A 57,671-nucleotide genomic window follows, 5' to 3' on the forward strand; every position below is an offset into this window, starting at 1 on the left:
AAAAAAAACCCCGCCTCGAGGCGGGTTTTTTTGTGCAATGCGTGCTGCTTTTCTGTTGCTCAGAGCTCTGCGAGAAAAGCGCTGCTGGTCAAGGCCTCAGTGCAGGCCACCATCGCGGATGACGCCCACCCCGAGACCCTCGATCTCCAGGCTGTCCGTGCGCAGGTCGACCTTGATCGGTGAGAAATCCTCGTTCTCGGCTTCCAGCCACACGTAATGTCCGTCACGGCGGAAGCGCTTGACGGTGACTTCATCCCCCAGACGTGCCACCACGATCTGCCCGTCACGCACGCTGGTGGTACGGTGCACGGCCAGCAGGTCGCCTTCCAGAATCCCCACATCCTTCATCGACACGCCGCGCACACGCAGCAGGTAGTCGGCAGCCGGCGAGAAGTAGTCGCTCGGCAGCGGGCAGTGACGGTCGATATGCTCGCTGGCAAGAATCGGGCTGCCGGCGGCCACTTCCCCGATCACCGGCAGACCATCGTTGGCGCTGTCGTCGACGTCAGCCAGCGACGGCACGCGAATGCCGCGTGAGGTGCCAGGCACCATCTCGATGGCGCCCTTGCGCTTGAGGGCGCGCAGATGCTCCTCGGCGGCATTCGGCGAGCGGAAGCCCAGCGCCTGGGCGATTTCGGCCCGCGTCGGCGGGTAGCCAGAGGACTTGATGGTCTTGATGATGAAGTCGAAGACATCCTGCTGGCGCGGAGTAAGCGGCTGGGTCATGGCATTGCCTTTGGCCTGGGCGGCATCTTGAGCTGACGGCACGGGGTGTGCATCCATACAACTGTCATTGTATCCAGTCATGGCGGTCATGCAAGGCATCGTGGCTTGCGTGGTGGCCTCAAAGGGCAGGTAGTCGCCGGGATATCGCTGTCTGGCGACTTTTCGTGCCGATATCCGAGGCATTCTTTCTTGAAGGGAATGTCTGGAAGTGAATGTCTGGAGGTGAATGCCTGGAAGTGAATGTCTGGAGATGAACCCGGCCTGGCTCTGGCGGGGTGGTCAGTCACCGAGCATGACGAGCCCTTGAATCGGGATGGTCAGCGCTGAGGGAATATCAGGCTTGGCTAAGCCTCTGGCGTTTGAAACGCGAGAGAATTGTCAGTCATGGCATGGCGCGCTAGAATCAAAGTGTTTCAAACGAATGTTCGCCGATGGTAGTGCTCACGGGTGTCATGATCGAACGCGCCTTGCGGTGAACCTGCACCACCTCATGAGAGAGTCGCCGCGCGGGGCTTGCGCCGTGACCTACGACTCCAGTCCTTTTCTACCTGACAAGGGTTCCGCCCATGGCCCAGACCGATACCGTTACCCGCATCCTCGATACTGCCGAGGTGCTGTTCGCCGAGCGCGGCTTCGCCGAGACCTCACTGCGCAACATCACCAGCAAGGCCAAGGTCAATCTGGCGGCGGTGAACTACCACTTCGGCTCCAAGAAATCGCTGATCCAGGCGGTCTTCGCACGCTATCTCGACCCTTTCAGTGAGCGTTTCCACGCGGCCCTCGACAGCGTCGAGCAGCAATACGCCGGGCGACAGGTGCCGCTGGAGGTCCTGCTGGAGGTGATGGCGCGTACCGTGCTGGAGGTGCCGGCCGAGCGCAACAGCCTGCGTACCTTCATGCGCCTGCTCGGGCTTGCCTATACCCAGGGTCAGGGCCACATGCGGCGCTATATCCGCGAGCATTACGGCACGGTCTTCAGCCGCTTCGCCGAGCTTCTGAAGCTGGCGACGCCTGATCTGCCCGACAACGAGCGCTTCTGGCGCCTGCACTTCATGCTCGGCAGCGTGATCTTCACCTTCTCGGGCCTGGATGCGCTGCGCGATATCGAGGAGGCCGAGTACGGCCATCACACCACGGTGCGTGAGCTGATCCAGCACATGCGGCCGGTGGTGGTTGCGGCGATGGCAGCGCCGCTGCCTGCCTCGCTCGGGGATGGTGAGGCGGTCACCCAGGCGGCCAGCTGATGGCCTGCTGGGTAGCGGTGGACCTCTCGCGCCAGAGCCTTGAGATACGCAATGACGCGCCGAGTGGCAGTCGTGATGCGCCGCCCCCCGCGGCCAGCTCTGATGCGCTGGTGCACGCCTGCGCGATCTCCAGCGGCCTCAACGGTATCGGCGAGCTCGACGGCAGCGGTTGCACGCCAACCGGCTGGCATGTGATTCGTGCCGCCATCGGGGCGGGCAATCCGCGTGGCGCCGTCTATCGCGGCCGGCGCTTCACGGGCGAGGTGTTCACGCCCGAGCTTGCCTTGGAGCATCCTGAGCGAGACTGGATCCTGACGCGCATTCTGTGGCTCAGCGGCCGCGAGCTCGGCGTCAATCGTGGTCGCAATGCCCGCGGCGAGCGGGTCGATAGCCTGCGTCGCTACATCTATTTTCATGGCACGCCCAGCACGGAGCCCATGGGGGTAGCGGCGTCCCACGGCTGCATTCGCTTGCGTGATGACGACCTGCTGCGACTCTTTGCCGAGGCTGTGCCCGGCACTCCGGTGCTGCTGCATGCCTGAAGGCGTTGGTGTCCGAGTCTGATACCCTCCATGAGCTGTCACCGGAATCTACGTGACAGCCCCTTGCCGGGGCGCAGCTGGCCGCGACTGTTCGATAGGGGTTCAGTCGGCTAGAATTGCGCCTTTCCTCGCGCTGGCAGCCTGATTCATCACGTTTCTTCCAGGCTGCCGAGCCCCGTAAAAGACATGAAGTCCTGGCGGTCGTGATTCCTCTCTTCACGGGACATCACTGCCGCAGGCCATGGACAGGAAGGATGACATGACACAGCCACTGGGCTCCGTAATGGTCGATGTTGCGGGGCTGACCCTCGCCCGCGACGAACGTGAACTGCTGGCACGCCCTGCCGTCGGGGGCGTCATCCTGTTTGCGCGCAATTGCGCCTCTCCCGAGCAGGTGCTGGAGCTGAGCCGCGAGATTCGCAGCGTCAATCCGCACCTGCTGATCGCCATCGATCAGGAAGGCGGGCGCGTCCAGCGTCTGCGCGAGGGCGTGACACGCCTGCCATCGATGCGCAGCCTGGCACAGTGCTGTCTCGGGCGTGACTGTGATGGCTGCGGCGAAGACGCCCAGGCCGCAGGCCTGGGTCTGGCACGCGATGCCGGCTGGCTGCTGGGCATGGAAATGGCAGCCATCGGCTGTGATATCACCTTTGCGCCGGTACTGGATATCGATGTGGCGGGCTCGACCATCATTGGCGATCGCAGCTTCGGCGCCACGCCGGAAGACGTCATCGCGGTGGGCGGCGCCTTCATCGACGGGCTGCAGGAGGCGGGCATGTCCGCCGTCGGCAAGCATTACCCGGGGCATGGTGGCATCTCGGCAGATACCCATCTGGAGCGCGTGGTCGACCCGCGGCCATTCCGCGAGCTGCGCGAGCATGACCTCAAGCCCTTCGCGGCCCTCGCCGAGCGTCTGGGCGGCGTGATGCCGGCGCATGTGATCTATCCGGATTTCGATGCTCGTCCCGCGGGCTTCTCGCCCAGCTGGTTGGGTCTGCTGCGCGAAGAGTTCGGCTTCAAGGGCGCCATCTTCTCCGATGACCTCGGCATGGCGGCGGCCGTCGCGGAAGGCGGCCCGGCAGAGCGTGCGCGCCTGGCGCTGGACGCCGGCTGCGACATGGCGCTGGTCTGCAATGACCCGGCCGCCGCGCGCGAAGTGCTCGACAGCCTCGATGACGATGAGCAGCGCCACCGTGGCAAGCGCCAGGCGCGGCTGCGCTATGCGCGAGCTCGCCCGACGCTGGATGGCCTGGTGGGGCTGGCTCGCTGGCGGCGCACCCACGCGCGGCTCGAATCGATGGCGGCCAGTCAGGCATCACAGCAGGCTGCCATGCCCTCGGGCACGCTAGGCGCCGCTGACGCGTCTGACGCACGGTCGGCCTCTGAGTCCGGTAGCGCGCAATAATCAGGCACGCGGTGCCTTTTTCGAGTCGAAGACTGGCAAGGAATTCCCATGGCTGAGCAATCCGCCACCGAGGCTGCTGCCGACAAGCTGGCAGCGCCTGCCGAAGAGATGATCAATCAATGGGTCGAGCCGCTGCGCCACTGGGTCGAGCAGACCTTTGGTCTGCCGCTGTGGGGCATCAATCTCGCTCTGCTGCTGCTGGCGGTGCTGTTGCTGCACCTCATCGAGCGGGTGGTGCTCACCCGCCTGGCGACGCATGCCGAGAAGAGCCGCAACCTGTGGGATGACGCCCTGGTGCATGGCCTGCGTCATCCCTTGTCATTCTGGCTCTACAGCATGGGGGTGTTGCTGGCGCTCGGCATCATCACCGGCCAGTTCAGCCTCGGCGGGGCCGAGAAGTACCTGGGCACGGCGCGCCAGATCGTGACCCTGCTGGCGCTGGCCTGGGCGTTGATTCGCATGGTCAAGCGCTTCGAGGCGCTGCGCACCATGCCGCCGCCCGGCACCAACGTCAACGCGATGGATGCCACCACGGCCTCGGCGATCAGCAAGCTGTTGCGGGCGGTCGTGGTCGTGCTGGTGGGGCTGGCCATCCTGCAGAATCTCGGCGTCTCGCTGTCCGGGGTGCTGGCCTTCGGGGGTGTCGGCGGTATCGCGGTCGGCTTTGCGGCGCGGGATCTGCTGGCCAACTTCTTCGGCGCCCTGATGATCCATCTCGACCGGCCCTTCAAGGTCGGCGACTGGATCCGCTCACCGGACCGCGAGATCGAGGGCACCGTCGAGGATATCGGTTGGCGCCTGACGCGCATCCGCACCTTCGACATGCGGCCCCTCTACGTGCCGAACGCCATCTTCACCAGCATCTCGGTGGAGAATCCGTCGCGCATGTACAATCGCCGTATCTTCGAGACCGTGGGGCTGCGCTATGAGGATGCCGCCCAGGTCGGCCCCATCGTTGCCGCGGTACGCGAGATGCTGGAAGGCCATGACGAGATCGACCAGACGCGCACCCAGATCGTGAACTTCACCACCTACGGTGAGCATTCGCTGAACTTCTTCGTCTATGTCTTCACGCGCACCACCGACTGGGTGAAGTACCACGCGATCAAGCAGGATGTCCTGCTCAAGGTGCACGACATCATCCGTGAGCATGATGCTCAGGTGGCGCTGCCTGGCCAGCGTCTGCATTTTGCCGATGTACTGTCCTTCGAAGGACGCCACCATGAACACGACGCCGAGGCTGAGAATGCCGCGGCGTCATCAGACACGCAGACGCGCGGGTCCCGCCGCCGTTCTGATTCAACCGCCGCTGCTACATCCTCCTCTGCGCCCGTCCGGCGTGGAGATGAGGCCAGTGACACCCAGGAAACTCCCGATGCTGACTCCGACGCCTGAGACCCTCACCGCCCTGCATGACGAAATGCGTGAGGTGATGGACAATGCCGATTGCCTGATCCCGCAAGCTGACCTTGAAGTGGCACTCGACCGCATGGCCGTTGAGCTGACGGAACGCCTCGGCGATCGCATGCCGATCTTCTATTGCGTGATGAACGGCGGCCTGATCACCGCTGGCCAGCTGTTGACCCGCCTCGACTTTCCGCTGGAAGTCGATTATCTGCACGCCACTCGCTACCGTGGCGCGATGCGCGGCGGCGAGCTGTTCTGGCGCGTCAACCCGGAGCTGCCGATGGCCGGTCGCGACGTGGTGATCGTCGATGACATCCTCGATGAGGGTGGCACCCTGGCCGCGATCCTCGAGTACTGCCGTGAAGCCGGCGCGCGCAGCGTGTCCAGCTGTGTGCTGGTCGACAAGAAGCATGACCGCAAGGCCTACCCGGGCTTCAAGGCCGATTTCTGTGGTCTCGACGTCGAAGACCGCTTCCTGTTCGGCTTCGGCATGGACTACAAGGGCTACTGGCGTAACGCGCCGGGCATCTACGCGCCCAAGGGCCTGTAAGATTTGCTGGATGGCAGCCGCCATCCCGCGATATGACACTCGTTCACCACCCGCCCGGGCAACCGCGGCGGGTGGTGTCGTTTTCGGGGCCTTTTCTGTTCTCCTGGCGCAGAGCGTGACGATTGTGCTTGTTGTCGTCGGTCGGCTCGGAGTAGCGTTCGCTGAGGATCGGAGTGCCCGGTCCCGAGAGATTCCTGCACATGGGTGGCAAGGAGGCGGGCGATGCTAGCGGTGATCGGTGGAACGGGGTTCGGCAGTTGGTCAGGCATGGAAGTGCTCAGGCGCGGCGGGCAGGAAACGCCCCTGGGGGCGGCCTCCTGTGGTGTCGTGGAGGGGCGCTTGAATGGGCAGTCGCTGCTGTTTCTGGCCCGTCATGGTCAACCGCACAAGGTGCCGCCGCATCGCATCAACTATCGCGCCAACCTGTGGGCGCTCAAGCAGGCGGGCGCGACCCATGTGGTGGGAGTCAACTGCGTGTCCGGCATCGACCCGACGCTGGCCCCGGGCACGCTGGTGGTGCCGGACCAGCTGATCGATTACACCACCGGCCGCGAGGGTTCGTTCTTCGATGGGCGTTTCAAGCCGTTCCAGCATGTGTCGTTCGCCTGGCCGTATCATCGGGTCTGGCGTGAGGAGCTGCATGCGGCGGCCGCCGAGGCGGGGTTGCCCCTCACGGCCGGTGGGGTGCTGGGCGTGGTGCAGGGGCCGCGGCTGGAGACTGCCGCCGAGATCCGCCTGATGGCGCGTGATGGCAATACGCTGGTCGGCATGACGGGCATGCCCGAGGCCGTGCTGGCCCGTGAGCTCGAGATGGAATACGCCAGCCTGTGCCTGGTGATCAGCCATGCCGCGGGCGTCGGCGAAGAGGAGCCGACCCGCGCAGGCACGGAATCCGTGATCGAGGCCGGCATGCCCAGGGTGCAGCGCTTGCTGGCGACGCTGTTGGCACGCCGTGCCTGAGCTGCCTGATCTCAGGAGGAGAGATGGTGCAGGCGGTGGTTGTAGGTAGGCGGTGGTGTAGGGAGGGCGTGTAGAGGGCGTAGAGCGTGTAGAGCGTGTAGAGGGTATGCCCGCACGAAAAAACGGCCTGCATCCGCGATGCAGGCCGTTTTCATGTTCCGCTCACGCTCACGCTCAAGTTCATGCCCAAGTTCGAGCCCAGGCGCCTGGCAGTGCAGGGCGCGTCAGGCCGCCTTGGTCTTGGCGTTGAGCAGGTCCAGCAAGGTCTCGCAGAAGCTGAAGCGCGCCTCGGCGTCATCCATATCAGTGGCGAAGCGCAGCGTGTCGGCGCCTTCCAGCTTGTAGACATCCGACTGGCGCTGGATCAGGTTGACCAGCGTCAGTGGATCGACCGGCGTCTGGGCGCCGAAGATGATGCGACCACGTCCGGCGCCGGCCTCCAGCTTGATGATGCCCAATGCCTGGGCGCGCTGGCGCAGCTGGGTCTGGCGGAACAGCGTCTTGACCGGTTCCGGCAGCAGGCCGAAGCGGTCGATCATCTCGACCTGCAGTTCGCGCAGGTCGCTTGCGTTCTCGGCGTTGCTGATGCGCTTGTACATCATCAGGCGCTGCTGGACATCATGCAGATAATCGGCCGGAATCAGTGCCGGCAGATTGAGGCTGACCTCGACGCCTTCATCCAGCGGTGACTCGATATTGGGCGTCTTGCCCGCCTTGATGGCCTTCACGGCGCGATCCAGCATCTCCATGTACAGCGAGTAGCCGATGGTTTCCATCTGGCCGGACTGCTCGTCACCCAACAGCTCACCCGCGCCGCGGATCTCCATGTCATGGGAGGCCAGCGTGAAGCCGGCACCGAGGTCCTGGGATTCGCTGATCGCTTCCAGGCGCTTGACCGCATCGCGGGTCATTGCCTTGGGGTGCGGGGTCAGCAGGTAGGCGTAGGCCTGGTGATGCGAGCGCCCGACGCGGCCACGCAGCTGGTGCAGCTGGGCCAGGCCGAACTTGTCGGCGCGCTCGATGATGATGGTGTTGGCGCTCGGGATGTCGATGCCGGTCTCGATGATGGTCGAGCACACCAGCACGTTGAAGCGCTTGTGATAGAAGTCCGACATGCGTCGCTCCAGGCTGCGCTCCGGCAGCTGGCCGTGGGCGACACCGACATTGGCCTCCGGCACCAGCTCCGCGATGCGCGCGGCGCTCTCCTCGATGGTCTTGACCTCATTGTGCAGCACGTAGACCTGCCCGCCGCGCAGCAGCTCGCGCAGGATGGCTTCCTTGACCACGCCGTCGTTGCGCTGCTGGACGAAGGTCTTCACCGACAGGCGGCGCGCCGGCGGCGTGGCGATGATGGACAGGTCGCGGATGCCGCTCATCGCCATGTTCAGCGTGCGCGGAATCGGCGTGGCAGTCAGGGTCAGGATGTCGACCTCGGCGCGCAGGCTCTTGAGACGCTCCTTCTGGGAGACGCCGAAGCGGTGCTCCTCATCGATGATCAGCAGTCCCATGTTGGGCAGCTCCAGCGATTTGGAGAGCAGCTTGTGAGTGCCGATCACGATATCGGCCTGACCGTTCCTGATGCGCTCGAGCGAGGCTTCCTGGCCCTTGCCGCTGGTGAAGCGCGACAGCAGGGCGATCTCCACCGCGGTGTCGGCGAAGCGATCGCGGAAGTTGTCGTAGTGCTGCTGGGCGAGCAGGGTGGTGGGCACCAGCACCACCACCTGACGGCCGGAATTGACGGCGAGGAAGGCGGCGCGCATCGCGACTTCCGTCTTGCCGAAGCCGACATCGCCACATACCACGCGGTCCATCGGCTGGGGCGCGCACATGTCCTGGATCACCGCGCCGATGGTCTGCGCCTGGTCCGGCGTTTCCTCGAAGGGGAAGCTGGCCGCGAAGCGTGCGTAGTCCTCGGCGGGGAAGTCGCAGGCATGGCCGACACGCGCCTCGCGGCGTGCATAGACGTCCAAGAGCTCGGCGGCGGTATCGCGGATCTTCTCGGCCGCCTTGCGCTTGGCCTTCTCCCACTGCTCGGAGCCCAGCTTGTGCAGCGGCGCCAGCTCGTCACTGGCCCCGGAATAGCGCGAGATCAGGTGCAGGCTGTCCACCGGTACGTAGAGCTTGGCGCCATCGGCGTATTCGAGCGCGAGGAACTCGGCCTCCTGACCCCCGGCGTTGATGGTCTCCAGCCCCAGATAGCGGCCGACGCCGTGGGTGTGGTGCACCACCGGCGCGCCTTCACGCAGCTCCGAGAGGTGGCGCACGGCCAGCTCGTTGTCATCGGTGGCGCGCGCCTGGCGGCGGCTCTGACGTACCACTTCGCCGTAGAGCTCGGTCTCGGTGATGACCACCAGCCCCTTGTGGCTGTCGGTGTCATCGCTGGACAGGGCATCTTCTGCCTGCGCGCTGGCCACCCAGGTGCCATGCGTCAGGCCACCGACGGTCAGGCCGACGGCGGCTGGGCTAACCACGAAGTGCTCGAAGCTTGCGAAGTCATCCAGACTGCGCAGCCCGAAGCCGCGCAGCAGCGGGGTGAGCTGCTCCTCGACGACTTCGCGGCGGCCCTGGGTCTCGGCGACGAAAAGCACGCGCTGGGCATGCTCGCCGTTCAGGCGCTGCTTGAGGAAGCTGGCCAGGGCCTGGGTCGGGTCGGCGCTGCGCGCATCGATGGCCAGGCTCGGCAGGGTCTGGTGGCCGAACTCGATGGCGTGGGCATTGGGCTCACGTACCAGCTCGATGCGCTCATGCTGTTTGATCAGGCCCAGCAGCTCATTGACCGGCACGAAGGCGCGGTGTGGTGGCAGCAGCGGGCGTGTCGGGTCGACGCCCAGATTGGCATAGCGGGTGGTGATGGCGTCCCAGTGGCTCTCGGCCGCCTCGCGCACGCCGGGCAGCATGGCAATGCGCAGCTCGTCGCCCATGTGATCAAAGAGCGTCGCGGTCTCGTCGAAGAACAGCGGCAGGTACTGCTCGAGCCCCGGCGAGGGAATGCCCTTGATGGCGTCGTTGTAGAGAATGCACTGGCGCGGGTCGACATCGAACAGCGTCTCGAAGCCCTCGCGGAAACAGGCGATGGCGCCACGCGTCAGCGGGTATTCATGTGCGGGCAGAATCTCGATCGCCTCGACCTTGTCACCACTGCGCTGGGTGTCAGGGTCGAAGGCACGCAGGGTGTCGATCTCGTCATCGAACAGGTCGATGCGCAGCGGCTGCTCGCTGCCCATGGGGAACAGGTCGATCAATGCGCCGCGCAGGGCGTATTCGCCCGGCTCGTAGACCGTCTCCACCGCGCGGTAACCGGCCCGCGACAGGCGTGAGCGGAAGTCTTCGCGATTGAGGATGTCGCCCTTGGCGAGACTGAAGACCTGGCCTGCGATGTAATCCACCGGTGCGAGGCGCTGCATCAGGGTGTTGACCGGCACCGGCACGATGGCGCGGCGGCTGGTCTGCAGGGTGCGCAGGGTGCGCAGACGCTCCGAGACGATGTCCTGGTGCGGCGAGAAGCTGTCGTAGGGCAGCGTTTCCCAATCGGGGAAGGGCAGCAGGCGCTCGGGATGGCGCGTATAGAAGCGCAGGTCGGCTTCCAGGCGCTGGGCGCTGGCGGTGTCCGGCGTGATGACCATCAGCGGCGCTTCATCGGCATCGGCCAGGCGCGCCAGCGCCAGCGCCGCGGCGCTGGGGTCATTGAGCATCCAGAAGGTGGTTTCGCGGCGCGAGCGCGGCAACGGGGGCGTCAGCGGAGTCTCGAACATGGGCTCTGGTGTCTTGTGTCCTGGGCTTGGGCGCAACGCCTTGCGGCGTTCACGGCACGGGATGACGTCACGGGCAGGGCCCGAGTGAATAAGGTGCTGGGTCAGTCGCTCACGGTGAGCGGCCCACGCATGCAGATGACGCTGAGCGACTCATGGGCGCAAGGCAGTCTCTCGGGTGCACGGCACGCTCAAAAGCGCGCGGCATACTCCGGAGAGCGACAAGGCAGGCGCGCTTCAACGCAAGCTGTCGCAGCGCAAGGGGCTGCAACGTCAGTCGCCGCCATGAAAGGAGTCGCGCTTGATCATAGCAAGTCAGTCGCTATATGGGGGCAAGTGATGCGCTTTTCAGCACCGTGGACACAGATGGCCGAGCGTGGGATGGGGGAAACGCTTTTGTAGTCAAATCGTTGATTCTGTAGCACTACTACCCTGCGTGCGACCATCCTTTCATTGTGGTGCATAGCCGCGTTACGCATACTCAGCTGGCCTTGTCCGGCGTCGCCAAGCGCTCGGTGACGACCATCATTATTTGCCCGCACGTGAGAGGATGCACCCGTGAGCCAAGAGAATCTCGAAGCCTGTTTCAAGCAGTGGCAGGACAATGAAGCCCTCGCGGAGCAGATGATCCCGCTGTTGGGAGATCTCTACCGCCGCTTCAACGTCGTGCCCTCCATCTACGGGCGTTCGCTGATCAATCGCTCGATGGTGCGCATCCTCAAGAACCACCGTTGGGTGCGCAAGGCCGAAGGCGTCGAGCTGTCAGTGGAAGACACCTTCCCGCTGGTGCGCGCGATGATCGAGCTCAACCTGGGCCCGGCCCATGTCGACATCGGCAAGCTGGCGGTCACCTTCAAGCGCTCTGACGAGACGGACATCACCGCCTTCCTCAAGCGTGAGCTGGCCGACATCGTCGGTGGCTACGTCGAAGGCGGCATGGGCGGCGACCCGAAGGACGTCGTCCTGTATGGCTTCGGGCGTATCGGTCGCCTGTTGGCGCGCATCATGATCGAGAAGGCTGGCGGCGGTAACCTGCTGCGTCTGCGCGCCATCGTGGTGCGTGGCAGCAAGGATGATCTGGAAAAGCGTGCCAGCCTGCTGCGTCGCGACTCGGTGCACGGTCCCTTCGAGGGCAGCATCACCGTCGATGAAGAAAACTCGGCGCTGATCGTCAACGGCAACTACATCAAGATCATCTACGCCAATTCGCCCACCGAGATCGATTACACCGCGCACGGCATCGACAACGCCATCGTGGTCGACAACACCGGCAAGTGGCGTGACGAAGCGGGCCTGGGTCAGCACCTGGAGTGCAAAGGCGTGGCCAAGGTGCTGCTGACGGCACCGGGCAAGGGCGATCTGAAGAACATCGTCTACGGCGTCAACCACACCGACATCAGCGATGATGACCGCATCATCTCCGCGGCTTCCTGTACCACCAACGCCATCGTGCCGGTACTGAAGGTGCTGCACGACGAGTACGGTGTCAGCCAGGGTCACGTCGAGACGGTGCACTCCTACACCAACGACCAGAACCTGATCGACAACTTCCACAGTGGTGACCGTCGTGGCCGTGCCGCGGCCCTCAACATGGTGTTGACCGAGACCGGCGCCGCCAAGGCCGTCGCCAAGGCGCTGCCGGAGCTTTCCGGCAAGCTGACCGGCAACGCGATCCGCGTGCCGACGCCCAATGTCTCGATGGCGATCCTCAACCTGACGCTGAACACCGCAAGCGACGCCGAGCGCATGAACGACTTCCTGCGCACCGCCTCGCTGCACTCCTCACTGCAGAAGCAGATCGACTACGTCGATTCCTGTGAAGTGGTGTCCTCGGACTTCGTCGGCAATCGTCATTCCGGCATCGTCGATGGCCAGGCGACCATCGTCACCGACAAGCAGGCCGTCGTGTACGTGTGGTACGACAACGAGTTCGGTTACAGCTGTCAGGTGGTGCGTATTCTGCAGCACATGTCCAACGTGCGTTTCAGCTACTTCCCGACGCGCTGAGTCAATGCGCCGCGTCTGTGGCGTGAGTTGCGAAAAATTGAAATAAATACCTGCTGTTACAACGCCCCCGCCCTCAATGATGGCGGGGGCGTTGGCGTTTTCGGCGTGTGCACCACTTTAGTGTCGTATGGTCTTTCCGGCCTCGCATCTTTATAATGAGCCGGATTTTTTTGGGCCGGTCCAATCTCTGGGCTACACCTCCAACCGTCTGATAAGAAAAGCATTCACATTGCCTGATACGCGAAAATCGCGAGGTTGCCTGGTCAATTGTCGGCCTCGAGGCGTATCTACGATGGGTGATCTTTCCTGAACAACATCAGATCCGACAATTGGGCGAGTCTATGATCGAAGTCAAACGTGGCCTGGATCTCCCCATCGCCGGGGCGCCGGAGCAGCGTATCGAGGATGCGCAGCCCGTTCGTCGCGTAGCGATCCTGGGTGTTGACTACGTCGGCATGAAGCCGACGATGGAAGTCCGTGAAGGGGACAAGGTGAAGCAGGGGCAACTCCTGTTCACTGACAAGAAGACCCCGGGCGTCCGTTACACCGCGCCTGCTGCCGGTACTGTGGTCGAGATCAATCGTGGCGAGAAGCGCAAGCTTCTGTCCGTGGTCATCGAGATCGACGCGCAGGGCGAAGCTGTGGAATTCACTGCACATGGCGATGCCGCCATTGCAGGTCTCGAACGTCAGGTCGTGGTCGACCAGCTGGTCGAGTCCGGCCTGTGGACGGCGCTGCGTACCCGCCCGTTCTCGCGTGTGCCGGCGCTGGATGCCAAGCCGGCAGCCATCTTCGTCACCGCCATCGATACCCATCCGCTGTCCGCGGATCCGGCCGTGGTGCTCAAGGGCCAGGAAGCCGCTTTCCGTCAGGGGCTTGTCGCACTGACGCGTCTGACCGAAGGCAAGGTGTTCCTGTGTCAGGCGCCGGGTGCTGATATCCCGGGTGGCGACGTCTCCGGTGTGGTCAGCGAGTCCTTCAAGGGCCCGCACCCGGCGGGTCTGCCGGGCACGCACATCCATCACCTCGCACCGGTCAGCCTGCAGCGTCAGGTCTGGCATGTCGGTTATCAGGATGTGGTCGCCATCGGTACGCTGCTGGCGGAAGGTCGCCTGGACACCACGCGTGTCATCGCCGTTGGTGGCCCGCGTGCCACCAAGCCGCGTCTGCTGCGCACCCGTCTGGGCGCCAGCACCGAAGAGCTGCTCAAGGGCGAAGTCGAGCAGCCGGAAGACACGCGTGTCATCTCCGGTTCGGTGTTCTCCGGCCTGACCTGTGAAGGGGCGCTGCGTTTCGTCAGCCGCTACCACAATCAGGTGAGCCTGCTCGAGGAAGGCAACAAGCGTGCCTTCATGGGCTGGCTGTCGATGGGCGCCAAGCGTCACTCGGTGCTGGGTATCTACCTGTCGAAGCTGACCGGTCTGACCGACTACCGCCCGAACACCTCCACCAACGGCTCCGAGCGTGCCATGGTGCCGGTGGGCGCGTACGAGGCGGTCATGCCGCTGGACATTCTGCCGACGCAGCTGCTGCGTTCGCTGATCGTGGGTGATATCGAGACCGGCATGCAGCTTGGCTGCCTGGAGCTTGATGAAGAGGACCTCGCGCTGTGCACCTACGTGTGCCCGGGCAAGTACGAGTACGGTCCCATCCTGCGTGACAACCTCACCACGATCGAGAAAGAGGTCTGATGATGGGCATTCGACAGACTCTGGATAACCTGGAGCCGCACTTCCACAAAGGTGGCAAGTACGAGAAGTTCTACGCGCTCTACGAAGCCGTGGACACCATTTTCTATGCGCCGGCGAGCGTCACGCGCAGCACCACCCACGTGCGTGATGGCATCGACCTGAAGCGCATCATGATCACGGTCTGGATGTGTACCTTCCCGGCCATGTTCTTTGGCATGTACAACGCCGGTCTGCAGGCCAACGAGGCCATCGCTGGCGGTTACAGCGCACTGGGCGGCTGGCGTGAAGCCATCGTCATGCTGCTGGCGGGTAGCCACGATGCCGGCAGCGTGTGGGCCAACTTCATTCTGGGGGCCACCTACTTCCTGCCTATCTATCTGGTGACCTTCGCGGTCGGCGGGTTCTGGGAAGTGCTGTTCGCGATGCGTCGCGGCCACGAGGTCAACGAAGGCTTCTTCGTCACTTCGGTGCTGTTCGCCCTGACACTGCCGGCGACCATTCCGCTGTGGCAGGTCGCGCTCGGTATCACCTTCGGTGTGGTGATCGGCAAGGAAGTCTTCGGCGGTACCGGCAAGAACTTCCTCAACCCGGCACTCTCCGGCCGTGCCTTCCTGTACTTCGCCTACCCGGCCAGCATTTCCGGCGACGCGGTATGGGTGCCGGCAGACGGCTTCACCGGTGCGACCGCGCTCTCCACTGCCGCGCAGGACGGCATGGGTGCCCTGATGCAGCAGATGAGCTGGACCGACGCCTTCCTCGGCTTCATTCCGGGTTCGGTGGGTGAGGTCTCCACACTGGCGATCTTCCTCGGTGCCGCAGTGCTGCTGTGGACGCGTATCGCCTCGTGGCGAATCATGCTGGGCGTCCTGCTGGGCATGATCGCGACCTCGGCGCTGTTCAATGCCATCGGCAGCGACACCAATGCCATGTTCGAGATGCCGTGGTACTGGCACATGGTCATCGGCGGCTTCGCCTTCGGCATGGTCTTCATGGCCACCGATCCGGTCTCCGCGTCCATGACCAACAAGGGCAAGCTGGTATTCGGTGCACTGATCGGCGTGATGACCGTGCTGATCCGTGTCGCCAACCCGGCCTTCCCGGAGGGCATCATGCTGGCGATCCTGTTCGCCAACCTGTTCGCTCCGCTGATCGACCACTTCGTCGTGCAGGCCAACATCAAGCGCCGCGTCAAGCGCGAGACTGCCGGCATCGCGAACGAGGAGACCGTCTGACATGGCCAGCAACAACTCCATCAAGAAAACCCTCGGCGTCGCGCTCGGGCTATGCATCGTCTGCTCGGTGGTGGTTTCCACCGCAGCGGTCGTGCTGCGTCCGATGCAGATGACCAATGCCGAGCTGGACCGCAAGAGCAACATCCTCGCGGTCGCCGAGCTGCTGCAGCCGGGTGAGGACATCGGTCAGCAGTTCCGTGACAAGGTCACCGCCAAGGTGGTGGACCTGGATTCCGGTGAATACGTCGACGACATCGACCCGGAGAAGTACGACCAGGCCAAGATGTCCAAGGACCCGGCCACCTCACGCACCCTGTCTGGCGACGAAGACCTGCCGGGCATCAAGCGTCGTGAGCAGTACTCCGTGGTCTATCTGGTCGGCGATGTCGAGCAGCCGGACGAGATCATCGTCCCGGTGCGCGGCAACGGCCTGTGGTCAATGATGTACGGCTACCTGGCACTGAAGGGTGACGGCAACACCGTGGTCGGTCTCTCCTTCTACCAGCAGGGCGAAACTCCGGGGCTTGGCGGCGAAGTCGACAACCCGAAGTGGAAGGCCCAGTGGGATGGCAAGAAGATCTATCCCGAAGGCAGCATGGACCCGGAAGTGCACCTGAAGAAGGGCGGCGTGAATCCGTCTTCTCCGGATGCCAAGTACCAGGTCGATGCGCTGTCAGGGGCTACCCTGACCAGCAACGGCGTGACCAACCTGTTGCAGTTCTGGATGGGTGAGAATGGCTTCGCCAAGTACCTGACCCAGTTCCGTGACGTCAAAGGAGCGTAATGATGGCAGCCGAAACTCCTAAAGGTGTCCTGACGACGCCGATCTTCAAGAACAACCCCATCGCGCTGCAGATCCTCGGTATCTGCTCCGCGCTGGCGGTGACCAACTCGATGAACACCGCCCTGATCATGGGTATCGCGGTGTGCCTGGTGACAGCGTTCTCCAGCATGTTCATCTCGTTGATCCGCAATCACATCCCGTCGTCCATCCGCATCATCGTGCAGATGACGATCATTGCCTCGCTGGTCATCGTGGTCGACCAGTCGCTGAAGGCCTTCGCCTTCGAGACGTCCAAGCAGCTGTCGGTCTTCGTCGGTCTGATCATCACCAACTGCATCGTGATGGGTCGCGCTGAAGCCTACGCCATGCAGAATGGCCCGACGATGAGCTTCATCGACGGTATCGGCAACGGTCTCGGTTACACCGTGATCCTGCTGGTGGTCGGCTTCGTGCGTGAGCTGTTCGGTTCCGGCTCCCTGTTCGGCGTGACCATCCTGCAGACCGTCAACGACGGTGGCTGGTACATCCCGAACGGCCTGATGCTGCTGCCGCCGTCCGCGTTCTTCGTCATCGGTCTGTTCATCTGGGTGCTGCGCAGCATCTACCCGGAGCAGGTCGAGAAGGCGGAGTACAAGATTACCGCCAACACCAAGATCAAGGAGGCTGTGTAACATGTTCGAACACTATCTGAGCCTGTTCATCAAGGCCGTGTTCGTCGAGAACATGGCACTGGCCTTCTTCCTGGGCATGTGTACCTTCCTGGCGGTGTCCAAGAAGATCCAGTCCGCGATCGGTCTGGGCGTGGCCGTCATCGTCGTGCTGGCGGTGACCGTCCCGGTCAACAACCTGATCCTGAACTACCTGCTGCGTGAAGGCGCACTGACCTGGACGGGTCTGGAAGGTGCGGAAAGCATCGACCTGTCCTTCCTGGGGTATCTGTCCTACATCGGCGTCATCGCGGCGATCGTCCAGATCCTCGAGATGTTCCTCGACAAGTTCGTGCCGGCGCTCTACAACGCGCTGGGCGTGTTCCTGCCGCTGATCACGGTCAACTGCGCCATCCTCGGTGCGGCCCTGTTCATGGTGCAGCGTGACTACACCTTCGGTGAGTCCGTCATCTATGGCGTGGGTGCCGGCTTCGGTTGGGCACTGGCCATCGCTGCACTGGCCGGTATCCGCGAGAAGCTCAAGTACTCTGACGTGCCGGCTGGCCTGCAGGGTCTGGGCATCACCTTCATCACCGTTGGCCTGATGTCGCTGGGCTTCATGTCCTTCTCCGGCGTCCAGCTGTAACGCAACCGAGCATAAGGAAATCGAAATGGTAGATACCTCCATCATCGTGCTCGGCGTCGTCATGTTCACCGTGGTCGTTATCGGCCTGGTGCTCGTGATTCTCGCGGCACGCAGCAAGCTGGTCTCGAGTGGTGACGTCCAGATCGAGATCAACAACGACCCCGCCAACACCCTGACGACCCAGGCCGGCGGCAAGCTGCTGCAGACCCTGGCCGCCAACGGCATCTTCCTGTCCTCCGCCTGTGGTGGCGGTGGCTCCTGTGCCCAGTGCAAGTGCCGGATCTCGGAAGGCGGCGGTTCCATCCTGCCGACCGAAGAATCCCACTTCACCATGGGTGAGAAGAAGGAAGGCTGGCGCCTGTCGTGCCAGGTCCCGGTCAAGCAGGACATGAAGATCGAAGTGCCGGAAGAGATCTTCGGCGTGAAGAAGTGGGAAACCACCGTCACCGCCAACCCGAACGTCGCGACCTTCATCAAGGAGCTGAACCTGCAGCTGCCGGAAGGCGAGGAAGTCAACTTCCGCGCCGGTGGTTACGTGCAGCTGGAAGCGCCGGCCTACGACATCAAGTTCTCCGACTTCGACATCGAAGAAGAGTATCGTGGTGACTGGGAGAAGTTCGGTCTGTTCAACGTTCAGCACAAGAACGAAGAGCCGGTCATCCGCGCTTACTCCATGGCGAACTATCCGGAAGAGTACGGCATCCTGAAGTTCAACATCCGTATCGCCACTCCGCCGCCGAATTCCCAGCATCCGCCGGGTCTGATGTCCACCTACGTCTTCTCGCTGAAGCCGGGTGACAAGGTGACCGTGATGGGGCCGTTCGGTGAGTTCTTCGCCAAGGACACCGACGCCGAGATGGTCTTCATCGGTGGTGGTGCCGGCATGGCGCCGATGCGCAGCCATATCTTCGATCAGCTCAAGCGTCTGAATTCCAAGCGCAAGATGTCGTTCTGGTACGGTGCACGCTCCATGCGTGAGTCGTTCTACAACGAGGAATACGACAAGCTGGCCGAAGAGAACGAGAACTTCGAATGGCACCTGGCGCTGTCCGATCCGCAGCCTGAGGACAACTGGGAAGGCCCGACGGGCTTCATCCACAATGTCCTGTACGAAAACTACCTCAAGGACCATCCGGCGCCTGAGGATTGCGAGTACTACATGTGCGGGCCGCCCATGATGAACGCCGCCGTCGTCAAGATGCTCACCGACATGGGTGTAGAGCCGGAGAACATCCTGCTCGATGACTTCGGTGGTTGATCGATGATGTCACGCGTCGCAAGACGACTGGCAGGGCCGGCCCTCATGGGGCTGGCCCTGCTGGTTGCAGGCTGTGAAAATTCCAGCAACCCTGAGTTGCATCGCTTCGCCGGCCCCATCTTCGGCACCGGGTTCCATGTCACGGTAGCTGCGGACCTGGATGCCGATGAGGTGGCGTCGCTCAAGCAGGCGAGCCTCGAGGCGCTCGACAAGGTCGACTGGCAGATGTCGACCTACAAGGACGCCTCGGAGCTCTCGAAGCTCAATCAGGCGCCGCTGGATACGCCGATCACGCTGTCGGATGGCCTGGCACAGGTGCTGGCCGAGTCGCAGGATATCGGCAAGCGCTCCGACGGGGCCTTCGATATCACCGTCGGCCCGGCCGTCAATCTGTGGGGCTTCGGTCCGGATGAGCGTCTCGACAAGGCGCCGAGCGATGAACAGATCGCGCGGGCGCTCGAGAAGGTCGATCATCTGGCGCTGGAGCTCGATGGCAATACGGTGATCAAGCGCAAGCCGGTGTATGCCGACCTGTCGGGGATCGCCAAGGGTTATGGGGTAGACCGAGTCGCCGATGTGCTCGAGGCCAATGGCATCGAGAACTATCTGGTCGAAGTCGGTGGCGAGATCCGCGTCAAGGGTGAGAAGCCCGGCCACAAGCCGTGGCGTATCGCCATCGAAGCGCCGAAGTCCTTCGAGCGCTCGGTGCAGCGGATCATCGATCCCGGCAATGCCGCGGTTGCCACCTCCGGTGATTACCGCAACTATTTCGAGCAGGACGGCGTACGTTACTCGCACACGATCGATCCACGTACCGGTCGACCGATCCAGCACAGTCTGGCCTCGGTCACCGTGATCACGCCGGATTGCGCGAGTGCGGACGCCTGGGCCACGGCACTCAACGTGCTGGGCGCCGAGAAGGCAATGACGATCGCAGATCGCGAGAACATTGCCGCCTATTTCATTGTCAAAACGGATGATGGCTTTAAACAGTCCTGGAGTCCGGCATTTGCGCCCTACCTGAAGGACGCGCCGGCGACAGGTGACACGAAGCCCGCAGATGAAGCCGGCGCCTGAGCTCGGTCTACCGAGAGCCGGTCTATCGAGAGCCGGTCTGCCGAGAGGCAGCCGGCCGGGCCTTTTCATCTGCCATCTGTCGAGACACGCCTCCGACAGGGTCGGGCACTCGGATTGCATGGCATCTTCTGGATGCTGTCCTGAATGATCCACAGGATCGACAGGGTGCAAGCTACGCTGGAGCCGACCCGCGCGAGAGGTTCACAATGGGGCCATGCCCCGGGAGGAATGACATGACGATCTGGTTACTGGTGTTCGCCGCGATGTTGCTGCTGATTGGCGTGATGGCCGTCGGTGTCCTGATGGGCCGCAAGCCGATCGCCGGCTCCTGCGGTGGTCTCAACAACCTCGGGCTCAAGGATGGCTGTGACATCTGTGGCGGCAAGGACGAGGAGTGCGAGAAGGAGCAGGATCGCCAGCGTCTGATGGCAGAGAGTGGCGGCAAGCCGGCCAGCGATCTGGCCTACGACGCCGCACGTCGCTGATTTCTGCTCTGATGGCTCAGAGCCCGCCGGCCGCAAGGCCTGCTACCGGCCCTGACATGGCAGTGTCACCGCGAGGTGAGACCGTACGTGTCAGGGCCGGTCTACGAACAATCAAGGAGCAAAGCGAGTCTCATGGCAGTCTATAACTACGATGTCGTCGTGATCGGTACCGGTCCGGCAGGGGAAAGCGCGGCAGTCAACGCGGCCAAGCATGGCAAGCGTGTCGCCGTGATCGAGGCTCAGTCTTCCGTGGGCGGCAACTGCACCCACAAGGGCACCATCCCTTCCAAGGCGCTGCGCCACGCGGTCAAGCAGATCATCGAGTTCAACACCAATCGCATGTTCCGCGATATCGGCGAGCCGCGCTGGTTCTCCTTCCCCAAGGTGCTGGAGCGTTCACGCCGCACCATCGAGCAGCAGGTCGAGATGCGTACGCGCTTCTACGCCCGCAATCGCATCGATGTGTTCTTCGGTACCGCGCGCTTCAAGGACGAGCACACCGTCGTGGTACGCGATGCCCATGAAGGGGTCGAGGAGCTGCACGCGGAGAAGGTCGTGATCGCCACCGGCTCGCGTCCCTACCGCCCGGCGGACGTCAACTTCCGCCACCCGCGCATCTACTGCTCCGATACCATCCTGGGGCTGTCACACACGCCGCGCACGCTGATCATCTACGGCGCCGGTGTCATCGGCTCCGAGTATGCCTCGATCTTCTCCGGCCTTGGCGTCAAGGTCGACCTGATCGATACGCGTGATCGTCTGCTCTCCTTCCTGGATAACGAGATTTCCGACGCGCTGTCCTATCACCTGCGCAACAACGGCGTGCTGGTGCGTCACAACGAGGAATACGATCGCATCGAGGGCGATGAGTCCGGTGTGGTCGTGCACCTCAAATCCGGCAAGAAGCTGCGCGCAGACGCCTTCCTGTGGGCCAACGGCCGCACCGGCAACACCGACAGCCTTGGTCTCGAGAATGTCGGGCTGCAGGCTAACGGCCGCGGTCAGTTGACCGTCGATGATCAGTACCGCACCGAGCTGGACCACGTCTATGCGGTGGGCGATGTGATCGGCTGGCCGAGCCTGGCATCCGCCGCCTATGATCAGGGCCGCTTCGCGTCGGCCAACCTGCTGGGAGAAGAGTTCAAGTTCGTCAATGAGGTGCCGACCGGTATCTACACCATCCCCGAGATCAGCTCGGTGGGGCGTGGCGAGTCCGAACTGACCGAGGCGCGCATCCCCTACGAAGTGGGGCAGGCGTTCTTCAAGGACACCGCCCGTGCCCAGATCACCGGCGATACCGTCGGCATGCTCAAGATCCTGTTCCATCGCGATACGCTGGAAATTCTCGGCATCCACTGCTTCGGTGACCAGGCGTCCGAGATCGTGCACATCGGTCAGGCCATCATGCAGCAGAAGGGTGAGGCGAATACGCTCAAGTACTTCGTCAACACCACCTTCAACTACCCGACCATGGCGGAAGCCTACCGGGTCGCGGCCATGAATGGACTCAACCGTCTGTTCTGAGCGGCGCGGGCCTCGCGCCCGCTGACTTGAAGGCACACCACAAGGCCCCGACATCATTGATGTCGGGGCCTTGTGGTTGTCGGGCTCCCAACTGGGAAACCTTGTTGATGAGCCTTGAGGAAATGACGCATGCAGGATGATTCACAGCAACACGACACTCGCCAGTCGGGCGCGCAGTCACGCGAGCCACTGCAGGATGATCCGACCTCGGACCTCACGCTGCGGCTTGGCCATGAGGAGCTGATCATCCATCGCCGTTATGAGCTGGCCAGCATCATCAATGAGCTGGTGCTGGGCCTGCTGTTCACGATCGGCAGCGTGTGCTTCTTCTGGGAAGAGTGGATGACGCTGGGAATCTGGCTGTTCGTGATCGGCTCGCTGCAGCTGACGCTCAAGCCGGTGATTCGCCTGGCGCGCCGCATGCACCTCAAGCGGATGCCCGAATCGGCGCTGGACCTCTAGCAGGCGTCTTCACGGCCTGGCTGTCTCACCGGCTCTCCGGCTCTCCGGCTCTAGGGATCAGCGATAGCGATGCACGCGCAGACTCCTGAGGAAGGGGGTGTCCTCGATGCGCACGTCGCCGCGGCGGGCGCGTGTGCGCTCGGTGGGCGGCGTCGGGCTTGGCTGGTTGAGAGCGGGCAGGCGCAGGTCATCATGCGGCAGGAACAGCGGCAGAGAGACATTCAGCGCGCGGCGCGTGCGTAGCTCGCCGTCTTCGCGCATCACCGGCTCACGGTAGAACAGGTTGGCGCGCATCAGCGGCGCCTGGGGCTGGATGCGGGCCAGAATCTCATCCGATGGCAAGCCAGCGAGCAGCTTGAGCTGCAGGCGTACGTGCTCGGCCTCGGTATCCAGCTTCATCAGCAAGGCTTCACACTCCGCCACGCTGACGCGCTGGATCGAGCGCCCAGAGCTGTACCAGGCGAAGCGCACTCGCGCCACCGGCGCTTCCGCCACCGGCACCCGCCGCCAGCACTGCTTGAGATGCAGCCGCGCCAGTCCATCGCCCCTCAGGTGCTGATTCAGTCCCGGATGGCGGAAGGGCAGAATCGCCTTCAGCTCGGCCAGTTGGTCGGGATACTTCTCGCGCAGCTCGGCGAAGAGCTCCGCCAGCTGCTCCTTGGCGGCGTTGAGCGCCGCGACGCGCTCGATCACCGTCGGGCCTGCGGCGACCACGCCCAGATAGGGGCGGGTGACTCGACCGTCCTGGCCATCCTGATACCACACGTCCTGCAACGCCTGGCTGAGCCATTCGCTATCGGCACTGACGCCATCCAGTCGCCAGAGTGGTGAATTCTCTTCTCTGACCGCGGTGATGACCTGATCGGCGGCACTGATCTGCGTATCGAAGGCCGCTTCTATTCTGGCCATCAACTGGTATTCGGGCATGCTCTGCGTCCTGATTGCAGCAAGGGAGACGTGATTTTTTATCGCGTTATCTTGTTTAGCCTAGCGTGACTGGGATGGCAAGTCAGACCATGGCGGCATGCGCGGGCAGAAGAAGGGCTCCGAGAGACTGAATCACCCGGAATGGAGTGACGGGAGAGGCCGGCTGCGGCTGCGCCGACAGACCGAAACAGAAGAGGGCGCCACGCTGGGCGCCCTCCTGTCTCTACGGGGGTCTATGTGATCTCGATAGGGTGCTGTTGTCAGGCCGGCACCTGCAAAGCCCGATGGGCTCAGCGGTCGCGGTAGCGCTCGGTGAGATCACCATAGGCATCGATGCGACGATCGCGCAGGTAAGGCCAGATGCGGCGCACATCTTCGCCGCGCGCCAGGTCCACCTCGACCAGCAGCTCTTCGGGCTCGGTGCCGCCATGCGCCAGCAGCTCGCCTTGTGGGCCGCAGATGAAGCTGCCGCCCCAGAACTGGATGCCTTCGCTGGCAGGCGTCGGGTCCGCTTCATGGCCGACCCGGTTGGCGACGATCACCGGCACGCCATTGGCGACGCCGTGGCTGCGCTGGATCAGGGTCCAGGCATCCTTCTGGCGCGTCTGCTCGGCTTCATCGTCGCGCGGGTCCCAGCCGATGGCGGTGGGGTAGAGCAGCATCTCGGCACCGGCCAGCGCCATCAGGCGTGCGCCTTCGGGGTACCACTGGTCCCAGCAGACCTGCACGCCCAGACGGCCGACCGAGGTGTCGATGGGCTCGAAGCCACGGCGCGGGGACTGTGCGCTGGGTGCATCGCCCGGCGTGAAGTAGAACTTCTCGTAGAAGCCGGGATCATCCGGGATGTGCATCTTGCGGAAGGTGCCGACCAGGCCAGCGGCCTTGTCGAGCACCACGGCGGTGTTGTGATACACGCCCGCCGCGCGGCGCTCGAAGATGGAGCCGACGATCACCAGGCCGAGTTCGGCGGCCAGGCCGGCCAGACGCTGGGTGGTCGGGCCTTCGAGGGGTTCGGCGAGATCGAAGATCTCGGTGTCTTCGGTCTGGCAGAAGTAGTGGCTGGCATGCAGCTCCTGCAGCATCACCAGCTCAGCGCCATCGGCGGCAAGGCGACGAATGGCGGCTTCGCTGGCCGCCAGGCTTGTGTCCTTGTCGGGCCAGCCCTGTTGCTGGACGACACCGACCTTGAGTGTACGGCGGGAAGCAGTCATCACAGTGCTCCTTGAGAGGTGTTCGAGGTGGCCAGCGTGCCCTTGGGCAGTTGCATGGTCATGCAGTGCAGGCTGCCATGCTGGCGAATCACGGCGCGGCAATCGACCGGAATGATGTCACGCTTGGGGAAGGCGCTGGCGAGGGCCTTGAGGGCGATCATGTCGTGACGATCGGCGTAGGTCGGCACCAGCACGGCCCCGTTGATGATCAGGAAGTTGGCGTAGGTCGCCGGCAGACGATGGCTGTCGTCCGGATCGAAGCAGGCATCCGGCCACGGCAGCGGCACCAGGAAGTAGGGGTCGCCATTGGCATCGCGCAGGGCTTCAAGCTCGGCTTCCATCGCCTTGAGCGCCGGGTAATGCGGGTCGTCGCGATCATCGCAGCGGACATAGGCGATGGTGCGCGGGTCGCAGAAGCGCGCCAGGGTGTCGACATGGCTGTCGGTGTCATCGCCTTCCAGATGACCATTGGCGAGCCACAGCACGCGTTTGACCCCGAAATCGGCCTTGAGTTGCGCCTCGACCTGGGCGCGGCTCAGGCCGGCATTGCGGTTGTCGTTGAGCAGGCAGGCCTCGGTGGTCAGCAGGGTGCCCTGGCCGTCGCTCTCGATGCCGCCGCCTTCCAGGATGAAGTCGCGGCTTTCCACCGGGCTTGCGTAGGCCCCCTGCGCGGCGAGGGCGCGGGTCAGGGCGTTGTCGCGGGCGGCCTCGAACTTGCCGCCCCAGCCGGTGAAGGTGTAGTCGAGCAGCACCGGCTGGCCATCACGTTCGATGGTGATGGGGCCATGGTCGCGCGTCCAGGTGTCATCCAGCGGCGCCACGAAAAGATGCAGGCGCTCGGCGGGCACGCCGAAACCGGCGAAGCGCGCGGCAAGGCGCTCGCGGGTGGCGTCATCGCTGACGCTGATCAGCACGTGCTGATAGCGGCTGATGGCGATCACCATGGCCTCGCAGGTGGCTTCGATGCTCTCGAGCATCTCGCTCCAGTCACTGTGCGGGCTGGGCCAGCTGAGCTGGATGGCGTCCTGCGGGTGCCATTCGGCGAGCAGACGGGTGGCCATGGGCATCTCCCTGATGAAGAGGTAACGATAAAGGCGCAAGCCGCAATGCCGCGGACTCGGCGCGCGATGATAGCAGAGCCATGAGCCGACGCTAGCCCTGTGGTGTCTGACTTACACATGTCTTGCCATGCTGGCGGTTCATGTTGGCCACAGACGAAGGCTGGCAAACTGCGTTCGAATATGGCTCCATGCGCCGAGCCTGCGGAATGCGTATCATGGCCCGCGACCCTGACCCAAGGAATCGACTTCGATGCTGCTGGATCGCCTACCCTTTCTGATCGGCCTGCGCTATACCCGCGCCAAGCGCCGTAACCATTTCATTTCCTTCATTTCCTTGACCTCGATGTTGGGGCTGTCGCTAGGCGTCGCCGTGCTGATTCTGGTGCTGTCGGTGATGAACGGCTTCGACCACGAGCTGCGTACCCGCGTGCTGGGCATGGTGCCGCATGTGCGCGTCGAGGCGCGTGACAGCGTCACCGACTGGGAGACGCTGGCCGGCAAGCTGCGCGAGAAGCCGCATGTCGTCGGTGCGGCGCCCTATATCGAGCAGCAGGGCATGTTCACCACCAACGGCCGCAACAAGGGTGCGTTGGTCACCGGCATCGATCCGTCCGCGGAGGACCAGGTCTCGATCATCAGCGAGCACATGGTGCAGGGCAGCCTGGCGGATCTCACGCCCGGCAGCTGGGGCATCGTGATGGGCGAGCTGCTGGCGCGCAACCTGGGCGTCGGCGTGGGGGATCGCGTCACGCTATTGGTGCCCGAGGCCTCCATCACGCCCGGGGGCATCTTCCCGCGCCTCAAGCGCTTCACGGTGACCGGTATCTTCAAGGTAGGCGCAGACGTCGATGCCAGCCTTGCCTACACCGATATCTCGGACATGGCCAAGCTGGCGCGCTTCAAGGAAGGCGACGTCCAGGGGGTGCGCCTGAAGCTCGATGACCTGTTCAGCGCCGATCAGGTCACCCGCGACATCGTCAGTCAGCTGGGGCCGCAGTATCGCGGCATGGACTGGAAGCGCACCCACGGCAACCTGTTCGCCGCCATCCAGATGGAGAAGAACATGATCGGCCTGTTGCTGATGGTGATCGTCGCCGTCGCCGCCTTCAACATCGTCTCGACGCTGGTGATGATGGTGACGGACAAGCACGCTGACATCGCCATCCTGCGCACCCTCGGGGCCAGGCCCGGTTCCATCATGGGCATCTTCATCGTGCAGGGGCTGACCATCGGCGTGATGGGCATCATCATCGGCGCCATCGCCGGTGTGGCGCTGGCACTGAGCGTCTCCGACATCATCGCCTGGGTTCAGTCGACCTTCGGTATCCAGTTCCTGGACCCCAACGTCTACTTCATCAGCTATCTGCCATCGCGCCTCGAGATGAGCGACATGGGCATCATCATCGGCTCCGCGCTGGTGCTGAGCTTCCTGTCGACGCTGTATCCGGCCTGGCGCGCCTCGCGCATCCAGCCGGCGGAGGTGCTGCGCTATGAGTAATCCGTCGACACCGTCTGATGCATCCATCCGTTCCGCTGCTGGAGACACCGCCATGCCGACGCCGGCTTCTGACACTCACGCGCCGGGTCAGGCCCACGGCAAGCCGATGCTGATCTGTGAGCGCCTGAGTCGCAGTTACGATGAGGGCCCGCAAGAGGTGCAGGTGCTCGACGAGCTGGAGCTGCGCGTGCATGCCGGTGAGCGAGTCGCCGTCGTCGGCAGCTCCGGCTCCGGCAAGACCACGCTGCTCAACCTGCTCGGCGGGCTGGACCATCCCAGTCAGGGCATCGTGAAAGTGGCCGGCCAGCGCCTGTCCGAACTCAGCGAGTCGGCGCTGGGCAGCTTCCGCAATCAGCACATCGGCTTCGTGTATCAGTTCCACCATCTGCTGGCGGAATTCAGTGCCGAAGAGAACGTGGCGATGCCGTTGATCATCCGTGGCCACAAGCGCGCCGAGGCTGCCGTCAAGGCGCGCAAGCTGCTGGAGCGGGTCGGCATGGCGCCGCGCGCCGATCACAAGCCGGGCGAGCTGTCCGGGGGTGAGCGCCAGCGCGTCGCCATCGCGCGTGCGCTGGTGACCGACCCGAGCCTGGTGCTGATGGATGAGCCGACCGGCAACCTGGATCAGACCACGGCGGCGCGCATTCTCGAGCTGATGGATGACATCGCGCGTGAAGCGCAGGCGGCCTTCATCATCGTGACCCACGACAACGGTCTGGCCGCGCACCAGCACCGTGTGCTGCGCCTGGATGGCGGCAAGCTGCACGAGGACTGAGTCGAGCCGCTGACTGATTCACGCTAGCCAGAAAGCCAAACGCCCCGCCATCTCTCGATGGCGGGGCGTTTTTCATGCGTGCCTGTCGGCAGCGTTCAGAGCTTGTCCGTGTCCTGCTCAGCATTCTGGCGTGACGATTGCTCCTTGCTGCAACGCCTGGCGGCCAGGCGCGCCTTGCGGCGGCTGCGCCAGTTGCGCACCACCTGATAGCGCCACAAGAGGCGGACCAGCATGTTGGCCAGCAGCGCGAGGACGACGGCGCTGACCAGCGAACCCAGCGCCAGAGCGGGCAGGATGTCTTCCAGCTGGTTGGCGAACCAGGCCGCGGAGACCTTGTCCGGCATCACGCGTGCGGGCGTGTCCAGCATCCAGGCACCCACGCGGTAGGTCGCGTAGTAGACCACCGGCATGGTCAGCGGGTTGGTCACCCACACCAGACCCACCGACAACGCGAGGTTGCAGCGCAGTGCCCAAGCACCGAAGGCGGCCACCACCATCTGGAAGGGAATCGGCAGCAGCGCACAGAACAGCCCCACCATGCAGGCATTGGCCACAGTGCGTCGCGACAACGCCCACAGTGCGGGATCGGCGATCAGGTGATGCATGAAGCGCAGCGACTTCTTGCGCTTGAGGGCATCCGGTTCCGGCATGAGCCGCTTGAGTAGACGACGAGGCATGACTTGGCCATTTGGCATTCAACGCCGGCCATTATCCATACATGGCTACAGGACTGCCATGCTGACTGCGCAGTTATCCGGTTCGTGATCTGCAACCCGCGTGTCTCGATTCGGCACTGAGCACAGCAAAGCCCGCGCCATGCCTGACGGGCTGCGCCATGGGTGACCTTGCAAGAGGCCAGCAACATGTCAGGCGCCACCGTGAATAAATCGTCCCATCCCGCTCGATTCTGGCTGTCACCGGCCTCGCTGGCCCAGCTGCTGGCGGGACTGGTGGTGGGCATCTGGCTGTCACGCCAGGGCGAGTGGGGCGCGGATTGGCAGTCACGCTCATCGGCAGGGCTCGGCGCGCAAGAGGGTGGGGCGCATGGCTGGGCCGCCTTCATGACGCTGAGCGACAACCTGCTGTTGGCCGCCTTGCTGCTCTGCTGGCTGATGGTGGCGGGGGCCTTGGCCGCCATTCCTGCTCGTGCTTTCCCGCGCCCTGCTCCCGACGCTGAGTCACGCCGTTCTCGGCTCGGGGCCTTGAGCCTGCGGCTCTCGACAGCGCTGGGGGTTGGGCTGGTGATCGGCCTTCTGCAGCAGCCGCTCGTGATGGTGGAGGCGCTGACGCGCCAGGAGCTATGGCTGGAAGGCCGGGTCGAGCAGGTCAATCGCGCGCTGCCGACGCCTGATGACTCGGTGCGCCTGGTGCTGCGCGTCTCGCGCTGTGATCTCTTCCAGGTGACGGAGGTACCCAGCGCGAATGCCGGGCGTCAGGCCGCCTGTCAGCGGCTGCTGGATCAGCGAGTCCAGCTTCGGCGCTACTGGCCACGCAAGCTGCCCCGCGATGTAGCGACACGCGAGGCGCTGGCCACTCCCTGGCAGGCCGGTGAGCGCTGGCGCATGGTCGTGCGTCTGGTGCCGCCTCATGGTGCCAGCAACCCAGCCTTCGGGCGCTCAGTAAGCCCTGCGGAGTTTGATCGTGTCGCCTGGCTATGGCGCGAAGGCATCGTCGCCACGGGGTATGTGCGACAACTGTCTCTTGCGCAGCGCTTGGCGCCACCAGGCGGGCTGGCAGCACTGCGCCTGCATGCCGAACAGGCTCTGTGGCAGCGCTGTGGCAAAGGCGAGGGCGAAGGCGAGGCGCTGGTCGACTGGCCGGGTTCGCCCTGTCGCTGGCTGGCGGCATTGACGCTGGGCAAGGTCTCGGCACTGACCCATGACGACTGGGACACGCTGAACGCCACCGGGCTGACGCATCTGGCGGTGGTGTCGGGGCTGCATGTCGGATTGATGGCAAGCCTGGTGCTGGGGCTGAGTTTCGGCGTGCTGCGTCTCTGGCGCCCGGGCGGATGGCGATTCAGCGTCGCGCCCTGGTGGCTTGCCTGTCTGGCGGCCTGGAGTTTCGCCTTGCTGGCAGGCCTGGCACCTCCGGCCCTGCGCGCCGCCTTGATGGTGACGGTCGGGCTTTGGATGGCGAGTGGCCGCAGCGGGCTGGGTGTCTGGCAGGTCTGGATGCTGGCGCTGATTCTGGTGCTGGGGCTGGACCCGCTGGCGCTGTGGCGCCCGGGCACCTGGTTGTCATTCATCGCCGTGGCGGTGTTGTTGCTGGCCTGGCAGGGCCGCTCGCGACCGCGGGGAATGCGCGGCTGGTGTCTGGCCACGTTGCGCAGCCAGTGGTTGCTGACGCTGGTCATGGGCGCGGCCCTGCTGCTTTCGCGCGGCCAGCTGTCCTGGTTGTCGCTGCCGATGAATCTGCTGATGGCGCCCTTGGTGACGCTATTGATCGTGCCGCTTGGCATGCTGGGCTGGGGGCTTGCGGGACTCGAGCAGCTGTTGCTGTTTACGGGGCTCATCCCGTCACGGCCCGCGGCGATGCTCGCCGATGGTGTGTTCAGCGGCGGTCTATGGCAGCTGCTGGCACAGGGCATGGCGCAGACGATGGAGACCTTGTCTTCGCTGGCGTCGACGCAGGGGCGCTGGCCGCAGGCGCCAATGGCGGCGGGTCTGTCAAACGCCACTCCCTCGGCCTTGATCCTGACGCTCGCGGTCATGGCCCTGCTGGGTGCCTGGCTGGCGGAGGGGGTGCCGGGCCTCGATGGCCGTCTGAAGCGCCTGTGTGGCAGCGTGGCACTCTGCTGGGGGCTGTCGCTGGCGGCGCTGGCCTTGCCGTGGTCACCGACTGCGCTGGCCACCGTCGGGCGGGACGCCGGCACGCGCGCGACAGAATCCGCCTCGTTCTCGCCCCGGGCGCCCGCGCTCAGTCTGACGGTGCACGATGTCGGGCAGGGGCTGGCGCTGTCGCTGCGCAGTCATCTGGCGCCGAGCGCGAGTGACTCGACTGACGCGTCACGGCAGGTGCCGAGGCACTGGCGTTACGACTTGGGGGCGGCGTCGCGCAATGCCAGCGCCCGCTTGCCGGGGGCGCCATCCGTGGCGGGAGAGCCTATCGGCGTGATCATGAGTCACGGGGATGGCGATCACGCCGGTGGACTGCAGGCCCTGTCTGCCGAGGAGATCGCCGCCTTGTGGGTGCCGGCCGGGCAGCGGGCGCGACTGGAGCGTCAGGTAAGCTGGCTCGATGAGGTGGCAATGCGGGAGTGTGTCGCCGGGCGCAGCATCACCCTCGGTCAGCTGCAGGGCCAGCCCGTGCGCCTTGAGATGCTGTGGCCGCCAGCAGGGTTGAAGGCCCGACGTGACAACGCGCACTCCTGTGTGGTCTTGATAGCACATGGCGCGCGCCCGCTGGCGTTGCTGACCGGCGATATCGGCCAGCAGCAGGAGCGTGAGTTGCAGGCGACGCTGCGCCAGCGCCTGGCCGGGCGCGGCTTGCCGTTGCTGGTGGTCGCCCATCACGGCAGCCGCTCCAGCAGTGGTGATGCCTGGCTTGAGAGCCTGGCGGCGCGTCACGCGATTGTCAGCGCCGGTCGCTACAATCCGCATGGTCATCCGCATCCGGACGTGGTGGAGCGTCTGGCGCGTCATGTCGAGTGTCTCTGGCATGTCGGGCTGGATGGTGCCTTGCACTGGGAGTGGTGGCCGCAGGGGGAGCGGCTGCAACCAGCGCGCAGGGCTGGCGGTATCGGAGTGAGGTGCCTTGGGGTAAAATCCGCTGAATGATCAGATGCATGGCGGATTCATACGGCCTACGCGACAGGGATGGCGCGTGACATCTGACACGACAACAATGGTGCCCGCAGAGGCATCGAGACCAAGGGAGAGGTCACATGCTGGAAGCCTTGTACGCAGGGGGAGTCTTGATGCTCCCCATCCTCGGATGTTCCGTCGTGGCACTGGCCATCATCCTCGAGCGCCTGTGGACGCTGCGTCGTCGACGCATCGCGCCGAAGGGCCTGGGACAGCAGGTGTGTGAACTGATCAGCCAGGGACAGGTCAATGTCTACTGGCTGGAGAGTCATTCGCCGCTGGGCAACGTGCTGGCGGCGGGGCTGCGCAATGCGCGCCTGGGCAATGAGCAGGTACGCGCGCGCATGCAGGAGTCGGCCGTGGCCGTCATCCATGACATGGAGCGCTTCCTGAGTCCGCTGGGCACCATCGCCGCCATCACGCCGCTTTTGGGGCTGCTGGGCACGGTGGTCGGCATGATCGACGTCTTCGCCGTGATCGTCGATGCGGGCAGCGCCGAGCGCGCCCAGGAGCTGGCCGGCGGGATTTCCCAGGCGCTGGTGACGACGGCGTCCGGCTTGACGGTGGCGATTCCGGCACTGATGTTCCATCGCTATTTCCAGCGCTGTGTCGAGGACATCACCGTCAACATGGAGGAGCAGGCAGGGCAGGTGGTGGAGTATATCTCGCACCATCAGGGCGAGCTCGGGCTGGCCGAGAGCCATGACGGCATCGACCGTCGCCCGGGCCAGCGCCCCGGCCAGGTGCCGGAGCCCCATGAGCGCCTGCCGGAAGACCTGCCGGCCTACATGCGTCGTGACGCCGATGACCCCTATGGTGGCGATGATGGCAAGGGGGCAGGTGCCGGGAGGCCGTCATGAGGTTTCCGCGTCGCCAGCGTGAGTCGGTGGAGGTCAATCTCACCCCGCTGATCGACGTGGTGTTTCTGCTGCTGATCTTCTTCATGGTCTCGACGACCTTCGATAGCCGTCGAGCGCTGGACCTCATCCTGCCGCAGTCCAGTCAGGCCAGCGCGGTAGAGCAGGCGCCCTTGATCCTGAGCATCGGGGCGGCAGGTGATTTTACGCTCGGCGAGGCAAGCCTCGGCGAGGATGAACTGGGAGCGCAACTTGCGCAGTACAAGGACCAGGCAGATCGCTTCGGGTTGATCCTCGAAGCCGATGGCCGCACGCCCCACGCCAAGGTGGTCACGGCGCTGGACGCCGCCGCTGAAGTGGGTATCACCCGTGTGCGCATCAGTACGCGTATCGGGACGGAATCATCATCACCGGATGCCCCATGAGGGCGCCGCCCAAGTCTATGGAGACCCCGTGAGTCGCGACTCCACCTGGATTCATTACCGCCGCTTGCTCGGCTATGTTCGCCCGTACTGGAAGATGTTTCTGGCCGCCGTCGTCGGCTACATCATCTACGGTGCCTCGAGTACGGCGCTGGCCGAGATGATGAAGCGCCTGATCGACGGCATTCAGAATCCTGACGCCCAGTTCAGACTGTTCCTGCCGCTGTTCGTGATCGGTATGTTCGCCGTGCGCGGCGTCGGCACCTTCCTGGGCACCTACTGCATGAGTGATGTGGCGCGCAACGTGGTCCACACCCTGCGTACCACGGTGTTCAACCACATGCTGCACTTGCCGGGGCGCTATTTCGACGAGAACTCCACTGGCCATCTCATCACCCGCGTCACCTACCATGTCGAGCAGATCACCGGCGCAGCCACCAAGGCGCTGACCATCATCCTGCGCGAAGGCTTCTTCGTGCTCGGCCTGCTGGGCTATCTGTTCTGGACCAACTGGAAGCTGACACTGGTCTTCATCGCGGTTACGCCGCTGATCGGCTGGGTGGTCAGCTATGCCAGCAAGCGCTTCCGCAAGCTCTCCAAGCGTATCCAGGGCTCGATGGGCGAGGTGACCCACGTGGCCTCCGAGGCGCTGTCCGGCCATCGGGTCGTGCGTACCCACGGTGCCGAGGATTACGAGAAGGCACGCTTCGCGGCGGTCAGTGAGTACAACCGCGAGCAAAAGATGAAGGAAGCGCTGACCAAGGCCACCGCCACGCCGGTCATCCAGCTGTTGATCGCCGTGGCACTGGCCACGCTGGTGTGGCTGGCGATGGCGCCGGAACTGATGGCCGGCATGAGCGCCGGTGAGTTCGTCGGCTTCATCACCGCCGCTTCGATGATGGCCAAGCCGGTGCGCCAGTTGACCGAAGTCAACGGCGAGATCCAGAAGGGCATGGCGGCCTCGGAAGAACTGTTCGGCCTGCTGGATACGCCGGCAGAGCCGGACAACGGCACCCTGGTGCCCGAGGGTCGCCTCGAGGGCCGTGTGCGCTTCGACAATGTCCACTTCCGCTATGCAGACCATCAGCCGGAGGTGCTCAAGGGCATCGATCTGGAGGTGAAGCCGGGGCAGATGGTCGCCATCGTCGGGCGTTCGGGGTCGGGCAAGTCGACATTGATGAGCCTGCTGCCGCGCTTCTACGCGCCGACCACCGGCCGCATCCTGATCGATGATGTCGCCATCGAGGACTACAAGCTGCGCCCGATGCGTCAGCAGATCGCGCTGGTCTCGCAGAATGTCACCCTGTTCAATGCCGACCTGACCGCCAACATCGCCTATGGCACCGGTGAGGTCGACAAGGCACGGGTGGAAGAGGCGGCGCGCGCGGCCTATGCCCACGAATTCATCGAGCGCATGAGCGAAGGCTACGACACCATCGTCGGCGACAATGGCGTGATGCTCTCCGGTGGTCAGCGCCAGCGTATCGCCATCGCTCGTGCCATCTACAAGGACTCGCCGATCCTGGTGCTGGATGAGGCCACCTCGGCGCTGGATACCGAATCCGAACGCTATATCCAGCGCGCGCTGGAGGAAGTGTGTCAGGGCCGGACGACCTTCGTGATCGCCCACCGTCTGTCCACCATCGAGAAGGCGGACCGCATCCTGGTGATGGATGATGGCGAGATCATCGAAGACGGCACCCACGAATCATTGATTGCTCAGGAAGGTGCTTATGCCGCGCTGCATCGCATCCAGTTCCGGGAGACGGCAGACGCATGAGTGAACGACTGGTAGACGCCTGGTATCGCGGCGCCGGCTGGCTTCATCTGCTGCGCCCGCTGGAACATGTCTACAAGAATGTGGTGGCGCGCAAGCGCAACGCCTATCTCACCGGCAAGCGTGAGGTCTGGAAGGCGCCGGTGCCGGTGATCGTGATCGGCAACATTACCGTCGGTGGTACCGGCAAGTCGCCGCTGGTCGCCTGGCTGGGGCGCTGGTTGAGCGAGCAGGGCTGGCGCCCGGGCATCATCTCGCGCGGCTACGGCGGGCATTCGCCGCGCTATCCCCTCTACGTGCAGGCCGATACCGATCCTCAGCATGCCGGCGATGAGCCGGTGATGCTGGCCCAGCAGACCGGCCTGCCGGTGGCGGCCGATCCGGATCGCCCGAGCGCGGCGCGGCGCCTGATTGCCGCGGGCTGCGACATTCTGCTCTCCGATGACGGTCTGCAGCATCATGCGCTGGGGCGCGATATCGAGCTGGTGGTCGTGGACGGTGAGCGTGCCTTCGGCAATCAGCGTTGCCTGCCCGCCGGGCCGCTGCGCGAGCCGTTGTCGCGCCTCGCCAGTGTCGATGCGGTGATCTCCAACGGTGTCATCGACTGCTCGCGCCTGCCGGTGGAATCGCATTGCATGAAGCTGACGCCGGTCCACTGGCGCCACCTTATCGACGACGTGCGCTATCCTGCCCATCAGCTGCCGTTCAGCGGTCAGGTGCATGCGTTGGCCGGTATCGGCAATCCGCAGCGCTTCTTCCGCACCCTGACCAACCTCGGGGTCGAGCATCTGCCGCGTCCGCTGGCGGACCACCATCGTTTCACGCCGACGGATCTGCGCTTTTCCGACAATCTGCCCGTGGTGATGACCGCCAAGGACGCCGTCAAGTGTCGCAGCTTCGCCAATGAGCGCTGCTGGGCGCTGGATGTCGAGGCGCGTCCGGACCAGGCGCTGGTGGACTGGCTCGCCAAACGCCTTGAGGCGCTCTGAGTGCTTGATCGCTGAATTTTCTTTCTTTTCTGCTGTTATTCCGGAGATGTCTCGATGGACAAGGAACTGCTCGCGCTACTGGTTTGCCCGCTGTGTCAGGCCAAGCTGACCTATGATGCGGTGAACGCCGAGCTCAAGTGCTTCTACGATGGCCTCGCCTATCCGGTACGCGACGGCATTCCCGTCATGCTGGAAGAAGAAGCGCGCCAGATGGATGCCGACGAGAAGCTCAAGGGGAGCCGCGGCTGATGAGTGACCTTCTGCAGCAGGGGCAGGCAGACGACAGCCGTTCAGAGGGCGAGTCCGGCTTCGTGGTCGTGATTCCGGCGCGCTTCAACTCCTCACGCCTGCCGGGCAAGCCCCTGGCGGACATTCATGGCCAGCCGATGATCGAGCACGTCTGGCGCAATGCCTGCGCCAGTCAGGCCAGCCGGGTCGTGATCGCCACCGATGACGAGCGCATCCGTGAGGCCTGTGAAGGCTTCGGGGCCGAGGTGGTGATGACGCGTGGCGATCATCCCAGCGGGACGGACCGCCTTGCCGAGGTGGTCACGCTGCTGGCGCTGGCCCCCGAGACCCTGGTGGTCAACGTCCAGGGCGACGAGCCGCTGCTGCCGGCGGCGCTGATCGATCAGGTGGCGGTACGCCTCGAGGAAGACGAGGGCGCCTCGATCGCCACGCTGGCGGAGTCGATCGCCAGCGTCGACAGCCTGTTCAATCCCAATGTGGTCAAGGTGGTGCGTGACCTGCGCGGGCGTGCCCTGTACTTCTCGCGTGCGCCTATCCCGTGGGACCGCGAGCACTTCACCACGCCACCGGACATGCTGGCCACCGATTCCTGGCTGCGCCATATCGGCCTCTACGCCTATCGTGCCAGCTTCCTGACCGATTACGTCGACTGGCTGCCGGCCCCGCTGGAGCAGCTCGAACAGCTCGAGCAGCTGCGCGCGCTGCATCATGGTCATGCCATCCAGGTGGCCATTGCCTGCACGGCGCACCCAGGCGGTGTCGATACGCCGGAGGATCTCGAGCGCGTGCGTGACTGGCTGGCGCAAGCAGCGGCAGGCAGCGAGAGCGGAGAGGCCTGATGAGCGAGCTTCTTGAGCAACTGGTCCAGCGTCAGGCGCCATTGGAGCGCATCCTGATGGTGTGCCTGGGCAATATCTGCCGCTCACCGAGTGCCGAAGGCGTGTTGCGTGCGGCGTTGACGCGCCATGGTCTGGATCAGGTCGTCACGGTGGACAGTTGCGGCACCAGTGACTGGCATGTCGGCGGTCAGCCTGATTCGCGGGCCATCGCGCATGCGGCCAAGCGCGGACACGACATCAGCACGCTGCGTGCCCGTCAGTTGTGCGACCAGGACTTTCACGACTTCGATCTGATTCTGGTGATGGACGACACCAATCTTGCCGATACCCGTGCCTTGGCTGCGCGCAGCAACAGTGGTGATCAGGCGCTGATCGGTCGCCTGCTGGACCTGCTGCCGACCCCGCTGCCCGCGCTGGCAGCGGGCAGTCGTGAGGTGCCGGACCCCTACACCGGGGGCCCCGATGCCTTCGAGCGTGTGCTGGATCTGATCGATGTGGCCTGCGAGGCGCTCATTGCGGCACTGCCTGCGGCGACCACGGCGCGGGCGCGCTCATGACTCAGGTATCCCGTGATCAGAACGCTGGCGACACCTCGCAACGTGAGGGGGTGGCGCTGGATGGCTGCAATACGCTGGGCTTCTCGGCGCGTGCCCGCGCCCTGAGCGAGCCACACACCATCGAGGCGGCCAGGGCGCAGGTGCTGGCCTCCCGGCAGGCTGGTGAGCGTCTGGTGGTGATCGGCGGCGGCAGCAATCTGGTATTGCTGCCGTGGCTGGATGCCCATGTCATGCGTCCGGCCTTTGATGAGGTCACCATCACGCCGGCAGGAGACGGCCTGACGGCCACGGTCTCTGTCGAGGCCGGCAAGCGCTGGCATGCACTGGTGATGGAGCTGGCCGCCGCCGGCTGGTGGGGCTACGAGAACCTGGCACTGATTCCCGGGTGCTGCGGTGCGGCGCCTATCCAGAATATCGGCGCCTATGGCGTCGAGCTGGCAGACCATCTGCTGCGCCTGGAAGTCATGTCGCTGGAAGATGGCAGCTGCCATTGGATGGATCGCGAGGAATGCGGTTTCGGCTATCGCGACAGCATCTTCAAGGGCGCGCTTGAGCATCGCGTGCTGATCACGCGTCTGGAGTTGCAGGTATCGCGCCAGGCGTCGCCCCGGCTCGGTTATGGTGATCTCGCCCAGCGCGTCAGTGCGGCGTTGCCGCAAGGGGAGGAGGTGACGCCGTTGCAGGTCGCCCAGGCGGTGATTGCCACGCGCAGTGAGAAGTTGCCCGACCCCGCGCAACTGGGCAATGCCGGCAGTTTCTTCAAGAATCCGCAGCTTCCCCAGGCTGAGGCCCAGGCGCTGCTGACCCGCTTCCCGAGCTTGCCGCATTACCCGCAGGCCGATGGTAGCATCAAGCTGGCAGCAGGCTGGCTGATCGATCAATGTGGTCTCAAGGGCGCGCGCAGAGGCCATGTCGGCGTACATGCTCAGCAGGCGCTGGTGCTGGTGCACTTCGGTGAGGGGGCCGTCACGGAGCTGCTGGCACTGGCGCAGGAGGTGCGTGAGGCCGTCCACACCCGCTTCGGGGTCTGGCTCGAGCAGGAGCCGCGCGAGCTTGGGATGATGCCTGAAGGGTGATGCCCGAGGGCTGAGGCCCAGAGTCGTACACATTGAGTTATACGCTGAAAACAAGAACGCCCCGCAGGCTTGCCTGCGGGGCGTTCTTGTTTTCAGCGCTTGGTTCTGACTTGCTGCTCAACGGGAGCGGCTGGCATAGACCTTCACATAGCCCCTGTCTTGCTGCCTTTCTGTTGCCCCCCTTCAGCGCTGGTGGCTGAAAGGGGCGGCAGAGCGACGGCAGGGGCAGGGCGCCAGCCTCAGGACTCAGTGAGACGTGTTGCTGTCATCCTGAGCGGTCGTGTCCTGAGTCTCTGCGCTGGCCTGTTGTGCGGCAGCACGTTCGGCAGCTTCACGCTCACGACGACGCACTTCACGCGGATCGTTGTAGGCGCGTTCGCCACGGCGACGGCGGGTCTCGGTGGCTGGCTGCGTGCTGTCCTGCTGCACGCCTTCTGCCGCTGTCGTCTCGCCTTGCTCGCTCGGTGCCTGCTTGTGCTCGCTGTCAGCGACTTCCCCTGTATGGGAGTCGTCGCTCACGGCTTGCGCCACGGCGACATTGTCGTGACGTTCGGCAGTCGCGAACGCTGCCTCGGCCGGCGCATTCTCGACGCTGGCGCTGACGTTGACGGCGCTTTCGGCACCTTCAGCAGTAGCATCAGAGCCGTCAGCAGAATCAGAGCCTTCAGCTGATTGAGAGCCTTCCGCAGCTTCAGCGACAGTATCTGCGGTGCGCTCAGTGCTGACGGCAGGCTCAATCTCAGTGCTGGCCACGTCAGCGCTTTGCGTCACCTTCGCCTCGCTGCTCTCAGTCTGCTGAGGAGCCTCTTCGTGCGCGGCCTCCTGTACAGGCTGTTCAGCGGCAGCGTCTTCCACGGCAGGCTCTTCCGCCACAGGCTGCGCAGGCTGGCTGGCAGTGTCGGCTTCAGCGGCGATCGCTTCCTCTGCTTCAGCGACAGGTGCCTGAGCTTCGGTCTGCTCGGCAGCTTGCGCTTCGGCGGCCGGTGCCTGGGCACCTTCCTCGGCGACGGCTGGCGCTTCAGGCGCAGCGGCTTCGCTGGTCACGCTTTCCTTCAGCGACTGCTCATCGGCCGCGGCTTCCGGCGCGACTTCTGCCGCGGTGACGGCCGGCGTGTCGACGGCGTCGTCAGCTGCGCTGGCCTGCGGCTGGTGCACGCTTGGCTGCTGGACGGCGTGCTGCTCAGTGCGCTGGGCGGCGTGTTGCTCAGTCTTCTGCGCCTGGTGAGCGCCAGTGGCAGGCGCTTCGGGCGCCTCTTCGGCAGGTGCTTCGATCGGCGCTTCGACGACCGGCTCGGGCACTTCCGCTGTCGCTGGCTCAGACTCAGACGCTTGCGCATCGGATGCCGCTGACTCAGGGGCTACCGTCTCTCTCAGCGTCTCGTTGCTCGGCTCGCTGACTTCCGGTGCAACGGCAGCCGTGAGGTCTGCGCTGGCAGACTGCTCGGCGCTGGCCGGCGCGTCCTGTGCTGCGGTGCTGTTTTCACCCTGCGAGGCGCTGTCGTTGCCTTGCGGGGCACTTTCCATGCCTTGCGGGGCATTGGCTTCGCCCTGCGGAGCAGCGGTAGTGGCGCTGACGGCTTCGGCACCTTCCTCAGCAATGGCCGGTACCGCAGTGGCTGCCGAAGTAGCGGCTGCCGGAGCAGCGGTGGCCTGCGGGCCTGCCAGCGTCATGGCCTTGAGCGACTTCTGCTCTTCGACCGCCAGCGGGTTCAGAGCATGCTGACGGCTGCGCACACGCGGGTTGTTGCGAGTCTGCTGGTCTTCGCTGTTGACCTGCTGTTCCACCTGCTCGGCCTGTTCGGCTGCCTTGATGGACTCGCGTGCCTGCTTGCTGTCGACCTGCTCGGCCTTGTCAGTCTTGGCCGGCTTTTCACCACGCGCCGGCTTGTCGCTGCGCTTGCCGGAATCGCGCTTGCTGGCGTTGTCGGCCTTGGCGTTCTGGCTGTCGCTGCTCCTGGCTTCGGCTTTCGGGCTGTTGTCAGCCTGCGGCGTCTGCTCCGGTTCGGCCTGCGGCTTGCTGTCGTTGGTGACGATTTCCTGCTGGCTGTCCTGACGCGACTCGTTGGACTTGCGACGGTTGCCACGGTCGTTGCGCTGACGGCGCTTGTTGTTGCTGCGGCCATCGTTCTGGCTGCTGCTGTCAGCGTCGTTGCCGCGGGAATCGTTGCCGCTGTTGCGTGACTCGCCGTCGTTGTTGCGTGACGCGTTGTCATTGCGACGACGGGAATCCTTGCGGTTGTCATCACGCTCGTTGCCACGGCCGTCATTGCTGCGGTCGTTGTTGCGGTCGTTGCTACGTTCAGCGTTGCGGCCATTGCGGGAGTCGTTGCGAGCCGCTGCCGGAGCGCTGGCTTCACTGACGGTCTCGCGACGCTCGCGGGCCTTTTCCAGTGCCTTGCGGGCTTCGCTGGACTTGGCCGGCACGGCGGTGTCGCTGTCATTGCCCAGCAGACGGCTGAAGCCTCGGGCCAGGCGCGACAGCAGGCCGCCACCGGTGGCCGGAGCGGCAGTCCTGGCGGGAGTCTGGGCTGACGGCTGCGCCACGACTTCCTGCTTGCTGGCCTGAGCGCGGGTGTCATTGCCCTGGCTCGAGCGATTGCCCTGACGGTTGTCATTGCGCGAGCTCTGACGGCTGTCGTTGCGGCCTTCGCTGCGAGTGTCATTACGAGACTCGTTGCGCGACTCCTGGCGGTTGCGACCGTTGCTGCTGCCGTTACCGTTGCGACGACGATTGCCGTTGTTCTTGCCGTTGCCGTTGCGGCTATCGCTGTCATTGCTGCTGTCAGCGCTCTCTACCACGGCGGCGGGCGCTGCGGCAGGCGCTTCCGGTGCGGCAACCGGAGCAGGCGTGGTGTGGGACACGCTCTTGACGGCTGCTTCAGTGCGCGCCGGCGGCTTGTCGAAGTTCGGATCCGGTTCCTTGCCGACTTCGGTCTCGACGGACAGCTCGAAGCTGGACTTGTCGGCACCGTCTTCATCGACGTGGTCGTCACGCAGACGCACGACTTCGTAGTGCGGCGTGTCGAGCTCCGGGTTCGGCAGCAGCACGACATTCACGCCCTGACGACGTTCGATGTCGAACAGCGTGGCGCGCTTCTCGTTGAGCAGGTAGGTCGCGACCGGCACCGGCAGGATGGCGCGGATCTGCGAGCTGCGCTCCTTCATGGCCTCTTCTTCGATCAGGCGCATGATGGAGAGCGCCATGGAGCGCACGTCACGGATGGTGCCCTGGCCGTCACAGCGCGGGCAGACCACGCCGCTGGTCTCGCCCAGTGACGGACGCAGACGCTGACGCGACATTTCCATCAGGCCGAAGCGTGAGATGCGACCGATCTGGACACGAGCGCGGTCGATCTTGAGCGCGTCGCGCACACGATTCTCGACCTCACGCTGGTTGCGTGCCGGCGTCATGTCGATGAAATCGATCACCACCAGGCCGCCGATGTCGCGCAGACGCAGCTGGCGGGCGATCTCGTCGGAGGCCTCCAGGTTGGTCTGCAGCGCGGTTTCCTCGATATCACTGCCGCGAGTGGCGCGCGCGGAGTTGATATCGATGGAGACGAGGGCTTCGGTGTGGTCGATGACGATGGCGCCACCGGAGGGCAGCTTCACTTCACGCTGGTAGGCGGTCTCGATCTGGGATTCGATCTGGAAGCGTGAGAACAGCGGCACGTCGTCTTCGTAGAGCTTGATCTTCTGCTGGTAGCTCGGCATCACCTGACGCACGAAGGACAGCGCTTCTTCCTGGACTTCCGGAGAATCGATCAGCACCTCACCGATGTCATTGCGCAGGTAGTCGCGCATGGCACGGATGATGACGTTGGATTCACGGTAGATCAGGAAGGGGGCAGGGCGGCTGGAGGCGGCCTTGGTCACCGCGTCCCAGACCTGGGCCAGGTAGTCGAGGTCCCACTGCAGCTCTTCGGCGCTCTTGCCGATGCCGGCGGTGCGCACGATGACGCCCATCTTGTCCGGCAGGGTCAGGCTGTTCATCGCTTCTTTCAGCTGAGCGCGCTCTTCGCCCTCGATGCGGCGGGAGATACCACCGGCACGCGGGTTGTTGGGCATCAGCACGAGGAAGCGGCCGGCCAGACTGATGAAGGTGGTCAGGGCGGCGCCCTTGTTGCCACGTTCTTCCTTGTCGACCTGGACGATGACTTCCTGGCCTTCCTTGAGCACTTCACGAATGTTGGGACGGCCCTGGCCGGGGTCCTTGGAGAAGTACTCGCGGGAGATTTCCTTGAGCGGCAGGAAGCCGTGGCGTTCGGCGCCGAAGTCGACGAAGCAGGCTTCGAGGCTGGGCTCGATGCGGGTGATCTTGCCGCGGTAGATATTGGCTTTCTTCTGTTCGCGGGCGCCGGACTCGATGTCGAGATCGTAAAGGCGTTGTCCGTCGACCAGTGCGACGCGCAGCTCTTCCGGCTGGGTCGCGTTGATGAGCATCCGTTTCATGTCGTCTCGCTAGACTGGGCGTGCCGAAGGGCAGCCGCATTGTGCGTCGGCGACGAGGAACCGTTTTCCGCTTCGTGTTGTGCTCAGCGCATGTCGTGGAATGCGTTTTTCGCATGCAGGCAAGTCCGTGGACGGGCCACATGCGGCATGATCATGTTGAGTACTTGGAAGAGGCAGGACGTGTTGCGGGGATTTGTACTCCTCCGGCCCTGCGGTCTCTTCCCTAACACCTGGCATTTGCCGATTCATCGACGCCGGCCTTCGGCACGGATATCGAATGATTACCCGGGCTTCATGCCCGAGCGGTCTTGTGTCGTTGGCCCATGAATGACTGGGCGTCTTGCTGTCTTGCCTGCGCAGGCGGCTTTCGGGCTCCCGCGACATCATCTCGTGGAGTCTGCAACGAAGGCTCGAAGGGCGATTGCGCTGCGGCGCGCGGCGTCATGCGTTCCGCGCCCGCTGATATCGTCATCAGGTCCTGTGAGACCTGAGCGACATCGATGTTTTGCGTCAGCTGTTGGTCTGGCCACTGGCCGCGAATGACTGTCCTTGGGGCGGCCTTCGCTGCCTGTGATTGACAGGTGCGATGCGCGGGACAGCACGCTACCGACAGGGTAGATGACAACAGGGTGCTTGCGTGACCTGCACGGTGCTGATGTCGGTGCGCGTTGCTTCATTGCGGGCCATCTGACCCTCTCCGCCGGCGTGAAGCACCTTGTTGAAGTGCCGGGTGCGCCGTTTTTCCGGCCGCTGTGACAGGGCTGCGGAGACGATGATCGGGCATATAGAGAAGGCCCATCTCACTGCGCTCGAATATACCAGTAAAGGTATGTACCAGCAATTCAGCTGCCAGATCAAACGCTTCGCTACATCGCCCGAGATACGAGGCCCGGCGAGCCGCGGATGAGAGCGGCATATGGCACGATGATTCCCCATTGGTCGCATGACACCGTAGAATGACCGGTCTGAGTGCGCCCAGGCGCACGGCAACAAGATGAGCAGGCCGCGCGAAGGCGGGGCCGGAAAGGAGTGCGACATGGCCGAAGGCCAATCAGTCCAGTGGATCGAGGTTGCCCCGGAATTGGCCGGGCAGCGCATCGACAACTTTCTGCGTACCCGCCTCAAGGGCGCACCCAAGGCGTTGATCTATCGCATCGTGCGCAAGGGTGAAGTGCGCGTGAACAAGAAGCGCATCAAGGTCGATTACCGCCTGCAGGCGGGCGATCTGGTGCGGGTGCCGCCACTGCGCCTCTCGCCGGAAGCCGCCGTGCAGGAAGTCAGTGACAACCTGCGCGAGGTGCTGGCGGGCTGCATCGTGCGCGAGACGGATGACTTCATGGTCATCAACAAGCCCTCGGGGCTTGCCGTGCACGGCGGCAGCGGCGTCAAGATCGGCCTGATCGAGGCCATGCGCCAGATTCGCGCCGACCTGCCGTTCCTGGAGCTGGTGCATCGCCTGGACCGTGATACCTCCGGCTGCATTCTGCTGGCCAAGTCGCGGGCTGCGCTGTTGCAGCTCAATGCCGACCTCAAGGCCCACAAGATGACCAAGCTGTATCTGGCGCTGGTCGAGGGGCGCTGGGATTCACGCCGCGATTACGTCAACGCACCGCTGGAGCGCTACGACGGTGGCAATGGCGAGCGTCGGGTACGCGTCGATGAGGCCGGCAAGACGGCCAGCACCCGCTACGCGGTGCGTGAGGCCTATCCGAGCATGACGCTGGTCGAGGCCGAGCCGATTACCGGGCGTACTCACCAGATTCGCGTGCACTCGGTGCATGCCGGGCACCCGCTGCTCGGCGATACCAAGTACGGCACCGAGCGCGGCAATGCCCTGGCGAAGAAGGTCGGGCTGGAGCGCCTGTTCCTGCATGCCGCCCAGCTCAGCTTTCCTGACCCGATCGACGGGCGAACCGTCACCGTGCGCGCGCCGCTGGACAAGCGGATGAAGCGCGTTCTCGCCACTGCCAGAGAGCTGGGAGCTCGTCATGACTGATCTCGCTGCAGGACTGCCGCAACCGCGCTATCGCCTGGTCATCTTCGACTGGGATGGCACCCTGATGGATTCCGAGGCGCGTATCGTCGACTGCCTGCAGGCGGCCTCATTGGCGACGGGCATGGGCGAGCTGCCTGCCCATGCGGCGCGCGACATCATCGGGCTCGGGCTGCCCGAAGCCATGGAGCGCCTGTTCCCGGGGGCGACGGCCGAGCAGTGCGAGGCGCTGGTCGCGGCCTATAAGGCGCATTTCGTGGCGGTCGATACCACGCCGCTGGACTTCTTCCCCGGTGTCGAGGCCGGCATCCAGCGTCTGCGTCGCCATCCCGAGCAGCTGCTGGCCGTCGCGACGGGCAAGAGCCGGCGCGGGCTGGACCGCATGTTCACGGCCCATGACTGCGGTGACTGGTTCCATGCCTCGCGCACTGCGGACCTGACGCTGTCCAAGCCGCATCCCCGCATGCTCGAGGAATTGCTGGCCGAGCTGAACGTTGAGGCGCATGAGGCGCTGATGGTCGGCGATACCGAATATGATCTGGAAATGGCGCGTGCCCTGGGCATGCACAGTGTCGGTGTCGACTACGGCGTACACAGTGTGCCGCGCCTTGAGGCCTGTGCGCCGCAGCGCATCGTCTCGCATTTCGATGAATTGATGGATTGGCTGTACGTGGCCAGGTAACGGCCGCGATCGCCTAGTACAGGAGCAGCAATCGATGAGTGACAGGCCGCATGATCCCTGGCGTGAAGGCGCGGGTGGCAAGGACGAGAGCGAAGCGGGCTTGAGCGGGCCGGGCATGAGCGGGCCGGGCATGAGTGGACAGGGCATGAGTGGACAGGGCGCGGCTGCCGCCTCCGAGCGAGAGATGGACTGGCAGGCGCGCGAGCGCACCGCGCAGCTCGAGATGATGGACCGCTGGGTGCAGGGCGTAGTCACCGAGCAGCGTCGTTCGCGGCGCTGGAAGCTGTTCTTCCGCTTCCTGTTCGCCTTGCTGTTCATCGCCTCGATCGCGACCTCGGTGACCCTGTTCACGCTCGGCAGCCAGCCAGCGGCGCTGCCCGGCGAGCAGCATCTGGGCGTGGTGCGCGTGAAAGGCGTGATCGAAGCGGATGGCGAAGCCAATGCCGAACGCATCATCAAGGGGCTGCGCGCGGCCTGGGAATCACCGGCCTCCGTGGCGGTGGTGCTCGACATCAACTCGCCTGGTGGCAGCCCGGTGCAGTCCCAGCGCGTCTATGACGAGCTGATGCGGCTGCGTGAGCGGGGCGACAAGCCGGTGATCGCGGTGATTGAAGACCTGGGCGCCAGTGGTGCCTATTACATGGCGGCCGGCGCCGGCGAGATCATCGCGGCACCCTCGAGCCTGGTGGGCTCCATCGGCGTGATTTCCTCAAGCTTCGGGCTCAAGGGGCCGATGGAAAAGCTGGATATCGAGCGTCGCGTGTTCACGGCGGGAGACAACAAGGCGTTTCTTGATCCGTTCTCGGAAATCTCGCCGGACCAGCGTGCCTTCTGGCAGAGCGTGCTGGCCACGACGCACCAGCAGTTCATCGCGGCGGTCAAGGCCGGGCGCGGTGAGCGCCTCAAGGACGATCCCGAGCTGTTCTCGGGGCTGATCTGGACCGGCGAGCAGGCGCGGGGGCTGGGGCTGGTCGATCGGACCGGTACGCTGGAAGAGCTGGCGGCGGAGCTGACGCCAGAGGCGGAGCTGCACGATTACACGCCGCGTCAGGACCCCTTCGAGCGCTTCACGCGGCGCTTCGCCGGTGTGATGGCCAGTGCGATGGGGCTCGAGACGACGGTGTCGCCGGTCAGCTACCGCCTGCCCTGGTAGGCGAGCCAGGGCCGCAGCCCTCGTCGCTCAGGGCTGCGGTGTCTCTCAGGCCTACGGTGTCTCTCAGGGCTACGGTGTCTCTCGGGGGCGCGGCGCCACTCAGGAGCGCGGCGCATCCAGCAGAGGGTCGACGCCTGCCTCGCGCAGCAGTTCGCACAGGCGAATCAGTGGCAGGCCGATCAGGCTGTTGGGATCACGCCCCTCGAGGCGCTCGAAGAGCGTGATGCCCAGTCCTTCCATGCGGAAGCTGCCGGCGCTGTCGAGGGGGCGTTCGCGCTCGACGTAGCGTTCGATCTCGGCGCTGGTCAGGGAGCGGAAGACGACCTCGTGGTCTTCATGACAGACCCAGTGACGCGCGGACCGGGTGTCGATCAGCGCCAGGCCGGTCACGAAGCGCACGCGACGTCCGGAGAAGCGCGCCAGCTGGGTGCGTGCGGCTGACAGATCCGCTGGCTTGCCCAGTATCTCGCCCTCGAAGACGGCGACCTGATCGCTGCCGATGATCAGGTGGTGGGAGTAGGCATCCGCCACGGCGTTGGCCTTGCCGAGTGCCAGACGATGGACCAGTGTCTCGGCACTTTCTTCGCGTCGCGGCGTCTCATCGATACTGGGGGCTGTCCAGGTGAAGGGCAGCCCGAGGCGTTCAAGCAGTTCACGACGCCAGCGTGAGCTGGACGCCAGGACCAGTGGAGTCATCATGGCTCTCCCGTCGGGGCGCGTTGCGGGCATTGGCTGGGCGGCGCGCGGCAAGTGTTTGAAAAACAAGGGCTGCAGGATGCCGTAAATCCTCTCGGCATTGAAGCGTCAGGCGCGTACAATCGCGCGCTGGACGTGTAGCCCAGTGTCAGTTGTCGCATATCGACGTGAAAGCGTGATGGTGAGGGGGCTGGCAAAAGCAACAAGTTGCTCATGCATTTTGACACCGGGAGGGGGAATCCCTATTATGGCGCGCCTATGTTGACCACAAGACTGCCGACCAAGGTCGAGCCCTACCGGCTGGCGTCAGCGGGTAAACGCCTTGAAGGCGTGATTCCACTGGCGAACATGCCCCGTGTTGTTGAGGCCATCGGTGCTCAGGAAGGGGACGTCAGCGTTTCCATGACCTTTGACATCGACACTCAACGTCGCAGCTTCATCGAAGGCTCCATCGCCTTCGAGGCAAGTCTGCTATGTCAGCGTTGTCTGGGACCCACCGAGCCGGAGCCGCTTTCCAGCGAGTTCCTGTTGGGTCTGGTGACCAGCGATGCGCTGGCGGCGCAGCTGCCCGGTGAGTACGAGCCGGTAGTGGTGGAAAACGAACAGCTGGATCTCCTGACAGTGATCGAGGATGAAGTGCTCCTGGTCCTGCCGCAGGTGGTCTACCACGAGGAGGCCGATTGTGCCGTCTCTCGCGACCAGCTGGCCAGCGGTGTGGAACCCGAGGCCTCGGACGCACCCGCTGTGAATCCATTCAGTGTGCTTCGCACCCTGAAGGACAAGCACTGAACTCAATTTGTCGACAAGATTGGAGTAATCCCCATGGCAGTTCAGCAGAACCGCAAAACTCGTTCCAAGCGTGGCATGCGTCGTAGCCACGATGCCCTGACTGCACCGACCCTGTCCCAGGACAAGGAAACCGGTACAGTTCACCTGCGTCACCACGTCTCTGCCGACGGTTTCTACCGTGGCCGCAAAGTCGTTGATGCATAAGGCATTGATGCAGCGCGCGGCGTAACGCCGTGCGTATCGCCATCGATACGATGGGCGGGGACTTCGGTCCCCGCGCTACGTTACGGGGCACGGCCAGTGCGCTGTTGCGAGACTCGCAACTCAGCGCCATCCTGGTCGGCCCGCAGCATCTACTGGATGCCGAGTTAGACTCCCTCCCTGCTTCACTCTCCCGTGTTCGTGATCGCCTTCAGACACTCGCTGTCGACGGCATTGTCGCGTCTGATGCTCGCCCGTCCCGCGTCTTGCGCAGTCGCGAGCCCAGCAGCATGTCTCAGGCCCTGGGCCTGGTGGCGAACGGCCAGGCGGATGCCTGTGTCAGTGCCGGCAATACCGGCGCCTTGATGGCGCTGGGCATGCGCGAAGTGGGAAGAGTGAAAGGGGTGGAGCGACCTGCCATCTGTGCCGCGGTGCCCACGCGCGGCGCGCGCGCCTGCAGCCTGCTGGATCTCGGCGCCAACGTCGATGTCGCACCGCACCATCTGCTGGCGTTCGCCCGCATGGGCGCGATGCGCAGCCGCCTCATCGACGCGGTCGAGCGTCCACGAGTGGGGCTGCTCAACGTGGGGGTCGAGTCGGTCAAGGGGACGGCGCAGGTGCAGGAAGCGCACGCCCTGCTGGCTGGCAGCGAGTCGGATTTCGACTACCTTGGCTTTGTCGAGGGCGGCGACCTCTTCTCCGGCAAGGTGGATGTGGTGGTCTGTGATGGCTTCGTCGGCAATGTCGTGCTCAAGAGTAGTGAAGGGCTTGCGCAGATGCTGTCGGCGCAGTTGGGGGCGACCCTGGCGGCCAGCTGGCGCACGCGCCTTATGGCCTGGCTGGCGCGCCCGGCGCTGACACGACTCTCGCGTGAACTGGACCCGGTGCGCTACAACGGCGCCAGCCTGCTGGGCCTGGCGAGCGTGGTGGTGAAGAGTCACGGCGGCGCGGCGGCGGAAGGCTTTGCCTTTGCCGTCACGCGCGCGGCCAGCGAGGCTCGCGAGCAGTTGCCCTCGCGCCTGGCGCAGGCCCTGGAAGGCACATACTCACGCTGAATGAGTAAATTGGTCTGATTTGTTCCTGTTGGGGTCGAGCTTCGGCGCACACGGTGCGACAATGCCAGCGCTTCGCGGCCGGGCGGTGAAGGCGGGCGGGAATCAGGGGCAGGAAGCCTCCGCAGGACAGCAGCATGATGTAAATGACAGGAAGCAGGCTTTCCCCTGGCAGAAGCGTGAGACACGACAGTGGTCGTCTCGCTTGCGAGCCAGTGGAAATCGGGTTTCTTGACCCGTGTCAGTCCCACCTGAACAGATGGAAATGGTGACAGCAATGACAGATTCCCTGGCCCTCATCTTCCCGGGACAGGGCTCCCAGCAGGTCGGCATGCTGCGGGAGCTGGCGGAGCGCTATAGCGTGGTCCGCACTACCTTCGAGGAAGCCTCTGACGCGCTGGGGCGCGATCTCTGGCACCTGACACAGGAAGGCCCGGCGGAGGAGCTCAATCGTACCGAGCTGACCCAGCCGGCGCTTCTGACCGCCAGTGTCGCCATCTGGCGCGTCTGGCAGGAGCTGGAAGGCCCGCGCCCGGCGCGCATGGCCGGTCACTCCCTGGGTGAATACAGCGCCATGGTCTGCGCTGGCGTGATCGGTTTCGCCGAGGGCGTCAAGCTGGTCAATCTGCGCGGCGAAGCCATGCAGACTGCCGTGCCGCAGGGCCAGGGCGCGATGGCGGCCATTCTCGGTCTCGAGAATGCCCAGGTCGAAGCCGCCTGTGCCAGTGCGACGCAGGGTGAAGTGGTCGCAGCAGTCAACTACAATGCGCCGGGACAGGTCGTCATCGCCGGTGGCACCGCTGCCGTCGAGCGTGCCATCGCGGCATGTCAGGAGGCGGGTGCCAAGCGCGCCATGCCGCTGCCGGTGTCGGTACCGTCGCATTGTGATCTGATGCGTCCGGCGGCCGACAAGCTGGCCGAGGCGATGAATGCCATCGATTTCCGTGCGCCACGCTATACCGTCATCCAGAATGTCGATGCCAAGGCGCATGACGATGTCGAGACACTGCGTCAGCGTCTGATCGAGCAGCTCTATCAGCCGGTGCGCTGGACCGACTGCGTCAATGCCATGTTCGACAGTGGCGCGCGCAGCTTCATCGAATGCGGCCCGGGCAAGGTGTTGACCGGCCTTGGCAAGCGCATTCAGCGTCAGGCACGTGGCCTGGCCGTGAATGATCCGGATAGCCTGGAAGCGGCGCTGGAACTTGCCCGCGAGACCGCTGCCGAACAGAATCAGTAAGCTCGTGGCTGGCCCATCTGGCCGGCCATGTGACTTGGATCAGCCAACTCAGGACTCAAGATGACGAGCGAACGCAGAATCGCACTGGTGACCGGTGCCAGTCGTGGCATCGGCCAAGCCATCTCCCGTGAACTCGGCCGTCAGGGCCGTATCGTGATCGGTACTGCCACCAGCGAGAAAGGGGCAGCGGCCATCGGCGCTGACCTCGAGGCGCACGGTATCGAAGGCGCGGGCATGCTGCTCAACGTCACCGATCAGGCCAGCGTCGACGCCGTGCTCAAGGAAATCGGCGAGCGCTTCGGCGCCCCGACCATCCTGGTCAACAATGCCGGCATCACGCGTGACAACCTGTTGATGCGCTTGAAGGAAGACGATTGGGACGCGGTGCTCGACACCAATCTCAAGTCGGTCTTCCGTGTCAGCAAGAGCTGCCTGCGCGGCATGACCAAGGCGCGCTTCGGCCGCATCGTCAACATCTCGTCCGTGGTCGCGACCATGGGCAACCTCGGTCAGGTCAACTATGCTGCCGCCAAGGCAGGCATGGAAGGCTTTGCCCGCTCGCTGGCGCGCGAAGTCGCGTCACGCAATATTACCGTCAACTCAGTGGCGCCGGGCTTCATTGCCACTGACATGACTGAAGCATTGCCGGAAGCGCAGCACGAAGCGTTGCTCGGCAACATCCCGCTGGCGCGCCTTGGCCAGCCGGAAGAGATTGCTGCGGCAGTCGGCTTCCTGACCAGTGATGCAGCAGGCTACATTACCGGTGAGACGTTGCAGGTGAACGGTGGCATGAACATGCGCTGAACCCCACGCAGGGACGTGGTTGCGTCCTTTTGGGGTGGCCTATAAACTACGCCCAGCTTTTTCGAGCTGCGGATTCCGTACCACTAGGAGTGATTGTTAAATGAGCACCATTGAAGAACGCGTCAAGAAGGTTGTGGCTGAGCGCCTGAACGCCAAAGAAGAAGAAATCCAGAACTCTTCCTCTTTCACTGAAGACCTGGGCGCCGATTCCCTGGACACCGTCGAGCTGGTGATGGCTCTTGAAGAGGAATTCGATACTGAAATTCCTGACGAAGAAGCAGAGAAGATCACCACCGTGCAGGAAGCTATCGATTACATCGTCAACCACCAGTAAGGTGTGTTGAAGCGATCACGGAGCAACCTGTTGCTCATGGTCGTGATGCAATTGTCTGTACGTTCAAGAGCCGCACTGTTCCTCAGTGCGGCTCTTGTCGTTCAGGGATGTGCTGCGCAATGCCGCGCCGACAGGGCGCGCATTGTCTGGTGGTAGGCGGTGGGCTTCGTGACAAATGTCCCCTTGTGGCAAGTGTCGGAATTCCTTCGTGAAAGTGGCCAGAAAAGCGCTTGAAAACCGACTGCCCACGCATGGCCAGGTTTCTGTATAATGCGCTCAATTACCGTCCGGGCGTCCATGGCCCTGGCGTGCCAATTCGATAGTTTTGGAGGAGACACGATGCCTCGCAGAAGGGTAGTGGTAACAGGTCTTGGCCTGGTAACCCCGGTCGGGAATACCGTCGAGGAAAGCTGGAGCAACATCAAGGCGGGCAAGAGCGGCATCGCGGCCATCGAGCATTTCGATGTCAGCGGTTTCAATACCCGTTTCGGTGGCTCCATCAAGGACTTCGATGTGGGTCAGTACCTGAACCCGAAAGAGGCCCGCAAGATGGACCTCTTCATCCAATACGGTATCGCGGCGGCCCACCAGGCCATCACCGACTCCGGCATTGAATGCACCGAAGACAACGCCGAGCGCATCGGTGTCGCCATCGGTTCCGGTATCGGCGGCCTGCCGATGATCGAGCACAACCACAAGGCGCTGGAGAAGGGCGGTGCACGTCGCATCTCGCCGTTCTTCGTGCCGGGCTCCATCATCAACATGATCTCCGGCAATCTGGCGATCCAGTTCGGTTATCGTGGTCCGAACATCGCGATCACCACCGCCTGTACCACCGGGACGCACAACATCGGTTACAGCGCACGTACCATCGCCTATGGCGATGCCGACGTGATGGTGGCCGGCGGCGCCGAGATGGCGACCACGCCGCTGGGTCTGGGTGGCTTCTCCGCAGCGCGTGCGCTGTCGACCCGCAACGATGATCCGCAGGCGGCCAGCCGTCCGTGGGACCGCGACCGCGATGGCTTCGTGCTGTCCGACGGCGCCGGTGTCGTCGTGCTGGAAGAGTACGAGCACGCCAAGGCACGTGGCGCGACCATCTACGCTGAGGTGCTCGGGTTCGGCATGTCCGACGACGCTCACCACATGACGGCGCCGCCCGAAGATGGCCGTGGTGCGGCCGCCGCGATGCGCAACGCCATCCGTGACGCCAAGCTCGAGCCGAGCCAGATCGACTACATCAATGCCCACGGCACCTCCACCAATGCCGGCGACAAGGCGGAAAGCCTCGCCGTCGAGTCGGTGCTGGGTGATGCGGCACGCGATGTGGCGGTCAGCTCCACCAAGTCGATGATCGGTCACCTGCTGGGCGCTGCCGGCGCGGTCGAGGCCGTGTTCTGCGTGCTGGCGATGCGTGACCAGATCGCGCCGCCGACCATCAACCTGGACAACCCGGCCGAGGGCTGCAACCTCGATTACGTGCCGAACGTCGCACGTGACATGAAGATCGAGTACACCCTGTCCAACTCGTTCGGCTTCGGTGGCACCAACGGCTCGCTGGTGTTCGGCAAGCTCAAGGACTGATCACACGCTTTCGTGTTCTCTCTCCTCAGACGCGCTCCCATCCGGGGGCGCGTTTGTCTGTGGGGCGTCACCTGCATTGCGTGTCGTGTCCGCAACCGTTCTCTGGAGGGCTGTATCGATGACGACTGATGCCTCTGGCAGCAAGAGCTCAGATGGCCGGGCCTCTGATGAAAGGAGCGCTTACGACAAGCGCTCTCTTGCAGCGCTCGCCGCCGATCTGCCCAGTGATGACCGTGGCCTCGCCTATGGCGAGGGCGTGTTCGAGACGATTCTGGTGCGTGAGGGCCAGCCGCAGCTGTGGTCCTGGCACGAGGCGCGCCTGACGCGCGGTTGTCAGCGTCTGGGGATTGCAGCGCCTTCATCAGCTGAGCTGTCTGGCTGTCTGGCGGTCTGTCAGGGCGAGGGGCTTGAAGTGCTCAAGCTGATCGTCACCGGCGGCTCCGGCGGGCGGGGCTACAGGGCACCTGAGACACCGGAGACGCGCTTGCGGGCACGCGCGACGCCTTTTGCGGTCAATCAACAGGCGCGGCGTGGCATCACGGCGCGGGTCTGCGAGCTGCGTGTGGCCGAGCAGCCGGCACTGGCGGGACTCAAGCACCTCAATCGGCTCGAGAACGTGCTGGCGCGCCGCGAGTGGAACGACACGGCCATCAGCGAGGGCCTGTTGCTCAATGCGCAGGGCGAACTGATCGAGGCCACCAGCATGAATCTGGCCTGGTATCGTGACGGGCGCTGGTTCACGCCGTGTCTTGATCGTGCCGGGGTCGAGGGCACGCTGCTGGCGGCGCTTGAGGCCGAGATGGTGTTCGAGCGAGTGCGTGAGGGGCTTGAATCACTCGCGTGGGCCGAGCGGGTCGTCGTCATGAATTCCGTGCAGGGCGTCTGGCCGCTGCGCACCCTGCTCAAGCCCGATGGCGCGATTCTGGCGGAGTGGAAGGATGCGGCGCATCCGGCGCTGGGCGAGTTGAATCACACTGTCGCGCGCTTGCTGAGCGAGCCCGCGAATTGACGGAAGACGACGAGCGTCAGCAGGCATGCCTGTGCGGTCGTCGCCTTCGCCATGAAGACTGGAAACCTGATTATGCGAGTGTTCAAGATCCTCCTGATGCTGGTAGTGCTGGCCGTGGCTGCGGGTGTGGTGGGCTTTCGTTATTGGCAGGCGCAGTTGCTGTCACCGTTGGCGATCGAGAAGGAACAGCTGTTCGAGGTGCCCAAGGGCGCCAGTCTGACCAGGGTGGTGAGCGAGCTCGAGTCACAGGGCATCATCGAGGCGAGCTGGCCGTACAAGGTGTGGTCGCGCCTCGAGCCTGAGGCCGTCAATGGCCTGCGCGCCGGTGAATTCCGTCTCACGCCGGGCTTGAACGGCCGTGAGCTGGTGGCGCTGCTGTCCAGTGACGATGTGGTCAGCTATACCTTGACCGTGCCGGAGGGCTGGACCTTCGCCCAGATGCGCACTGCCATGGATGCCTCGCCCAAGCTTGAGCACACGACTCGCGACATGAGCGACGAGGAGCTGATGGCGGCCGTCGGTGCAGAGGGCGAGAAGCCGGAAGGGCGCTTCTTCCCGGACACCTACCGCTATCACAAGGGCGTCAGCGACCTCTCGCTCTACAAGCAGGCCTATAGCCGCATGAGCAAGACGCTGGAGGAAGTCTGGGCCGGGCGTGATGACGACCTGCCGATCACCAGCGCCTACGAAGCGCTGATCATGGCGTCACTGATCGAGCGCGAGACCGGCGCGCCGGAAGAGCGCGACGAGATCGCCGGCGTCTTCAAGCGTCGCATGGAGCGTGGCATGCGCCTGCAGACTGACCCGACCGTCATCTATGGCCTGGGCAAGGACTATGATGGCTCGTTGTCGCGCGCCGACCTGCGCAAGCCGACGCCCTGGAACACCTATGTGATCACCGGCCTGCCGCCGACGCCGATCGCGATGCCCGGGCGCGCCGCGCTGGAAGCGGCGGTGCACCCCAAGGAAGGCGATACCTACTACTTCGTCGCCAAGGGTGAGGGCAAGCATCACTTCTCGCGCACGCTGCGCGAGCACAACAATGCCGTGCGCCGTTATATTCTCAATCGGTAATGCGTGGCGAATGAGCTGAAACCCGTGTGGCGAACAGGGTCTGCCATGCTGCACGGGGGCTTTCGTCGCGAGTCATCTGCTGTCTGAATCAGGAAACATCATGTCTTCACGTCCGAGCGCATCAAGCACGACGTCTTCTCGCCACGCCGCCAGCGCGGCGGCCACTCAGGCTTCGCGCGGTGGTCGCTTCATCACGCTGGAAGGCGGTGAAGGCGTCGGCAAGAGCACCAATGTCGCCTTCGTGGTCGCCGAGCTCGAGGCGCATGGCCTCGAGGTCGTGCGCACGCGTGAGCCGGGTGGCAGCGAGCGAGCGGAAGCCATTCGCCAGTTGCTGCTGGACCCGGCGCCGACCGAGTCGCTGAGTGATGATGCCGAACTGCTGCTGATGTTCGCCGCGCGTGCCCAGCATCTGGCCGCGACCATTCGTCCGGCGCTGGCGCGCGGTGCCTGGGTGGTGTGCGATCGTTTCACCGACGCGACCTTTGCCTACCAGGGCGGTGGCCGCAACCTGCCGCTGGGCGATATCTCGGCGCTGGAATCCCTGGTGCAGAAAGGCTTGCAGCCGGACCTGACCCTGCTGCTGGACATGCCGGTCGAGGCGGCACGTGGCCGTCTGGCCGCTCGCCGCGCCGAGACCGGTGAAGGCGCCGACCGCATCGAGCAGGAAGCCGAGCAGTTCTTCGAGGCGGTACGTGTCGGCTATCACATGCGTCGTGACGCCGACCCCGAGCGCTTTGCCACCATCGATGCCGGTCAGTCGCTCGAGGCCGTGCAGGCCGATATCGCGGCGGTACTGGCGGCTCGCGTGGCGGCCTGGCAGGCGAACACTCACACGGATGAGCAGCCATGAGTGCTTCAGACGTCAGCAGTGGTGTCACGCTTTCGAGCTTCTCACCGCTGCCGTGGCAGCATTCGCTGTGGCAACACTTCACCGCGGTACACGACAACGGTCGCCTGCCGCATGCGGTGATGCTCAGCGGGCCGTCGGGGCTTGGCAAGCATGAGCTGGCCGATGCGATGATCGCCCGCGTGCTGTGTCGCACCGCCCAGGGCAAGCCCGGCGCGGCGGCCTGTGGTGAATGTCATGGCTGTCATATGCTGGCGGCGGGGCATCACCCTGATCTGATGGCGGTCGCGCCGCAGGATGTCGGCAAGATGATCCGCATCGACCCGATCCGTGAGGTCAATCGCTTCGTCTCCCAGACGGCCCAGCAGGGCGGCTACCGCGTCATCCGTCTGCAACCGGCGGAGTCGATGAACATCGCCTCGGCCAACGCCTTGCTCAAGAGCCTCGAGGAACCCGGCGCCAATACGCTGTTCATTCTGCTCAGCGACATGCCGTCACGGGTGCTGCCGACCATTCGCTCGCGCTGTCAGCAATGGCCGCTGGTGATTCCACCGGCCGAAGAGAGCCTGCCGTGGCTAACGCAGCAGCTGGGCGAGGATGCTCAGGCTCTGCTGCGCATGGCGGGCGGACTGCCGCAGCTGGCGGTGCGTCTTGGCGAGGCGGAGCAGCGTCAGCTGCGTCAGGCCTTGCGCGAGCTGTTCGATGCGCTGGTGCGCGGTGGCGAGCCGGTGGCCGAGGCGTGGCGACTGGAGCGCCAACCGCTGGCGCAGGTGCTGTGGTACGGTATTGCCTGGCTGGAAGACCTGATTCGCATGGGCCTGTCCGGCAACGCCAGCGACCTGCGTGACCCCAGTCTTGAGCCGCTGCTGAGACAGGCGGTCAAGAACGGGCGCACCCAGGACTGGTTCAAGCTGCTGGACTTCGCCCGCGAGCAGCGCCGTCTGCTGGCCGCGGGCGGCAACCCCAACCCACAGCTGGTGCTGGAAGCCTGGCTGGTGCGTTGGGCCGCCTTGCTGCGCTCCTGAGTGCGCAGCTGGCTTTTTCTGGCGTGAAGGCCCGAGTGAAGGTCTGAGCGAAGAGCTGAGGGTATGGCTGAGCTATGCCCGCGTGGAAAGCCACGAGGCTGCGCGAGGCAAGGCGGGCAGGCTAGACTGAAGCCAGCCAGGCCGCTTGCTCGCCTTGCGTCAGATGACAGCAGGCAATGGCCGAAGAATACGCATTGATACGCAGCGTGAGCCCTCATGTGAGCGCTGACGCTCGTCACGGGACTGCATGTGCCGGGAGACCGGCCGGAGGTGAAGGATGGATACCGCTCCACAGC

The 57,671-nt window shown here is 64.3% G+C and carries 51 protein-coding genes (1 of these 51 running past the window's edge); 43 read left to right on the forward strand and 8 right to left on the reverse strand.

The genetic code is table 11. From position 1 onward, the window contains the following. Positions 1–96: 96 nt before the first annotated feature. Entirely contained in the window at positions 97–726 is a 630-nt protein-coding gene (lexA, locus tag QD280_RS00005; protein ID WP_166019261.1) for a transcriptional repressor LexA, read from the reverse strand. 566 nt (positions 727–1,292) lie between these two features. Here lexA and QD280_RS00010 point away from each other — a divergent pair. From QD280_RS00010 to QD280_RS00035, 6 genes are all read left to right on the forward strand, one after another. Continuing rightward, on the forward strand, positions 1,293–1,970 hold the full coding sequence (locus QD280_RS00010; protein ID WP_043331928.1) for a TetR/AcrR family transcriptional regulator: 678 nt from the start codon (positions 1,293–1,295) through the stop codon (positions 1,968–1,970). Further along, positions 1,970–2,512 carry a L,D-transpeptidase gene (locus QD280_RS00015; RefSeq protein WP_192838411.1) on the forward strand — a complete coding sequence of 181 codons (543 nt, stop codon included), beginning with the start codon at positions 1,970–1,972 and terminating at the stop codon, positions 2,510–2,512. The genes QD280_RS00010 and QD280_RS00015 overlap by 1 nt, the downstream gene beginning before the upstream one ends. Positions 2,513–2,771: 259 nt before the next feature. Next, entirely contained in the window at positions 2,772–3,917 is a 1,146-nt protein-coding gene (gene nagZ, locus QD280_RS00020; RefSeq protein ID WP_248379324.1) for a beta-N-acetylhexosaminidase, read from the forward strand. Between the two features lie 48 nt (positions 3,918–3,965). Beyond that, complete coding sequence (locus QD280_RS00025; RefSeq protein WP_279837903.1) at positions 3,966–5,312, forward strand: mechanosensitive ion channel family protein; 1,347 nt, start codon at positions 3,966–3,968, stop codon at positions 5,310–5,312. Further along, positions 5,293–5,874: a hypoxanthine-guanine phosphoribosyltransferase gene (locus tag QD280_RS00030; RefSeq protein ID WP_043331927.1), complete on the forward strand. Its 582-nt coding sequence runs from the start codon at positions 5,293–5,295 to the stop codon at positions 5,872–5,874. The genes QD280_RS00025 and QD280_RS00030 overlap by 20 nt, the downstream gene beginning before the upstream one ends. 222 nt (positions 5,875–6,096) lie before the next feature. Further along, positions 6,097–6,834, forward strand: coding sequence for an S-methyl-5'-thioinosine phosphorylase (locus tag QD280_RS00035; protein ID WP_192838413.1), 738 nt, complete (start codon positions 6,097–6,099; stop codon positions 6,832–6,834). A 224-nt stretch (positions 6,835–7,058) separates the two neighbouring features. Here the strand turns inward: QD280_RS00035 and mfd are convergent, their stop codons facing one another. Continuing rightward, positions 7,059–10,586: a transcription-repair coupling factor gene (gene mfd, locus QD280_RS00040; RefSeq protein ID WP_279837905.1), complete on the reverse strand. Its 3,528-nt coding sequence runs from the start codon at positions 10,584–10,586 to the stop codon at positions 7,059–7,061. Between the two features lie 555 nt (positions 10,587–11,141). On the opposite strand from mfd, the gene QD280_RS00045 reads away from it, so the two are divergent. The 11 genes from QD280_RS00045 to QD280_RS00095 all read left to right on the forward strand — a co-directional run bounded on the left by QD280_RS00045 (position 11,142) and on the right by QD280_RS00095 (position 22,396). Next, on the forward strand, positions 11,142–12,590 hold the full coding sequence (locus QD280_RS00045; RefSeq protein ID WP_279837908.1) for a glyceraldehyde-3-phosphate dehydrogenase: 1,449 nt from the start codon (positions 11,142–11,144) through the stop codon (positions 12,588–12,590). A gap of 341 nt (positions 12,591–12,931) precedes the next feature. After that, the gene (locus QD280_RS00050) at positions 12,932–14,281 is read left to right on the forward strand and encodes a Na(+)-translocating NADH-quinone reductase subunit A (protein WP_054555019.1); all 1,350 of its coding nucleotides are present in this window, start codon (positions 12,932–12,934) and stop codon (positions 14,279–14,281) included. Then, positions 14,281–15,513, forward strand: coding sequence for an NADH:ubiquinone reductase (Na(+)-transporting) subunit B (locus tag QD280_RS00055; protein WP_043331920.1), 1,233 nt, complete (start codon positions 14,281–14,283; stop codon positions 15,511–15,513). Before QD280_RS00050 ends, QD280_RS00055 begins: the two co-directional genes overlap by 1 nt. Before the next feature lies 1 nt (position 15,514). Further along, a complete protein-coding gene (locus tag QD280_RS00060) occupies positions 15,515–16,297 on the forward strand; it encodes a Na(+)-translocating NADH-quinone reductase subunit C (RefSeq protein ID WP_043331918.1) in 783 nt (260 codons plus the stop codon). Between the two features lie 2 nt (positions 16,298–16,299). Continuing rightward, positions 16,300–16,968 carry an NADH:ubiquinone reductase (Na(+)-transporting) subunit D gene (locus QD280_RS00065; RefSeq protein WP_043331917.1) on the forward strand — a complete coding sequence of 223 codons (669 nt, stop codon included), beginning with the start codon at positions 16,300–16,302 and terminating at the stop codon, positions 16,966–16,968. Between the two features lies 1 nt (position 16,969). After that, positions 16,970–17,590, forward strand: a complete 621-nt coding sequence (gene nqrE, locus QD280_RS00070) for an NADH:ubiquinone reductase (Na(+)-transporting) subunit E (RefSeq protein WP_043331916.1) — start codon at positions 16,970–16,972, stop codon at positions 17,588–17,590. Positions 17,591–17,615: 25 nt separating this feature from the next. Continuing rightward, complete coding sequence (gene nqrF / locus QD280_RS00075) at positions 17,616–18,848, forward strand: NADH:ubiquinone reductase (Na(+)-transporting) subunit F (RefSeq protein ID WP_043331915.1); 1,233 nt, start codon at positions 17,616–17,618, stop codon at positions 18,846–18,848. Positions 18,849–18,851: 3 nt separating this feature from the next. After that, entirely contained in the window at positions 18,852–19,925 is a 1,074-nt protein-coding gene (locus QD280_RS00080; RefSeq protein ID WP_244994850.1) for an FAD:protein FMN transferase, read from the forward strand. Between the two features lie 233 nt (positions 19,926–20,158). Next, positions 20,159–20,410 (forward strand): (Na+)-NQR maturation NqrM, encoded by a 252-nt coding sequence (nqrM, locus tag QD280_RS00085; protein WP_043331913.1) that lies wholly within the window; start codon positions 20,159–20,161, stop codon positions 20,408–20,410. Positions 20,411–20,542: 132 nt separating this feature from the next. Beyond that, positions 20,543–21,934 carry a Si-specific NAD(P)(+) transhydrogenase gene (sthA, locus tag QD280_RS00090; protein WP_043331912.1) on the forward strand — a complete coding sequence of 464 codons (1,392 nt, stop codon included), beginning with the start codon at positions 20,543–20,545 and terminating at the stop codon, positions 21,932–21,934. A gap of 129 nt (positions 21,935–22,063) precedes the next feature. Beyond that, a complete protein-coding gene (locus QD280_RS00095) occupies positions 22,064–22,396 on the forward strand; it encodes a YrhK family protein (protein WP_279837913.1) in 333 nt (110 codons plus the stop codon). Positions 22,397–22,453: 57 nt separating this feature from the next. Here QD280_RS00095 and QD280_RS00100 read toward each other — a convergent pair whose 3' ends face one another. The 3 genes from QD280_RS00100 to QD280_RS00110 form a co-directional block, all read right to left on the reverse strand. Next, positions 22,454–23,323, reverse strand: a complete 870-nt coding sequence (locus tag QD280_RS00100) for a DNA replication terminus site-binding protein (protein WP_279837915.1) — start codon at positions 23,321–23,323, stop codon at positions 22,454–22,456. Positions 23,324–23,613: 290 nt separating this feature from the next. After that, complete coding sequence (locus QD280_RS00105) at positions 23,614–24,534, reverse strand: carbon-nitrogen hydrolase (protein WP_054555016.1); 921 nt, start codon at positions 24,532–24,534, stop codon at positions 23,614–23,616. Further along, positions 24,534–25,595, reverse strand: coding sequence for an agmatine deiminase family protein (locus tag QD280_RS00110; RefSeq protein WP_107335343.1), 1,062 nt, complete (start codon positions 25,593–25,595; stop codon positions 24,534–24,536). The genes QD280_RS00105 and QD280_RS00110 overlap by 1 nt, the downstream gene beginning before the upstream one ends. Positions 25,596–25,848: 253 nt before the next feature. Between QD280_RS00110 and QD280_RS00115 the strand changes: the two genes are divergently transcribed. Together QD280_RS00115 and QD280_RS00120 are read left to right on the forward strand one after the other, a co-directional pair. After that, positions 25,849–27,093, forward strand: coding sequence for a lipoprotein-releasing ABC transporter permease subunit (locus tag QD280_RS00115; RefSeq protein ID WP_043332064.1), 1,245 nt, complete (start codon positions 25,849–25,851; stop codon positions 27,091–27,093). Positions 27,094–27,145: 52 nt separating this feature from the next. Next, positions 27,146–27,868 (forward strand): ATP-binding cassette domain-containing protein, encoded by a 723-nt coding sequence (locus QD280_RS00120; protein ID WP_054555014.1) that lies wholly within the window; start codon positions 27,146–27,148, stop codon positions 27,866–27,868. Between the two features lie 95 nt (positions 27,869–27,963). Here QD280_RS00120 and QD280_RS00125 read toward each other — a convergent pair whose 3' ends face one another. After that, positions 27,964–28,545, reverse strand: a complete 582-nt coding sequence (locus QD280_RS00125) for a DUF2062 domain-containing protein (RefSeq protein ID WP_279837917.1) — start codon at positions 28,543–28,545, stop codon at positions 27,964–27,966. Positions 28,546–28,746: 201 nt separating this feature from the next. Between QD280_RS00125 and QD280_RS00130 the strand changes: the two genes are divergently transcribed. The 9 genes from QD280_RS00130 to murB all read left to right on the forward strand — a co-directional run bounded on the left by QD280_RS00130 (position 28,747) and on the right by murB (position 38,440). After that, complete coding sequence (locus tag QD280_RS00130; protein ID WP_279837919.1) at positions 28,747–31,647, forward strand: ComEC/Rec2 family competence protein; 2,901 nt, start codon at positions 28,747–28,749, stop codon at positions 31,645–31,647. A 107-nt stretch (positions 31,648–31,754) separates the two neighbouring features. Continuing rightward, positions 31,755–32,534 carry a MotA/TolQ/ExbB proton channel family protein gene (locus tag QD280_RS00135; RefSeq protein WP_082388116.1) on the forward strand — a complete coding sequence of 260 codons (780 nt, stop codon included), beginning with the start codon at positions 31,755–31,757 and terminating at the stop codon, positions 32,532–32,534. After that, entirely contained in the window at positions 32,531–32,956 is a 426-nt protein-coding gene (locus QD280_RS00140; protein WP_153635253.1) for a biopolymer transporter ExbD, read from the forward strand. The genes QD280_RS00135 and QD280_RS00140 overlap by 4 nt, the downstream gene beginning before the upstream one ends. 28 nt (positions 32,957–32,984) lie before the next feature. Continuing rightward, entirely contained in the window at positions 32,985–34,733 is a 1,749-nt protein-coding gene (gene msbA, locus QD280_RS00145) for a lipid A export permease/ATP-binding protein MsbA (protein ID WP_225347686.1), read from the forward strand. Continuing rightward, positions 34,730–35,719: a tetraacyldisaccharide 4'-kinase gene (gene lpxK / locus QD280_RS00150; protein ID WP_279837920.1), complete on the forward strand. Its 990-nt coding sequence runs from the start codon at positions 34,730–34,732 to the stop codon at positions 35,717–35,719. The genes msbA and lpxK overlap by 4 nt, the downstream gene beginning before the upstream one ends. Positions 35,720–35,773: 54 nt before the next feature. Beyond that, positions 35,774–35,968 (forward strand): Trm112 family protein, encoded by a 195-nt coding sequence (locus QD280_RS00155; RefSeq protein ID WP_279837922.1) that lies wholly within the window; start codon positions 35,774–35,776, stop codon positions 35,966–35,968. Further along, positions 35,968–36,807, forward strand: a complete 840-nt coding sequence (gene kdsB / locus QD280_RS00160) for a 3-deoxy-manno-octulosonate cytidylyltransferase (RefSeq protein ID WP_279837923.1) — start codon at positions 35,968–35,970, stop codon at positions 36,805–36,807. Before QD280_RS00155 ends, kdsB begins: the two co-directional genes overlap by 1 nt. Continuing rightward, the gene (locus QD280_RS00165) at positions 36,807–37,364 is read left to right on the forward strand and encodes a low molecular weight phosphotyrosine protein phosphatase (RefSeq protein WP_279837924.1); all 558 of its coding nucleotides are present in this window, start codon (positions 36,807–36,809) and stop codon (positions 37,362–37,364) included. Before kdsB ends, QD280_RS00165 begins: the two co-directional genes overlap by 1 nt. Further along, on the forward strand, positions 37,361–38,440 hold the full coding sequence (gene murB / locus QD280_RS00170; RefSeq protein WP_279837925.1) for a UDP-N-acetylmuramate dehydrogenase: 1,080 nt from the start codon (positions 37,361–37,363) through the stop codon (positions 38,438–38,440). Before QD280_RS00165 ends, murB begins: the two co-directional genes overlap by 4 nt. 246 nt (positions 38,441–38,686) lie before the next feature. Here murB and rne read toward each other — a convergent pair whose 3' ends face one another. Continuing rightward, positions 38,687–42,892: a ribonuclease E gene (rne, locus tag QD280_RS00175; RefSeq protein ID WP_279837926.1), complete on the reverse strand. Its 4,206-nt coding sequence runs from the start codon at positions 42,890–42,892 to the stop codon at positions 38,687–38,689. A 1,036-nt stretch (positions 42,893–43,928) separates the two neighbouring features. Here rne and QD280_RS00180 point away from each other — a divergent pair. The 3 genes from QD280_RS00180 to QD280_RS00190 are packed head-to-tail and all read left to right on the forward strand — an operon-like array spanning position 43,929 to position 46,720. Further along, positions 43,929–44,888: an RluA family pseudouridine synthase gene (locus QD280_RS00180; protein WP_054555007.1), complete on the forward strand. Its 960-nt coding sequence runs from the start codon at positions 43,929–43,931 to the stop codon at positions 44,886–44,888. Then, complete coding sequence (locus QD280_RS00185; RefSeq protein WP_279831465.1) at positions 44,881–45,567, forward strand: HAD-IA family hydrolase; 687 nt, start codon at positions 44,881–44,883, stop codon at positions 45,565–45,567. The genes QD280_RS00180 and QD280_RS00185 overlap by 8 nt, the downstream gene beginning before the upstream one ends. 34 nt (positions 45,568–45,601) lie before the next feature. Continuing rightward, complete coding sequence (locus tag QD280_RS00190; protein ID WP_279837927.1) at positions 45,602–46,720, forward strand: S49 family peptidase; 1,119 nt, start codon at positions 45,602–45,604, stop codon at positions 46,718–46,720. A 99-nt stretch (positions 46,721–46,819) separates the two neighbouring features. Here the strand turns inward: QD280_RS00190 and QD280_RS00195 are convergent, their stop codons facing one another. Continuing rightward, the gene (locus QD280_RS00195; protein ID WP_279837928.1) at positions 46,820–47,416 is read right to left on the reverse strand and encodes a Maf family protein; all 597 of its coding nucleotides are present in this window, start codon (positions 47,414–47,416) and stop codon (positions 46,820–46,822) included. A 258-nt stretch (positions 47,417–47,674) separates the two neighbouring features. On the opposite strand from QD280_RS00195, the gene QD280_RS00200 reads away from it, so the two are divergent. From QD280_RS00200 to QD280_RS00255, 12 genes are all read left to right on the forward strand, one after another. After that, positions 47,675–48,205 carry a YceD family protein gene (locus tag QD280_RS00200; protein ID WP_107335333.1) on the forward strand — a complete coding sequence of 177 codons (531 nt, stop codon included), beginning with the start codon at positions 47,675–47,677 and terminating at the stop codon, positions 48,203–48,205. A gap of 33 nt (positions 48,206–48,238) precedes the next feature. Next, on the forward strand, positions 48,239–48,409 hold the full coding sequence (gene rpmF, locus QD280_RS00205; RefSeq protein ID WP_065392644.1) for a 50S ribosomal protein L32: 171 nt from the start codon (positions 48,239–48,241) through the stop codon (positions 48,407–48,409). 29 nt (positions 48,410–48,438) lie between these two features. Next, positions 48,439–49,461, forward strand: coding sequence for a phosphate acyltransferase PlsX (gene plsX, locus QD280_RS00210; protein WP_192838427.1), 1,023 nt, complete (start codon positions 48,439–48,441; stop codon positions 49,459–49,461). Positions 49,462–49,735: 274 nt separating this feature from the next. Continuing rightward, complete coding sequence (gene fabD, locus QD280_RS00215) at positions 49,736–50,698, forward strand: ACP S-malonyltransferase (RefSeq protein ID WP_192838428.1); 963 nt, start codon at positions 49,736–49,738, stop codon at positions 50,696–50,698. A 60-nt stretch (positions 50,699–50,758) separates the two neighbouring features. Beyond that, positions 50,759–51,502, forward strand: a complete 744-nt coding sequence (gene fabG / locus QD280_RS00220) for a 3-oxoacyl-ACP reductase FabG (protein WP_043331893.1) — start codon at positions 50,759–50,761, stop codon at positions 51,500–51,502. Between the two features lie 100 nt (positions 51,503–51,602). Continuing rightward, positions 51,603–51,836, forward strand: a complete 234-nt coding sequence (gene acpP, locus QD280_RS00225) for an acyl carrier protein (protein WP_024950601.1) — start codon at positions 51,603–51,605, stop codon at positions 51,834–51,836. A 339-nt stretch (positions 51,837–52,175) separates the two neighbouring features. Beyond that, complete coding sequence (gene fabF, locus QD280_RS00230) at positions 52,176–53,420, forward strand: beta-ketoacyl-ACP synthase II (protein ID WP_043331892.1); 1,245 nt, start codon at positions 52,176–52,178, stop codon at positions 53,418–53,420. A 118-nt stretch (positions 53,421–53,538) separates the two neighbouring features. Beyond that, positions 53,539–54,429 (forward strand): aminodeoxychorismate lyase, encoded by an 891-nt coding sequence (gene pabC / locus QD280_RS00235; RefSeq protein WP_192838429.1) that lies wholly within the window; start codon positions 53,539–53,541, stop codon positions 54,427–54,429. Between the two features lie 72 nt (positions 54,430–54,501). Further along, positions 54,502–55,503, forward strand: a complete 1,002-nt coding sequence (gene mltG / locus QD280_RS00240; RefSeq protein ID WP_199852376.1) for an endolytic transglycosylase MltG — start codon at positions 54,502–54,504, stop codon at positions 55,501–55,503. A 100-nt stretch (positions 55,504–55,603) separates the two neighbouring features. After that, complete coding sequence (gene tmk / locus QD280_RS00245; RefSeq protein WP_279837929.1) at positions 55,604–56,353, forward strand: dTMP kinase; 750 nt, start codon at positions 55,604–55,606, stop codon at positions 56,351–56,353. Then, the gene (locus QD280_RS00250; protein ID WP_054555003.1) at positions 56,350–57,375 is read left to right on the forward strand and encodes a DNA polymerase III subunit delta'; all 1,026 of its coding nucleotides are present in this window, start codon (positions 56,350–56,352) and stop codon (positions 57,373–57,375) included. The genes tmk and QD280_RS00250 overlap by 4 nt, the downstream gene beginning before the upstream one ends. A gap of 277 nt (positions 57,376–57,652) precedes the next feature. Further along, positions 57,653–57,671: the 5' end (the start) of a PilZ domain-containing protein gene (locus tag QD280_RS00255; RefSeq protein ID WP_043331891.1), read on the forward strand. The gene runs 332 nt beyond the window's last position; the window shows 19 of its 351 coding nt (coding positions 1–19); its start codon is at positions 57,653–57,655; its stop codon lies beyond the right edge, outside the window.

The organism is Cobetia sp. 1AS1, from assembly GCF_029846435.1.
In the GTDB taxonomy this organism is placed as follows: Bacteria; Pseudomonadota; Gammaproteobacteria; order Pseudomonadales; family Halomonadaceae; genus Cobetia; species Cobetia amphilecti.

Coding starts and splice junctions, on each gene's coding strand:
- lexA (WP_166019261.1), bottom strand. CDS start 726: ATGACCCAGCCGCTTACTCCGCGCCAGCAGGATGTCTTCGACTTCATC.
- QD280_RS00010 (WP_043331928.1), top strand. CDS start 1,293: ATGGCCCAGACCGATACCGTTACCCGCATCCTCGATACTGCCGAGGTG.
- QD280_RS00015 (WP_192838411.1), top strand. CDS start 1,970: ATGGCCTGCTGGGTAGCGGTGGACCTCTCGCGCCAGAGCCTTGAGATA.
- nagZ (WP_248379324.1), top strand. CDS start 2,772: ATGACACAGCCACTGGGCTCCGTAATGGTCGATGTTGCGGGGCTGACC.
- QD280_RS00025 (WP_279837903.1), top strand. CDS start 3,966: ATGGCTGAGCAATCCGCCACCGAGGCTGCTGCCGACAAGCTGGCAGCG.
- QD280_RS00030 (WP_043331927.1), top strand. CDS start 5,293: ATGCTGACTCCGACGCCTGAGACCCTCACCGCCCTGCATGACGAAATG.
- QD280_RS00035 (WP_192838413.1), top strand. CDS start 6,097: ATGCTAGCGGTGATCGGTGGAACGGGGTTCGGCAGTTGGTCAGGCATG.
- mfd (WP_279837905.1), bottom strand. CDS start 10,586: ATGTTCGAGACTCCGCTGACGCCCCCGTTGCCGCGCTCGCGCCGCGAA.
- QD280_RS00050 (WP_054555019.1), top strand. CDS start 12,932: ATGATCGAAGTCAAACGTGGCCTGGATCTCCCCATCGCCGGGGCGCCG.
- QD280_RS00055 (WP_043331920.1), top strand. CDS start 14,281: ATGATGGGCATTCGACAGACTCTGGATAACCTGGAGCCGCACTTCCAC.
- QD280_RS00060 (WP_043331918.1), top strand. CDS start 15,515: ATGGCCAGCAACAACTCCATCAAGAAAACCCTCGGCGTCGCGCTCGGG.
- QD280_RS00065 (WP_043331917.1), top strand. CDS start 16,300: ATGGCAGCCGAAACTCCTAAAGGTGTCCTGACGACGCCGATCTTCAAG.
- nqrE (WP_043331916.1), top strand. CDS start 16,970: ATGTTCGAACACTATCTGAGCCTGTTCATCAAGGCCGTGTTCGTCGAG.
- nqrF (WP_043331915.1), top strand. CDS start 17,616: ATGGTAGATACCTCCATCATCGTGCTCGGCGTCGTCATGTTCACCGTG.
- QD280_RS00080 (WP_244994850.1), top strand. CDS start 18,852: ATGATGTCACGCGTCGCAAGACGACTGGCAGGGCCGGCCCTCATGGGG.
- nqrM (WP_043331913.1), top strand. CDS start 20,159: ATGACGATCTGGTTACTGGTGTTCGCCGCGATGTTGCTGCTGATTGGC.
- sthA (WP_043331912.1), top strand. CDS start 20,543: ATGGCAGTCTATAACTACGATGTCGTCGTGATCGGTACCGGTCCGGCA.
- QD280_RS00095 (WP_279837913.1), top strand. CDS start 22,064: ATGCAGGATGATTCACAGCAACACGACACTCGCCAGTCGGGCGCGCAG.
- QD280_RS00100 (WP_279837915.1), bottom strand. CDS start 23,323: ATGCCCGAATACCAGTTGATGGCCAGAATAGAAGCGGCCTTCGATACG.
- QD280_RS00105 (WP_054555016.1), bottom strand. CDS start 24,534: ATGACTGCTTCCCGCCGTACACTCAAGGTCGGTGTCGTCCAGCAACAG.
- QD280_RS00110 (WP_107335343.1), bottom strand. CDS start 25,595: ATGGCCACCCGTCTGCTCGCCGAATGGCACCCGCAGGACGCCATCCAG.
- QD280_RS00120 (WP_054555014.1), top strand. CDS start 27,146: ATGCCGACGCCGGCTTCTGACACTCACGCGCCGGGTCAGGCCCACGGC.
- QD280_RS00125 (WP_279837917.1), bottom strand. CDS start 28,545: ATGCCTCGTCGTCTACTCAAGCGGCTCATGCCGGAACCGGATGCCCTC.
- QD280_RS00135 (WP_082388116.1), top strand. CDS start 31,755: ATGCTGGAAGCCTTGTACGCAGGGGGAGTCTTGATGCTCCCCATCCTC.
- QD280_RS00140 (WP_153635253.1), top strand. CDS start 32,531: ATGAGGTTTCCGCGTCGCCAGCGTGAGTCGGTGGAGGTCAATCTCACC.
- lpxK (WP_279837920.1), top strand. CDS start 34,730: ATGAGTGAACGACTGGTAGACGCCTGGTATCGCGGCGCCGGCTGGCTT.
- QD280_RS00155 (WP_279837922.1), top strand. CDS start 35,774: ATGGACAAGGAACTGCTCGCGCTACTGGTTTGCCCGCTGTGTCAGGCC.
- kdsB (WP_279837923.1), top strand. CDS start 35,968: ATGAGTGACCTTCTGCAGCAGGGGCAGGCAGACGACAGCCGTTCAGAG.
- QD280_RS00165 (WP_279837924.1), top strand. CDS start 36,807: ATGAGCGAGCTTCTTGAGCAACTGGTCCAGCGTCAGGCGCCATTGGAG.
- murB (WP_279837925.1), top strand. CDS start 37,361: ATGACTCAGGTATCCCGTGATCAGAACGCTGGCGACACCTCGCAACGT.
- rne (WP_279837926.1), bottom strand. CDS start 42,892: ATGAAACGGATGCTCATCAACGCGACCCAGCCGGAAGAGCTGCGCGTC.
- QD280_RS00180 (WP_054555007.1), top strand. CDS start 43,929: ATGGCCGAAGGCCAATCAGTCCAGTGGATCGAGGTTGCCCCGGAATTG.
- QD280_RS00185 (WP_279831465.1), top strand. CDS start 44,881: ATGACTGATCTCGCTGCAGGACTGCCGCAACCGCGCTATCGCCTGGTC.
- QD280_RS00190 (WP_279837927.1), top strand. CDS start 45,602: ATGAGTGACAGGCCGCATGATCCCTGGCGTGAAGGCGCGGGTGGCAAG.
- QD280_RS00195 (WP_279837928.1), bottom strand. CDS start 47,416: ATGACTCCACTGGTCCTGGCGTCCAGCTCACGCTGGCGTCGTGAACTG.
- QD280_RS00200 (WP_107335333.1), top strand. CDS start 47,675: ATGTTGACCACAAGACTGCCGACCAAGGTCGAGCCCTACCGGCTGGCG.
- rpmF (WP_065392644.1), top strand. CDS start 48,239: ATGGCAGTTCAGCAGAACCGCAAAACTCGTTCCAAGCGTGGCATGCGT.
- fabD (WP_192838428.1), top strand. CDS start 49,736: ATGACAGATTCCCTGGCCCTCATCTTCCCGGGACAGGGCTCCCAGCAG.
- fabG (WP_043331893.1), top strand. CDS start 50,759: ATGACGAGCGAACGCAGAATCGCACTGGTGACCGGTGCCAGTCGTGGC.
- acpP (WP_024950601.1), top strand. CDS start 51,603: ATGAGCACCATTGAAGAACGCGTCAAGAAGGTTGTGGCTGAGCGCCTG.
- fabF (WP_043331892.1), top strand. CDS start 52,176: ATGCCTCGCAGAAGGGTAGTGGTAACAGGTCTTGGCCTGGTAACCCCG.
- pabC (WP_192838429.1), top strand. CDS start 53,539: ATGACGACTGATGCCTCTGGCAGCAAGAGCTCAGATGGCCGGGCCTCT.
- mltG (WP_199852376.1), top strand. CDS start 54,502: ATGCGAGTGTTCAAGATCCTCCTGATGCTGGTAGTGCTGGCCGTGGCT.
- tmk (WP_279837929.1), top strand. CDS start 55,604: ATGTCTTCACGTCCGAGCGCATCAAGCACGACGTCTTCTCGCCACGCC.
- QD280_RS00250 (WP_054555003.1), top strand. CDS start 56,350: ATGAGTGCTTCAGACGTCAGCAGTGGTGTCACGCTTTCGAGCTTCTCA.